This window comes from Mycetocola lacteus (assembly GCF_003667575.1).
Classification (GTDB): Bacteria; Actinomycetota; Actinomycetes; order Actinomycetales; family Microbacteriaceae; genus Mycetocola; species Mycetocola lacteus.
In genome coordinates this window covers 110,264-164,691 of sequence record NZ_RCUY01000015.1, presented here as the reverse complement: position 1 = coordinate 164,691, position 54,428 = coordinate 110,264, and the positions used below count along the sequence as shown (strand labels likewise).

Below are 54,428 nucleotides of genomic sequence, written 5' to 3'. Positions count from 1 at the left end.
GGTACACGCAGCCGCCGATGCCAAGCCCGCCGAAACCCCCGCGGTGACCGCGTCCGGATCAGCCCCGGTGGAACTGCCCCGCTACGACCGCGCAGGCATCCGCACCGGCATCGTGCACTTCGGCCTGGGGAACTTCCACCGCGCCCACCAGGCCATGTTCCTGGATCGTCTGCTGGCCCTCGGCGAGGGCAACGAGTGGGGCATCTGCGGTGTGGGTGTGATGCCCGGGGACGCCCGCATGCGCGACGTGCTGGCCGCCCAGGACTCGCTCTTTACGCTGGTGCTGAAGTCCGGCACCGGGGAGCTGGATGCCCGTGTCATCGGCTCGATTCACGACTACCGCTTTGCCCCCGATGACCGTGAGGCCGTGCTGGCCGAGCTGACCGCCGAGACCACCCGCATCGTCTCGCTCACCGTGACCGAGGGCGGCTACCGCCTGCCCGAAGAGGGCACCGAGAACCCGCTCGGTGTGTTCGATCTGATCGTCACCGGGCTCGCCCGTCGCCGCGCCGCCGGCACCGTTCCGTTCACCGTGATGAGCTGTGACAACCTGCCCGGCAACGGCGAGGTCGCTCGCGGCGTGATCCTTGAGGCTGCGCGCCGCCGGGATCCCGAGCTGGCCGCCTGGATCGCCGAGAACGTGGCATTCCCCAGCTCGATGGTGGACCGGATTACCCCGGTCACCACCGACGCCGACCGCGCCCTGGTGCGCGACACCTTCGGCGTCGAGGACGCCTGGCCGGTTGTGGCCGAGCCGTTTGTGCAGTGGGTCCTGGAGGACCACTTCACCGCCGGTCGTCCGGCGCTGGAAAAGGTCGGGGTGCAGCTGGTTTCCGACGTTGCTCCCTACGAGAAGATGAAGCTGCGCCTGCTCAACGCCAGCCACCAGGGCATGGCATACTTTGGCCTGCTGCTGGGGCACACCTTCGCCCACGAGGCCACCACGGATCCGCGCATCGTCGCGTTCCTGCACCGCTTCCTGGCCGAGTCGCGGCCGACCCTGGACCCGGTGCCCGGGATCGACCTCGACGACTATGTGAACACGCTGTTTGAGCGCTTCACCAACCCGGCCATTGCGGACACCTTGAACCGTCTGGCGACCGATGCCGGCTCGCGGATCCCGACCTTTGTGCTGCCCACCATCGTGGATAACATCGCCGCCGGACGCGACGTCACCTTCGGTGCCGCCCTGGTGGCCAGCTGGGTCTTCCAGCTTGAGCGCGACGGTCACGCCCAGCCCGCGCAGACCGAGATCGAGCACAACCTCACCGCCCTGGCGGCCAAGCTGGAAGCCGAGCCGCGCGCGATCATCGAGTACGCCCCGGTCTTCGGCGACATCGCGACCCACGACGCCTTTGTCACCCCGTATCTGGCGACCCTGGAGGCCCTGCGCCGGGACGGTGCCGCGGCGACCCTGGACGCACTGAACGGTTCGGCTGAGTGAGTCGATCCACTAGCCTGAAGACACTGGTTGTCAAAGGAGAAACCGCATGAGTAACCCCCGCGCATTTGTGATCGGCGAGGCCCTGACCGACATCGTTTCGGGACCGAACGGCACCGCCGAACACCCCGGCGGGAGCCCGCTGAACGTGGCGATCGGCCTGTCTCGGCTCGACGTGCCCACGACCCTGCACACCCATTTTGGCAAGGATGAGCGGGGTGCCGCGATCACCGCCCACCTCGCCGAGAGCGATGTCGAGCTGAGCGCCGAGTCCGTGACCGACGCCCCCACCGCGACCGCCCAGGCGAACCTGGACGAGACCGGAGCGGCGACCTACACGTTTGAGATCACCGGCGAGCTGGCCTCGATCGAGGTCCCGGCGGAGGTGACCCTGGTGCACACGGGCTCGATCGCCGCGTTCCTCGCCCCCGGCGCGGACGTGGTGGAGTCGATGCTCGCCGCCGCCCGCTCGCATGCGCTGATCAGCTTTGACCCCAACGTGCGTCCGATGATCGTGCCCGACCGCGAAGACGTGCGGGCGCGTACCGAGCGGATCGCCGCGCTGGCGGACGTCATCAAGCTCAGCGATGAGGATGCCGCCTGGCTCTACCCCGAGCTGACCCAGGAGCAGGTGCTCGCGCACCTCGCCTCCTTCGGCGCGGGCCTGACCGCGATGACCCGCGGCGGCGAGGGCTGCCTGCTGTTCACCGGCGGGGTGCACACCGAGGCCAAGGCCCCGCGGGTCAGCGTGGCCGACACCATCGGCGCCGGCGACTCGTTTATGGCCGCGATGCTCGCGGCGATCCTGCGCCTGGATGCCGGAGCATCGGTGCGCGCCGGGTCGCTCGATTCCGAGACCTTGGATCTGATCGCCCAGGATGCGCTGACCGCCGCGGCGATCACCGTCTCCCGCGCCGGGGCCAACCCGCCGCGCACGGCGGAGCTGCGCGGCTAGAACGCGTGTGAACAAACGGCCGGTGCATGCACCGGCCGTTTGTGGTTAGGCGGGAACCGCCGCAACCGCACCCTGCTCCTTCGCCCAGTGCTGACCCCACGCGTCCATCATCGCGACCATCTCGCGCAGCGATTCACCCAGCGGAGTCAGCGAGTACTCAACCTTCGGCGGCACCTGCGGGTACACCTCGCGGTGGATGATCCCGTCCGCCTCAAGCTCGCGCAGCTGGCGGGTGAGGACCCGGTCGGTGACGTAGCCGACCTCGCGGCGCAGCTCGCCAAAACGCAGCGTGCCCTCGAGCAGCTTCTGAATGATGGTGAGCTTCCAGCAGCCGCCGAGCAGGCTCACGGTGACCTCGACCGAGCAGATTTCCATGGCTTCGGCGGTGCTTGTACGCATTGACACTATCCCAACGGTTAGTAGCTGACAGAGAAGTGCATACTTCCCAAAATTGAATGCACCTGTTGGAATCGTCTCATGACAAAAACTCAGCCACAAGCCCTCTGGATTTACGCCCACCCCGAGGCGAAGTCCTTCAACCGCGACCTCTTTGACGCCGGCCGGGCCGAGCTGGAAAAAACCCACACCGTGGAAACCAGCGACCTCTATGCGATGGGTTTTGACCCGCTGCTCACCAGCGCCGACTTCGGCAGCCACGCCCACGATGACGACCCCTTCATGACCCGCTGGGTTTCGGCCCGTGCCGACGGCGAGGTTCCCGCCGACGTCCTCGCCGAGCAGAACAAGCTCCTGGCCGCCGACCTGATCGTGATCCAGTTCCCGCTGTGGTGGTACGCGGTTCCGGCGATGCTCAAGGGATGGATGGACCGGGTGTTTGCCTCGGGCTTCGCGTTCGACATCGAGGATCCCGAAACCGGCGGTAGCCTGCGCTACGGCGACGGCCTGATGGCGGGCAAGCGCGCGCTGATCGTGGTCACCGCGGGGGAGCACGCCACGGCGCTGGGCCCGCGCGGCATCTCCGGGGACATCGACACGCTGCTGTTCGGCCTGACCCACGGCACCCTGTTCTACACCGGCATGTCGACCCTGCCGATCCACCTGATCGACCAGGCCGATGACACCACCGCCGAGAGCTCGGCACGGGAGATCACCCGCCTGACCGAGCGCCTGGCCGGCGTGTACGAGGAGGCGCCGGTGCCCTACCGCACCCGCAAGAGCGGTCAGTACCGACCCGCGCGCGTGCTGCGCGACGAGTTCGTCCCCGGCCGCGTGGACCTGGGAATCCACCGCGCCGAGAGCGAGTAGCGAGGACGCCCGGGCACGCCGTGACCCCCCCGGGGTCTCGGTTGCTGCCCGGGCGGAATCCGTGTGCCCGGCCACGCCGCCTCCCCCTGGAGCGTGGTCGGGCCTCCCGGCTAGACTCGGTTCCAGGCGTGTGCGACCTCCGGCCGCGCCCCGACAGCAGGGATGGTTCTTCGATGACGCAGGCCGAGCAGGTTACCGATCCGATCGCCTATCACGGGGAGGGTGCCGTGTGGTCGCCCGCCTGGGGTGGACTGCGCTGGGTGGACATGCTCGCCGGAGACATCCTCAGCCTCGATGCCCGCACCGGCCGGGTGGACCGCCTGGACACCGGGTCCTCGGTGGCCGCGATGATCCGTCCCCGCGAAAACGGCGGCTTCCTGGTGGTGACCGAGCGCGAGTTTGCGCTCTGGAACGAGGATGGCCAGGAGTGGATCTCGGATCCGGTGTGGCAGGGTGCCTCGCACCGCTTCAACGAGGGCAGCACGACCCCCGAGGGCAACCTCTTTGTGGGCACGATGGGCTACGACCAGGTTCCCGGAACCGCCGAGGTGTTTGGCTTCAGCGCGACCCGCGAGATCACCCCGCTCTTTGACGGCGTAACCATTTCCAACGGTATGGGATTCACCGCGGATGGTTCCCTGATGTACTACGTGGACACCCCCACCCGCCGCATCGACGTCTTCGACTACGCGGACGGCGTCCCCACTAATCGTCGCCCCTTCGTGACCCTGCCCGAGGGCATCGGCGGGCCGGATGGGCTGTGCGTGGATGCCGAGGACGGCGTCTGGCTCGCCCTCTACGGCGGCTCGGGCGTGCGCCGGTATGACCGCCACGGGGTGCTGACCGACACGATTGACCTGCCGGTGAGCAAGGTCACCTCCTGCACCTTCGGCGGCGAGGACCTGCGCACCCTCTACATCACCACCTCGCGGGAGTTCCTGGAGCCGCATGAGGAGCCGCTGGCCGGATCGGTGTTTGCGGCGACCGTCGCGATCCCGGGTCGCCCCGTCACCCCGTTTGCGGGTTAGGGCATGGGCGCGCTAAACGAAACCCCGCTGCTCGGGGTCCTCTTCGATATGGATGGCACCCTGGTGGATTCCACCGAGTTCATCGAGTTCGCCTGGTCCAGCTGGGCTCGGGACCTCGGCGTGGAGACGCCGCCGCTCGAGCGCCGTCACGGACGCCCGGCCCGCGACATCATCGCCGAGTTTGCCCCGCCCGAGCGCTTTGACTACGCCTTCGACCGGCTGGAATGGTGGGAAACTCGGCCGGATGCGCCGATCACCCCGCGGCCCGGGGTCCACGACTTCATCGCGCAGCTGGGCGATATCCCCTGGACCGTGGTGACCTCGGCCACCTATCCGGTGGCCCTCGCCCGGCTGAACGCCGCGGGCATCCCGGTCCCGGACACGATGGTGACCGCCCGTGACGTGACGCGTGGCAAGCCCGATCCCGAACCCTTTGCAACCGGGGCCGCCCGGCTGGGCCTGGACCCGGCCACCTGCTTCGCGGTGGAGGATGCCGAGGCCGGAGTGCGCGCGGCCGTGGGGGCGGGCTGCGTGACCCTGGCCACCTCCTCGATCGCCTCTGAACGCACCCTGCTGACGCCGCTCGCTCACGCGGTGTTGCCGGATCTGCGCGGGGTGCGGGTGGATGGGGATCGCACCGGTTTCCGCATCCTGCTGCCCCAGGGCTAACCGCGTATTTCATTGATCCGTGAATCGTGTTAGCGTTGATTCATGGATCATCGTGAACGCATCATCGAGGTGACCGCGCGCCTGCTCGCCGACTCACCCACCGGCGAGGTCTCCACGCGCGCCGTGGCCGAGGCCGCGGGGGTGCAACAGCCGACCCTGTATCGCCTGTTTGGGGACAAGGACGGCCTGATTCGCGCCACCATCGACGCCGCGTTCGAGTCCTACCTCGGTGGGAAGCGGGCAGCGGTACCGGGGGAGGACCCGGTGGCCGACGTGCGCGAGGGCTGGGACCGCCACACCGCGTTTGCCCTGGCCCACCCGGCCCTCTACCGACTGACCTTCCAGGGTGGGGCCGATGCCCCGGGCGGCGCGCTCGCCGAGGCCTACGACCTGCTCGGTGCCCTCGTGGTGCGTGCCGGTGCCGCCGGCCGGTTGCGCATCGACGCCGACCGGGCGACCCGCACGATCATGGCCGCCAACACCGGTATCGCCCTCGCCCTGGTCACCCGTCCCGAGCTGCACCCGGACCCCTTGATCTCCGACACCGTTCGGGACGTGACCCTCGCCGGGATCTTCACCGATGCCGCGGCACCGGGCACCTCGGCCGTGGCCAGTGCCGCCACCACCCTCGCCAGCGCCCTGGAGCACGGAACCGACGAGCGCGTGGACGCCGCCGCCTTCACCGTCGCCGAAACGGCCCTGCTGCGCGAATGGCTGGGCCGGTTGGGAGGTACCGCATGATCGGCGGCACGGTGGTCGAGTTCCTGCGCGAGTGGCCGGGTCGGTTGGGAGGTACCGCATGATCGGCGGCGAGGCCATCGAGTTCCTGCGCACGGTGAAGGAGGGCGACCGGATCGTGGTGCGCTATCGCCTGCCCGACGGCAGTGCAACCGACGCCCTGGGCTGGTTCCTGCGCTCGGATGAGAGCGCGGTGGCCATCGCGACCAAGCGCGGCATGGAGGTGGTGGCATTCGCGACCGTGATTGCCGCCAAGCAGGTTCCGCCGCCCCCGGAACCCCGCAGCCGTCGGAACGCCTAGCCGCAGAACTACGGACTAGTCGCGGGGGTGCGCGTGTGCGAGTAGCTCGATGCGCTCGTCGAGGTACGCGCCGAGGCCAATTGCCGCCGCATCGTTGCCGGGAACCCAGCGCACCAGCGGCTCGCCGTCACGCAGAAACAGCGCCCCGGAAGAGGATGCCAGGGCTTCGGGATCCTGATCGATCGGCGTCCACCCCAGGTTGATCACGGTACCCGGCGCGATCTTTGCCCGCTGTGCGGCGCTGCGGTACTCCCGGCGCTGCTCGGCCAGCACCGATTGGTGTCCCGGCCAGCCGGGTTCACTCGCCCGCACCACCTCGCCGGTCTCGTAGAGGTCGCCCTCGGGACCGAGCAGGAGGCTGCCCAGTCGCCACACCTCGCCCCGCGGGATCACCGCCGCTCGACGCGGAATCATCAGCCGGGTGTGTGCCGGCACGAACTCGGCGCGCAGCTCGGGAGGGAGTCCCGCCGTGCGCAGGCTGTCGAGCGCCCGGGTGATGATCTCGGGCAGTGGGGGAACACGATCACTCATGGGGATCCTTCGAGACGCGCGGATGTGCTGCCCCTATCGTCCCACGCCGGTCGAACCCGAGGGGCGAACCCGCTACGCTCGGAGCATGTCCGACATCACCTATGCCTCGATTGATCCGCGCGATCCGCTCGCCCTGTCGATTCTGACCTCGTTCCTGCGTGAGGACGCGGAGCACCGAGATGGTGTGGCTCCCGATCCCGAGCGGGTCCGGGTGGCACTGGGGGCTCCCGAGATCGCCGGGCTGCAGGGCGCGGGCGGCGACCTGATTATCGCCCGGCGCGGGGACGCCGTGCTCGGTTGTGGCGGCGTGCGCTGGATCGAAGGGGACACCGCCGAGCCCACGCTGATCTATGTGCTCCCCGCCTTCCGCGACGCGGGCATCGAGGCCGGCATCGGGGCCGAGCTGGAGCGCCGCGCACGCCTCAGTGGGCGGCGCGGCGTCCCGCAGGTTTAGTCCTCGGCCGGGTAGGTGTAGAAGCCCTCGCCGGTGCCGCGGCCCAGCTTGCCCTTGTCGATGAAGTTCTCCTTGAGGTACGCGGCAAACTCGGCTCGCGGCGCACCCGCGGCCAGTGCGATGTTGTAGGCGGTGTTCAGCCCCACCACGTCGAGGATCTGGAACGGACCCATCGGCGAACCGGTGCCCACGCGCCAGGTCTGGTCCACACTCTCCGGGGTGGCGTATCCACCGGTCACCAGGTCCGCGGCGGCGTCCAGCAGCGGGACCAGCAGCGAGTTGAGCAGGTAGCCGGCCTTTTCCTTAAAGATCTCGATCGGCACCATGCCGATCTCCTGGGCAAACTCCACCACCTGGGCAAACACCGCCGGGTCGGTCTCGGGGCTGCCCATGATCTCGGCCGTGTTGTGAATCCAGACACGGTTGGCGAAGTGCAGGGCGAGGAAGCGATCGGGGCGTCCGGTGGACGGGGCGATATCGCTCGGCAGCAGTGTCGAGGAGTTGGTGGCAAAGATCGTGTGCTCGGGCGCCGCTGCCGCAAGACGGGAGTAGGTGTCGGTCTTGATGTTGATGTTTTCAGGCACGGCTTCGATTACCAGGTCCGCATTCGCCACGGCCTCGGCCAGATCGGTCGAATAGGAAATATTTGCCAGGCCCTGTGCGGCGCTCTCCTCGGTTGCGCCGGGGAGTTCCCGCGCGTACACCTTGGCGAGTTCGGCAAAGCGGGTTCGGGCCGCCTCGATCGCCGCATCGTTGATGTCATAGGCCACCACGGGGAACCCGTGAATCGCGGTCTGAAAGACAATCTGAGAGCCGAGAACACCGGTCCCAAGGACGGTGATGTTACGCATACTGACCTCTTCTGAAGATACCTTGATGGGCCCGGGATGATGGGCCCGTACCTCCATCATGCACCTGTTATGAAAACTCGGCTAGGGGGTGCCCGCTTTGGGTGCCCCGTTTGCGGGTGTATGTTCGCCGAGCGCAAAAATGTATAGTGACGGCGGGGGCGAACCGGCCAGATCCAGACCGGCGGATAACGGGAAAGATCACAAGGAGCCGAAACTGATTCGCCTGTCTGCGCGCCTGCCTCGGCTCGCACTTACCCGAGCAACGCTGATTCCGCGCCTGGATATTTCCGGGCTGGTGCTGATTGAAGCCCCACCCGGTGCCGGTAAAACCACGCTGGTTTCTCAATGGTCGGCGGCCCGCCCCGATCGCTCGGGCGTCTGGGTGGGGGCGAGCCGAACCGAATCCCGCGCCCGGTTCTGGGGGGTGCTGCACCTGCTGCTGACCGCCCGGGAAACGGTCGAACCGGCCGGAGCGTTTTCCCGCGAGGGGCTGATTCGCTGGCTCGGGCCGCTGGGGGAGCAGACCATCATCGTCCGGGATGCCCACCGCATCACCGATCCGGAAATCCTCGAAGACATCGTGCGGGTGGTCCGCGCCTGCGCCAATATTCGCTTTATCGTGTTTGGTCGCGACCTCGGGGCGCTGCTGGCCCGCGCCGACGGCGCCGGGATCGAGCGTGAGCTACTCACTCGCGAGGACCTTCTGCTCGGTGAGGACGAGACCGCCGGCTATTTTCGTCTGCTGGGCTATGCGGAACCCGAACGCGCGGCCGCCGCGGGCGGCTCCCGTCTGGACGGAACCTTCGGCACGCTGCATGCGGTGGCGCACGGCAATCCCGCGCATCCGCTGGTCACCCCATCCGGCGGGCTGCTCAACGGTGGGGACACCGTCTTTGACTGGTATCTGGATCGTGTGCGCGCCGAACTGGCGACCGACGCCAGTTACACCCGTTTCCTCGCTCTCGGACTGCCCGACGAGATTCCTGCCGACCTGATTTCCGCGGTGACCGAGGGAGACTCCGAAGCCACCGCGCGGATTTCCGGTCTGCTGAACGTGGGGGTGTTTGGACCCGATGCCCGTGACGCCGATGCTTCTGGACGCTATCCGCTAATCCTGGGTCCCCGGTTGCGCGCACGGATGGTCACCGAGCTGCGCGAGGCGTATCCAACCCAGCATGCGGCGGCAGCGCGTCGTGTCATTCGATGGAAGATGCGTAACGGATATCCGGCCGAGGCGCTGGCCCGGGCGGTCGCGATCGGCGATCTGGATCTGGCCACCGAGGTCGTGTGGCGCAATTTTGGGCCGCTGATGAGCCGGCACGGGTCGGTGGTGGCCCGGAGTCTGCGCCGCATCCCGCTGGGCGAGATCCGACACTTCCCGATGCTCTGTATGACCCTCGCCCTGGTGTACAACTCCAGCGGCCTGACCCGCCTGCGAGGCACCGAATACTTCGGGTTGGCCCTCGCCGCGGTGCGTGACCGCCTGGTGACCGCGCCGGTGCATGAGCGCGCACTGCTGCTCTCGATGCAGTCGGTGGCCAACCGGGTGATCGGCCGGTTTGGTCCCGCGGTCGCGGCCGCCAAACTCGCCGAGGACGCGATTATCGCGCTGCCCCTGGATGCCCGGGAAACCCTGGGGCCGGTGCTGCCCGTGCTGGGAGCACACCTGGCGATCACCCTGCACTATGCCGGAAACCGCGTGCACGCCCTGGAAATTCTGGGGGCCGCGCTGGCGGCCACCGACTCCTCGATCCCCGAGGACCGGGTGCACGTGCTCGCGCTGATCGCCGGAATCTCGGCCGCGCGCGGCGACTTCAGCAAGACCCGTGAGGCGCTGGCCCGTCTCGATCAGATCGGCCCGCTGGTCGCCCAAAACCGGCTCTACCTCACCACCCTGGAGGCCACCGCCCGTGCCACCCTGGCGCTTGAACAGGGCGACCCGGACCGAGCCGTGGGCTTCCTGGAGACGTATCGGGAGGAGCTGGAAACCAGTGAGCACTGGCCCGCCGCCCTCAGCATCCTGACCCTGGCCGATCTGATGCGGGGCATGCGGGTGGGTGCGATTACCCGCTTGGAATCGCGGCTCAACGATGAGCGGCGCCCGCCGATTCATCCGCTGGTGCGCAGCCGGCTGACGATCCTGCGCGCGGATCTGGAACTCTTTGGTGGGGACCTGGCTCGTGCCGATCGCCTGGCCGCGCAGCTGATCTCCTCGGATCCTGAAACCGTGCTGTATCGCGCACGACGCGAGCTGGCCGCCGGGCAGGTGCGAGACTGCGCGGTGCGGGTGAGCGAGCTGTCCCTCGATTCCCTCAGCCCGCGCTGGCAGGTGCTCTCCAAGCTGCTGCTGGCAGCGGCCACCGTGGATGATGACGATCCGCGGCTCAGCCTGGACGCGCTGGAGGCTGCCCTGGCGATCCTCGCCGAAACCGGGGTCACGCTCGCCCTGCTGGCCGTGCCCCATGAGCGCCTGGTTCGGCTCGAGGCGCGCGCCCGCGTCGAGGGGCGGGTGGCCCTCGCGGACGCCCTGACCGTGCGGCTGGGCAGCCTGCCCAATGTCTGGGAGTCCGCGCCCGAACACGTGCACCTCACTACGCGGGAGCGGCTGGTCCTACGTCACCTCGCTCACGGGCTGACTGCCCCCGAAATTGCACGGGCCCTGACCGTGTCGCCCAACACCGTGAAGACCCAGTCCCGATCCGTGTATCGCAAGCTGGGTGTGAGCACCCGAGGGGATGCGATTATGCGCGCGGCGCGGTTGGGGCTGATCGGCGATCCCACCCCTTAACCGATCCCGGGTGAACCCGAGGGTGAAAAGCGCGGCTCCGGGCGTCACCCACAGAAATCCGGGGATACGCTGATCCACGAATCCTCCTCCCCCCTAAGGACGGACCGTCCCCGCCTCGATGCCCACAACTGCTTGAGGCGGGGATTTTTCATGTGTGACCGCCGGGCCCTCGGGCGTGTACCCGGGCGCGCTGGCTAGGATGGCCAGACAGCGCACACAGCCGAGGAGACCCGCGATGAGAGATACCGAGCCCGCACCCGTTCCCGTTTCGCGTGACGCCCGGCACACTCGGGCAACCCCGGAACCCGCGGCCCCCGGTGCTCGTGCCTCGCATGATTTCCGGGTGGATCTGGAGCGGATTCGATTCTCGCCGTACTTTTCCCGGCTCTCTGCGGTTACCCAGGTGATGCCCCAGGCCACCAGCGGCCCGGTCATCCACAACCGGCTGACCCACTCGATTAAGGTCACCGCGGTGGCCCGCGAGATCGCCGTGGGGCTGCTCTATGCAGACGCCCCGACCCGGGCCATCATCGACCGCCTGGGTGGCTGCGATCCGGTGGTGGTGCAGGCGGCCGCCAGCGCCCACGATCTGGGACACCCACCCTTTGGTCACCTCGGCGAGCAGGTGCTGGACCGGGTGGCCCGCGATCACCTGGGGCTCACCGAGGGCTTCGAGGGCAACGCGCAGACCCTGCGCATCCTCGCCGAGCTCGACACCCACGGCGCCGCCCAGCCCGGGCTCAACCTCACCACCGCGGTGCGCGCGGCGGTGCTGAAGTATCCCTGGACCCGGCTTGAGTGGCGCGATGCGTACACCGATCTGCCGCCGCATGAGCGTCCGCGCGGGGTGGGTCAGCCGAGTGTGACCGGGGCGCATAAGTTCTCGGTGTACTCGCTGCACGCCCGCGAGGTGGAAGCCGTGCGCGCCGCCTATCCGGCGATCGCGCCGTGGCAGCAGACGGTGGAGTGTTCGATCATGGACATCGCCGATGACATCGCCTACTCGCTGCACGACCTCGATGACTTCTACCGGGCCGGGGTGCTTCAGCACGCGACCGTCTCGGCGGAGCTGCGCAGCTGGCTGCGAGACCGGGCGGAGATGGCGGCCCTGGATGCCGCCGAGCTGGCCGCACGTCCGCGCGTGCCCGGATACCGGCTGGAGGCTCTGCGCCGTCACCTGCTCAGCCGCGACGGCTGGATCGCCGACGATGAAGCCTTCGGGAACGCCGTGGATCGGGTGGCCGAGGAGCTCGTGGACGGCCTGCTGGCCGTGCCCTTTGACGGGGGCATCGGGAGCGAGCGCGAGCTCTCGGCGTTCATCCGACGCTGGCTCGATCGCTTCCAGGCCTCGATCGTGGTTGAGGAGCATCCCCACGTGCGCAGTAGCCACGTTCGTCTGGCCACCCAGGCCTGGCACGATGTGATGGTGCTGAAGTTTGTGCACACCCGCTTTGTGCTGGAAAACCCCGACCTCGCGACCACCCAGCGCGGGCAGGCGCGGCTGGTCGAGGCGCTGGTGCGCGGGCTGGATGAGTGGCTGCGCGATCCCGACGATGCAGCCCGTGCCCCGCGCCGCCTGCTGGAGCAGGTGGAGGAGGCGACCGAAAGCTATCATGAGCTGCGCCGGGACGATCCCTGGCGGCTGCAGGGGGTCAGCGACGATGCCAGCCTGGCCCGCCGCGGCCGGGGGCGCGCGGTGATCGACTATGTCGCCTCCCTCACCGATGCCCAGGCGCAGTCGGTGACCGCTCAGCTGGGACGCTAACCCAACTCGATGCTCGGGTCCTGGCGGTGACCAAATGTCCCCCATTTGGTCGACCGCTTGTCCCCAGTTTCAAACCGGGGCGGCGTGTTGGCCGATCCGATTGGTCCACAATCACTTCCGGCAATACTCTCGGAGCTGAATTTTCGCGCGCCCGAATCGCGTGAACATGGGCGTGAGCTCCCGCGGAAGACCCTCCGCGTGGGCACTCACGCGTGGCAAACGCGGTGAACGCGCGTGAGAGGAACCTCCCCCCAAATGACCCTGGAAACCAAACCCAAGGTTGGCCCCAGCACCTGGATTATTGGTGCCCTGGTAGCCATCTTTGCCTTCTCGATGCTCGGCAGCGGTGGCTTTGGCATGATGCTCGCCACGCTGGGTCTGGCCGGTCTGGCCACCGGGATCTTTGTAGCGGCCACCGGCCGGACCAGCTGGGCCCGTCTGCCCCGCTCGCGCGCGGTGGGCGGCATGGTGGTGGCGCTGAGCCTGATTGCCATACTGGTCGGTTCGGCAATTTCCCCGACCCGGGCAACCCAGGCCGATGATCGCCCGGCGGCATTTGCTGCCAGTGCGTCGCCGCGGCCGAGTGTCAGCCCCTCGCCCAGCCCTTCTGCGACTGGACCGGCATTCCCCGGAAAGTTCGAGGAGGCCGAGACCGCGAGTGACACGCTCGACGCCCTGGATGTGCAGCCGGCCACAACCGAAACCCCGTTTGACGGGGAGAGCCAGTTCGGGATCGAGGCGTCCGCCCCGCAGAAGGTCACCGGGGATCTGACCGATCCGTATACCGGCCGCGTGATCAAGGCGCGCAAGGGTGAGGTGCCCGCCACCTCGATCCGTCAGGATCACGTGGTCTCGCTCAAGAACGCCTGGGAGACCGGCGCGCAGGACCTGAGCCCCGAACGACGCAAGCTGTTGGCGACCGACCCGCTGAACGTGGTCACCGTGTCCGCCTCGACCCAGAAGAAAAAGCTGGATGCGGATGCAACCGGCTGGCTTCCCGCCGACCAGGATTACCGCTGCGCCTATGTGGCCCGGCAGCTGTCGGTGAAGGCCGTGTACGGGCTGTGGGTGACCCCCGAGGAGCGTGCGCGTATTGCCGAGGTCCTGGCTACCTGCCCGGCCCAGGTGACCGCGCACTCGCCGGTGACCCGTGCCGAACCGCGTCCGACCCCGACCCCGGAACCACCGGCTGCACCGGAGCCCGAGCCAGCTCCCGCGCCGGCACCGGCGCCGGCACCCGCCGCGCCCGCGCCGGCTCCCGCGAAGCCCGCTCCTGCTCCCGCGAAGCCTGCTCCGGCCCCTGCTCCGGCGAAGCCTGCCGCTCCGCCGGCTCCCGCACCCGCGCCGCCGCCCGCCCCCGCTCCGCCGGCCGGTGGAGGCACCGTGCACCCGGGTTCGTTCTGCTCATCGGGCGGCGCGACCGGACACACGGCCAAGGGAACCCCGATGGTCTGTGGCACCGCGAAGGATGGCCGCCTGCGCTGGATCTCGCGGTAGCCCCGGCACAGGCGACAGCGTCATACGGCGCGGATACAAGCCTGCGCGCCGCCCGGAGATTCCGGGCGGCGCGCGTGATTTTGCCTAGTGAGCGGCACCGGCGACGTAGTGTCCCGGGACCATCCGGGTGGCCACCCCGAATCGGTTGAAGGCGTTGATGGCCACGATGACCCCGATCAGGTGTACGAGCTCGGTCTCGTCAAAGACCGCCGCCGCGCGGGCATAGACATCATCCGGGACAAACCCGTTGGTGATCACCGTGACGGCCTCGGTCAGTTCAATCGCTGCCACCTCGCGGGCGGTGTAGAAGTGGCGCGATTCCTCCCAGGCGGTGAGCTGGATGAGTCGTTCCACGGTGTCCCCGGCGGCCAGGGCATCTTTGGAGTGCATGTCCAGGCAGAATGCGCAGTGGTTAATCTGCGAGGCTCGGATCTTGACCAGGTTGATCAGTGCGGGTTCCAGCGTGCCCCCGGCTACCGAGTCAAGTCGGACCAGTGCCTTGAAAATCTCGGGGGCATGAGCGCTCCAATCGGTGCGCGGGGTGTGTTCGTTCAGCAGTGTTGTGGTGGTGTTCATACGTTGAGATTAGATCGCAGTTGGTCTGAGAGTAAGATCCACTTGTATGGAAGAAAGCCAGACCAATTTTGAGATGACCCTGCCGGGCCGCTCCGGGGTGGACCTTCATCTGGACATTGCCGGAACGGGAATCCGGGCGGGTCTGGCGTCGGCACTGCGGGATGCGATCGCGACCGGTCGGTTGAGCCCTGGCACCCGGCTGCCCGCCTCGCGCGCGCTGGCCGCGGATCTGGGCATCGCCCGCAGCAGCGTGACCGAGTGCTATGCGGAGCTGATTGCCGAGGGCTGGCTGATCGCCCGGCAGGGATCGGGGACCCGCGTCGCCGCCCGCCCGGCGGCCCCCACCCCACCGCTCGTCTCCGCCCGCCCCGAACCGCGGCGAACTCCCGCGGCCACGCTGGTTCTCGGTGCCGCCAACTTTGCCGAGTTTCCGCGTTCGGCCTGGCTGGCTGCCGCGCGCAAAGCCCTGGCCGTGGCCCCCCATTCGGCGTTTGGCTACGGTGATCCGCTGGGCCAACCGGAACTTCGCCGCGCGCTGGCCGACTACCTGGGCCGGGTGCGCGGGGTGCGTGCCGACCCGGAACTGATCGTCATCACCGCGGGCTTCGCCGACGGTCTGGGCATCATGGCGCGTGCCCTCCACTCACGCGGGGCACACACCGTTGCGGCCGAGGCTTACGGGCTGGGTCTCTATCGAACGCTACTGGAGGAAGCGGGCCTGGCACCGACCTCGCTTGCGGTGGATGACGCGGGGGCTCGGATCGAGGACCTGGCAGGCCCGGACACCCCCGCGGCTGTGCTGCTGACGCCCGCCCATCAGTTTCCCACCGGGGTGGTGCTCTCCCCGGAGCGGCGCAGTGCGGCTATTGCCTGGGCGCGCAGCACGGACGCGGTGATACTTGAGGACGACTACGACGGAGAATTCCGCTATGACCGTCGCCCGGTGGGTGCGTTACAGGGGCTGGATCCCGAACGGGTGGTGTACTTCGGGACCGCAAGTAAATCGCTGGCCCCGGCGCTGCGGATTGGCTGGATGGTGGTGCCTGAGCGGCTGATTCCCGCCGTGCTGAGGGCCAAGGGGGCGATGGAAACCGTGAGCGTGTTGGATCAGCTCACCCTGGCAGAGTTCATCACCTCGGGGGCTTTTGACCGTCATGTCCGAATGCGGCGGCAGAGCTATCGTCGCCGCCGTGATCAGCTGGTGGATGCGCTGGCTCAGAGCGGTGCGGATGTCCGGGTGAGTGGGGTGGCCGCGGGCCTCCAGGCGGTCCTCGAACTTCCCGCGGGGACCGAGGGCCGGGTCCTCCATGCGGCACGCGATCGCGGCGTCATGGTCAGCGGGCTCTCGGAGTTTCGACAGGTCGCGGCCGGGGCCGATACGCGGGTGCGGGAGGGGCTGGTGGTGAACTTCTCGGCGGTGTCCGACGCGGTCTGGGAATCGGCGCTGGCGGAGCTCTGCCGGATCATCCCCTAGCGGAGTGTGCGGGCCCCGAGGTCGGTGGCTCATGGTCTGATGGGTGTGGGCCGCGCTCCGGTTCCACCCACCCCACCATCAGAGGATTTGTTGTGTCTGCCCGTCGTCGTCGCCCCACCTCCAAAACCGCCGCACTGCTGTCGATTCCGGCACTGATTGCGGCCCTGATTGTTGGGGCGCTCTCGCTCGGGGAGACCGAGGCGCAGCCGTATCCGACCCCCGGCACCGTGGCGTCGGGTACTCCGGGTACTCCGGGAGCTTCGGGCACCGGGGGCACCGACGCGTTCCCGGCCGGATTCGAGTCGGCGGGTAATGCTCGCGACCTCCTGGCCACCATCCCGGTCCGCGGCCGCGCCCCCGGAACCGGATATGACCGGGTCGCCCGGTTCGGAACCGCCTGGTTTGACGTGGAGAAAAACGGGTGTGACACCCGCAACGACATCCTCGCCCGCGACCTCACCGAGGTGACCACCCGTGGCGGCTGCCGGGTCATGAGCGGCATTCTGGACGACCCCTATACCGGTAACCGGATCACCTTTGAGCGCGGGGAAAAGACCTCGCAGGCGGTGCAGATCGATCATGTGGTTGCGCTGAAAAACGCCTGGCAAACAGGAGCGCAGGGCCTTACCGATGAGCGTCGTCGAGAACTGGCCAACGATCCGATCAACCTGCTTGCCGTGGATGGCCCCACCAATACCAAGAAGGGTGACGGTGACGCGGCGACCTGGCTGCCGCCGAGCCGAGCATCCTGGTGCGGGTATGTGGCCCGACAGGTTTCGGTGAAGGCCGCCTACGGGCTGTGGATGACCCAGGCCGAGCACGATCGAATCGGCGAGATTCTGGCATCCTGCCCGGATCAGCAGGCCGCACGCTCGCCCCTGGTCGGCTAGCCCCCGCGTACAACGTAACCGCGCCCCCTCACCGAAAGTGAGGGGGCGCGGTGCGTGAGACGCGGGGCCTCAAGACCTAGGTCTTGAGGCCCCGGCTCGGTGTGCCCGGCTTCGTGATCCAGGCTCCGGGGTTTAGGCCTCGGTGCGGCGTGCGCGACGGGCGAGCACGAATCCGGTGAGCGCCAGAACCAGGGCGGCAATCCCGATCGGGAGTGCGGCCTCGGCCCCCGTGCGGGCCAGCGGGTCGGTCGGATCGGCCGGGTCCGCACTCGCGGTTGCGGTGGGCACCGGAATCACGGTCGGAACGGCGGTCGCGGTCGGGTCCGGGGTGCCGGTGGGGTCCGGAGTCACGGTGGGGTCCGGAGTCGTGGTCGGGTCCGGGGTGACCGACGGGGTCGGGGTCGGGGTGGGCGTCACGGCGTCAACCGAGACCTGTGCCTGCGCACAGTTGAAGCTCACCGCCGCACCCTGCGCGGTACAGTCGGCACCGCTCAGGGCGGGACCGTTGGCCTCACGCAGCGCGGTGGCGAAGTTGTTCACGGTGGCGGCGGTGGTGCCGGTGATGGTGGCCGTATAGGTCACCGTCACGGTGGCCCCCGGGGCGAGATCTCCGGACCAGCGCAGCTCGGTCCCCGAGAGCGTCGGGGCGGTGGTGGCCGCCCCGCTGATGCTCGCGGCGAGCGAGGCCGGATCGATGGTTGCCTGCGCGAGAACCTGGGTCAGGTCATCCACCAGGGCGGCCGGGTTTCCGGTGGCGGCACTGGCCGGTGCATCGCCGTTGTTGGTCATCGTCAGCGTGTAGGTGACGGTGTCACCCTGGCTTGCGCTGGCCACATCGGCGCTCTTGGTGATCTGCAGCGAGTGTCCAACAACCTTGGCGATGGATTCGATCTGCACGTTCGCGTGGGTCCAGGTGTCCAGCAGTTTATTGTTGCCGTAGGAGCCCAGATCCGCGGTGTTGTTGTTGCGGCAGGCCTGGCTCGGGGTGTCCCAGAAGCGCTGTCCACCCTGGCTGAGCGGGGCACCCACCAGCGGATCGTTGGGGTCGTAGTTGACGGCCGGGTTCGCCGGGTCGCCCAGCTTGGGAGCGGTGGTGCTACAGGTCTGTGCACCCAGGGCGTTGCCGTCCTTGTCCACGTCGTTCCAGTACAGCCGGTCCTCGAGGGGACCGGTGGCACCGTTCAGACGGGTCAGGGTCATGCCACCCTGGAGCTGCTCCACATCACCAAACACGAAGTGAAGTTCGGGGTACTGGGAGACCACGATCTTGGCGGCGATGGTGGTGCCCTCGGGGATCACCGCGCCGCTCTTGTCCAGGCCGTCGAAATCGAAGGTGAAGTCGCTCTGCCCACCCAGTGCCGAACGGTTCACCAGAATGTCCGCGGGACCGTCGTAGTTGCCATCGCCGTCGGTATCCACCTTGATGGTGTAGTTTCCGGCAAAGTCCTTGAGGGTGTAGGTGAACGTGCCCGCCTTGGGGGCGGCGGCGTTTCCGTCGGAGGTGAAGCCGTCGATGGTCAGCTTCGGCTCAACCGGGGTGGGTGCCAGCGCGATGGTCTTGCTGGTTCCGGTGGGGGCCGCGTTGCTGGCGTTGGCCGTGGCAATCTTTGCGGTTGCGGGCAGGTCCGCCGCGGGGGCCTCGAAGAACAGCTTGTACAGGTCATCACAGGTGGCCGTGCTGGCCTCGGTGTCCACCACCGAGCGGTAGAGCGAGACACACTGGTTGTCGGTGTTACCCAGCAGGCTGGCCTCGATCGAGGAGGTCCACCCCACGTATCCGTTCAGGGCGAGCTTGTACTTATAGCCCAGGTCCGAGACGAACCAGTAGTCGAGGTCCAGGCCGTGACGGGCCGGGTGGTTGAGGATCGGCGGGCCGGGAGGCCAGTTCTCGATCAGCTGGTAGCGGCTGGTCCACACCCGTCCGCTGTGCTCCACACCGTTTTCGGAGACCGCGATTTTCCACGGGAAGGAGCCCACTCGAGCGTCCTTCCAGAAGTTTCGAATGGCCACCCGGTAGACGCCCTCGGTGGCGGCGGTGGCGGTGATGATCGCGGGCTGTTTGTCATCGGGGTCCAGCATCGAGATGCCGGCCTCGCGTCCGCCGGCGGCCGGGGTGTTTTCCGGGTAGCCGTTGTCGTTGGTGTCCACCAGGTTCCCCGAGGGATCGGTGATCGTGTAGAACGCACGCTGGCCATCACGGTCCCAGCTCTCGGTGGAGTCGGGCTTGTGCATGCCGGCCTGTACCCGCAGCTGCTCACCGGCCTTGACGTAGACGTACCACTCGTGCGGCCGGTTGGTCCCCGGATCGGGGGTCGCGGCATACGCGTACTTTTCGTTTTGTTCTGCCTGTGCGGGGCTGGCCACCAGGACCAGGACGCCCGCACCGAGCGCGAGGGTAGCGGCGGCAGCGAGTGTGCGTCGCACCCGGTGCGATGCTGTGCGTTGCGGGTGCTTGTCGGCCCGCCTTTCCGATGTATGTTCCACGATCATCCCCTTTATGTGTCCTAACCGATCCAGCCTGGTTGGGTTGGATCGGTTTTGGGGGAAGCTGTCGTGTAACCGGTGAGGCGATGTCCGATGGGCACAAAAATCCGTGTGCGGGTCCCACACACGGATTCAGTGCACCGGTTAGCTCGGTGTCCCGGCCTGCCAGGCGCTGGACACCATATCGGCGAGTGAGTGGCGCATCTCCCACTCCAGATCCCGGGCGGCGGCCGATCCGTCGGCCACGATACGGTCGGGATCTCCCGCCCGTCGCGGTCCAATGATCGGGTCAAAGGCAATACCGGTGACCCGGGCCATCTCGTCCATGATCTGCCTGACCGAGGCCCCGTCTCCGCTGCCCAGGTTGTAAACCGGGGCCAGCGGTGTGCCCGCATCCAGGGCTCGCGCGGCGGCCACATGGGAGTGGGCCAGGTCGGCTACGTGCACGTAGTCGCGCACGCAGGTGCCGTCGGGGGTGTTGTAGTCGATGCCGTTGATGCGCGGGGTTTTGCCCGCTCGCAGGGCGGCGATCACCAGCGGGAACAGGTTGTGGGGGCTGGCATCCCAGAGCCCGGGCTCCCCGGACCCCACCACGTTGAAGTAGCGCAGGCTCACATGGCGCAGGCCCGCGGCCACACCCTGATCGCGCAGCAGCCACTCGCCGATCAGCTTGGACTCCCCGTACGGAGACTCGGGGGCGGTGGCGGTGGCTTCGGTGACCAGATCCGTGTGTGGGGTGCCGTAGACCGCGGCACTGGACGAGAACACGATCCGGGAGATCCCGAGCTCGGCCATGACCTCCAGGACCGTCGCCGTCCCGGTGACGTTCTGGGCGTAGGTGTGGAGTGGACGCTCAACCGAGACTCCGGCGAACTTATAACCGGCCACATGGATCACCCCGGTGACCCGATGGGTGACCATTGCGGCGCGCAGGGCATCGCGATCCAGGATGTCGCCGCGCTCAAAGGCGACCCCGGCGGGGATGAACTCGGGCAGCCCGGTCACCAGGTTGTCGTAGATGACGGGGGTGAGGCCCGCCGAGCGGAGGGCCCGCACCACGTGGGCACCGATGTAGCCGGCGCCGCCGGTGACTAACCAGGTCATTCGTTTTCTCCTGTCTGAGTGGCGGCGGCATCGGGGTGCTCGCCCGCCCGGATTACGCTGTCGATGGATTCGGCCAGCCGATCACGTGCGGCATCGGCCAGGCCCGCGTCGCTGAGGAACACGTCCGCGGCCTCCAGCTCGGCAATCTGGCAGAGCCCGGTGACTCCCCACTTGTGATGGTCGGCTATCACCACCACGCTGGCACCGGCATCGATAAACGCGCGGTTGGTTTCGGCCTCAAGCAGGTTGGGGGTGGTGAGCCCGCCCTCGGGGCTGACCCCGTGGACACCGAGGAAGCAGATGTCCACGCGCAGCGCGCGCAGTGTGTGGACAGCGTAGGGGCCAACCAGGGCGTCGGAGGGGGTGCGGATGCCGCCGGTGAGGATCACCGTCTGGCCGGTGCCACCCTCATCGAATACCGCGGCGATGCGCGGGGAGTTGGTGACCACGGTGAGGCCCGGCACGTGGGCGATGCGCCGGGCGAGGGTGTGCGTGGTGGTGCCCGCATTGAGGGCGATCGACATTCCGGGGTGCACCCGTTCGGCCGCCAGGCGGGCGATCTGTTCCTTCTCGTCGGCGGCCACACCGAGATTATGGGCAAAGCCGGGTTCGCTGCTGGTGGTGCCGCCGGGGAGGGTCGCGCCGCCGTGCGTTTTGACTAGGTCTCCGCGTTCGGCGAGGATCCCCAGGTCGCGCCGGACGGTCATTTCCGAGACCGCCAGATCGCTCGCGAGGGTGGTCACGCGAACCTGGCCATCCCGGCGCAGGCGCTCAAGGATCAGCGTGTGCCGCTGGGGCGGGAGCATCTCGGTCATGGGCCTCATCAAACGTGCGAATGTGTGCGAACGTGTTCATTATGCCCGAATTATCCCCTTGAGCCAAGTGGGAATGTGTGTATATGATCGGTTTTGTTCGATTCTGAAAGGTGTGTTTCGCATGACCGATGTCGCCCTGCTCCGCACAGTCCTCGCCGATGAGCGCGAGCTGATCTACTTCGCCGATGCCGGACACACGCTGAGTGACCCGCCCGCCGACACCCGGGACCTCCCGCCGCGCCCCGGCTCGCACGCGGGGGACACCGAGAGCGCGGGCTCGACCATGCGCTACGACCCGCTGCGTGGAGACTGGGTTGCCTTCGCCGCCCACCGGCAGACCCGGATCTACCTGCCCCCGACCGACCTGTGCCCGATCTGTCCCACCCGTCCCGGCCACGCCACCGAGATTCCCGCCGCAGACTACGACGTCGCGGTGTTTGAAAACCGGTTCCCCTCCTTCGGGCCCGAACCCGCACCGGTGGACCTGAGCCCGGGTCTCGGGGCGGTTCGTCCGGCCGCCGGGCGCTGCGAGGTGATCGTGTTTGGGTCCAATCACGAGGCCTCCCTGAGCGATATGTCCATCGAGCGGATGCGCACCATCGTGGCCGCCTGGGCTCAGCGCACCGCCGACCTCCGGGCGATGGAGGGGGTCGAGCAGGTCTTCGCGTTCGAGAATCGCGGGGCCGAAATTGGCGTGACCCTGCACCACCCGCACGGGCAGATCTACGCCTATCCGTTTGTGACCCCGACCACCCGAATCCTGCTCGCCCAGGCGGCCGAGCATCGGGCACGTACCGGCGGAAACCTGTTTGCCGACATCCTGGACTGTGAGCTTTCCTCCGGGGAACGGATCCTTGAGCGGGGTGAATACTTCACCGCGTTTGTGCCGTTCTCGGCCCGGATGCCGATCGAGGTTCACCTCTACCCCAACCGTCACGTGGGCACCCTCGATGAGCTCACCGCAACCGAACGCGATGAGCTCGCCGACATGTACCTGCGACTGGTGCGCGGTATCGACGCCCTGTACGGCGATCGCACCCCCTATATTTCGGCCTGGTTCCAGGCTCCGTCCACCCATCCCGACCGCGCCGAGGCGCGCCTGCACCTGCAGATCACCTCCCCGCGCCGTGCCGCCGATAAGCTCAAGTATCTGGCCGGATCGGAGGCCGCAATGGGTGCGTTCATTGGTGATGTGATCCCCGAGGAGACCGCCGCCCGCCTGCGCGCCACCACCCCGTATGTCGAAGGAGCCCGCGCATGAGTGCCGCCGCGACCACCCTGGACGCCGAGTTCCAGAACCGCTTCGGTGCCGATGCCGACGGCATCTGGAGTGCCCCGGGCCGGGTAAACCTAATCGGTGAGCACACCGATTACAACGCCGGATTCGCCCTGCCCTTTGCGATCACCGCCAGAGCCCGGGTGGCGGTACGCGTGACCCACGGTGGCGAGGCCGTGCTGGAGAGCACCTTCGCGGGTGCCGCCCCGGTACGCGTGCGCCTGGATGAGCTGACCGCGGAGGATACGGGCTTTAGCGGGGACGGAGGCTGGGCGCGCTATCTGGCCGGGGTCGTCTGGGCGTTCGCTCGGCGGGGGATTACCCTGCCCGGGCTCGACGTACTGCTGCACTCGGATGTGCCGGTCGGGGCCGGACTCTCCTCCTCCGCGGCGGTGGAGTGCGCGATCGCCGTTGCGGTGAACGATCTGGCCGGTGCCGGGCTGGATCGCCCGGAACTGGTGCAGATCTGCCACGAGGCCGAGAATGATTTTGTGGGCGCACCCACCGGGATCCTGGACCAGTCGGCCTCGCTGCTGGCCACGGCGGGTTCGGGCCTGTTCCTTGACTGCCTGGACCGCAGCACCCGACAGGTTCCCCTGGATCTGGCCGCCCGGGACCTGGTCCTACTGGTCATCGACACCCGCGTGACTCACGCCCATGAGAGCGGGGGATATCGCGATCGGGTGGCCTCCTGCCGCCTCGGCGAGCGGGTGCTTGAGGTCTCCTCGCTGCGCGAGGTTTCGGCCCAGGACTTCGCCGAGCGTGCGCACCTGCTAGATCCCGAAACCCGGCGTCGGGTCCGGCACGTTGTCACCGAGAACGCCCGGGTTCAGGACGTCGTGGCCCTGCTGGATGCGGGCAGACTCGAGGACATCGGTCCGCTGCTCACCGCAAGCCACGTCTCGATGCGGGACGACTATGAGATCTCCAGCCCCGAGCTGGATGCGGCCGTGGACACCGCGCTGGCGCACGGCGCACTGGGCGCGCGGATGACCGGGGGCGGGTTCGGAGGCTCGGCCATCGCCCTGGTACCCATCGCGCTGGCCGAGACCGTGAGTACCGCGGTGAGCGCGGCGTTCGAACGTTCGGGATGGGCATCGCCGCACATTTACGCGGTGGTTCCGGGTCCCGGTGCAGGCCGCGAAGGTTAGAACACCACGCTCACATTTCGGGGCGTGTTCGCGGATGATCTGGATACACTGACCTCATGAGCGAGCATGCCCCCATCGCCGGGCTCACCGGCTGGACCCGCGCCCCCTTCGTCGCCGGCGAGATTACCCATGAGGTCTTCGAACGGGGATCGGGGCCGGGAATCGTCCTGCTGCCCGAGATCCCGGGCATGACCCCAGAGGTAATGGGGTTTGCCGACCACCTGGTGGAGAACGGATTCACCGTGGTCATCCCCTCGCTGTTTGGGGATCCCGGCCGTCCGGCTTCTCCCGGCTACCTGGCACAGTCGGTGGCCAAGGTGTGCGTCTCAACCGAGTTTCGGGCGTTTGCCACCGGCGCACACCGACCGGTGGCCGACTACGTGCGGGCCCTCGCCACGGATCTGGCCGCGCGCACGCCGGGTCCGGGCGTCGGGGTAATCGGGATGTGCTTCACCGGCGGGTTTGCGCTCGCCGCCGCGGCCTCGGAGAGCGTGCTGGCCTCGGTGGTCAGCCAGCCCGCGGCACCGTTTCCGCTGGGACGGGCTCGCAGGCTCGACCCGGTGATGTCCCCGGATGAGCTGGACCGGGTGGCCGCCCGGGCTGCGGCTGGATCGGTGTGCGCCCTGGGACTTCGCTTCAGCGAGGATCAGACGGTCCCACGCGAACGCTTCGCCACGATTGCGGCGGCCCTGGGCGATGCCTTCGAGGTCATCGAACTGGACTCCTCACCCGGGAACCCCGGCGGCTTTTCCCGCGGTGCACACTCGGTCCTGACCGGCGAGGTTCGCGAGCGGCCCGGACATCCCGCCGCCGAGGCGCGGGCGCGCACGGTGGCGTTCCTGCGCGAGCGCCTCGCGCTTCCCGCGGCTTAGCCCAGACCCTTGGCAGTGCCCAGACCCTCGGCCTAACCCAGACCCTTGGCCTGGCCCAGACCTGCGTTCCCGTGCGAGCGCCTCGCGGTTCCCGTGGGGAACGGTTAGAGCAGCGAACGAATCAGGGCCTCGGGGCTCAGCCGCTCGGCGCGGGCGCGCGACAGAAGGCGCGTGTGGGTGTCGGCATCCAGGTTCAGGGTGAGCGAAACCGTGGCCGGTTCCTCCGCCCAGTCAAACAGCCCCGGCTGGGCGGGCTCCTCGGTGAAGGCGGGTACCCGGGGTGCCTCGGTTGTGCGCGGTGCTTCGGTTGTGCGCGGTGCGCCGGTGGCACCGTCGGTGCTGCCCGCCCCGGTCCAGCCCGGACCGCTGGGGATCGCCGTCCGGTTTTGATACGCGGTGGATACCGCGCGGGCACGTTCATCGGCCGCCTCGTTCAGCGGGTGGTTGGCGTGACCCTTGACCCACTCGAAACGGTAGCGTCGCCCCTGCAACGCCTCGTCGATCTGCTGGAGAATTTCCACGTTCAGCACCGGTTTACCGTCGGCCTTGCGCCAGCCCTTGCGCTTCCAGCCCGGCATCCACTTGGTCACCGAGTTGATGACGTACTGGCTGTCGCAGAGAATCAGCAGGTCCTCATCCAGGTGCGCGGTGGCGCGGAAGAGCTCCAGCACCGCCTGAAGCTCACCCTGATTGTTGGTGGCGTGCGGCCACCCGCCGGCGGCCCAGCAGTTCTCGTTCACAAACCAGGCCCATCCGGCTGGTCCGGGGTTACCCAGTGCGGATCCGTCGGCTGCGGCGGTGATGGTCATGCGAAGTGCTCCCTGCTGATGGATGTTGGCATCCGTCGGCTTCCAGTTTCGCAGGTTTAGTGTGCGCGGTCGGCGAGCCGGGCCAGGTAATGGGTAATCAGCGCGGCCATGTCCACCCGTTCGGGATCCAGCAGCCACTGCACCTGGAGCCCGTCGATCATCGCGATCATCAGGCTCACCTCCGCATCCACCTGGTCCTCGGACAGCCCGCGCCCGATGAATGCCTGCTTGGACCGCTCGTGCAGGGCCCGGTAGCGGTTGACCACCCAGGCGCGTGCCGGATGATCGGGATCGGTCGCCTCGGCGGCGAGCTGAGTGTGCAGCTGCGCCAGGCCGGGAACGCTGACGTTGTGCATGACCAAATCGATGAGCATCTGGTCCGCATTGTCCGCACTGATCTCGGCAAACTGCATGCGTTCAAGATCCAGTGAGTCCCGGCGTTCGAGAACGGCAGCCAGCAGATCGGCCTTATTACCGAAGTGGTACAGGAGGGCCGGATGGGTCAGGTTGCACTCGGCCGCAATATCGCGGAGTGAGGTGCCGTAGTAGCCGGTTTTTGCGAAAACACGTAGCGCTGTGTCCAGAATACGGTCCCGAGTGCTCGGGGCTGTGGTCGTCATATTCGCAAGCATAATCGGCGCTTCGGCGATACACGCCGAGCACGGCGTGCTCATTTCTGGGGTGCTTACCAGTGGTCAAAAAGCTGGAGATTCGCCGTGTGCGGCATACCAAAACCGTCAATCCCCGTGTGTGGTGGGGCTGAGACCGTCAGACTGGGGAGTGGTGGGATGCCGCGAAGCCCGAGATGTCGGGTACCGCGCCTCACCCGATCAGGGGCAATCAAATAATGCGAGGGTGGTGAGCCGATGGTCCAACTGGTGTATTTTTCCGGAGACTCCGGTAATACCCACCGTTTCGTGCAGTCTTTGGGCATTGAGGCGATGCGGATTGGTGATGCCGAGCATCGCACACCCAGCCGGATCACCGAGCCGTTTGTGCTGATGACCCCCACCTATGGCGGCGGTGCCGACTATGCGGCCGTGCCGCGGCCGGTCCGGCAGTTTCTCGCCCGCGCCGATAACCGTGCGCGGTTGCGCGGGGTGATCGGTGCCGGACACCGCAACTTTGGATTCGCCTTTTGCCTGGCGAGTCGGCTGATCGCCGACCAGTACGGCGTGCCCGAGCTGTATCGCGTAGACGGCAACGGTACCGATCAGGATCGCGAACGCATTCTGACCGCGCTGACGCGGGCCCTGGGGTCGTCGGCACGGCAGAGCGAGCCGGCCGTGCTGGCCCGGACTCCGGTCGCCGCCGCGCCACACACCCTGGCGATCCCCATCGTGGTGCCTCGCACGACCGCCGAGCCTGTGCGTGAGCCGGTTCGTGAACCGGTATTGGCCGCGAGGTTCGGGCCCGAGCCGGTGGTGGTGTCCGCGTCCGAAGCTGTCGCACCAGTACCAGCACCAACACCAGCCTCAGCACCAGCACCAGCACCAGCACTGGCAGCCGCTTTCGCCTCGCCCTCGCAGACCCCTCCGCTTCGTCGTTCCCGCATTCGCACGGGGCCGACCTCGGTTGTGGCCGACACCCCTTCCACTCTCCCCCCGGCTGCACCCTGGCGCGAGGATGAGGTGATGGCCCAAGCCTCGAACCTCGCGGTGCCAGCCTCGAGCCCCGCAGCGGCAGCCTCGAACCTCGCGGTGCCAGCCTCGAGCCCCGCAGCACAGGCCCCCGCAGCCGTCATTGATTCCCCTCGCCGGGCCGCCCGCCGCGCCACGGCACCGATCGACATACCGGAACCGGCACCCCTCGATACTCCGGCTCCGGTACCAACTGCGGTACTCACCGCGACCTCGGTACCGACCCTGAGCCCGATCAGTGCAACGCCCTCGGCACCGGCTCCGGCGCTGGCCCCAACACCGGAGCCGGCCCCAACACCGGCGCTGTCTCCAGCGTCCGCGCCCGCACCCGAATTTCCGCCGGTCCTCGCTCCACCCGCTCCTGCCGTCGGCGGGGAGACTCCGCGCGCCGAATCCCGCCGCGCTCGCGCCCGGATGGTCCCGCCGCCGGCGATCGCCGGCACCGTCGTGACGCCGATGCCGACCCTCACCACGCTTTCCGCGCCGGCGGAGCCTCCGGTCCCGGTCGCCCCGGTCCGTGAGGCCGTGGCGCGGATTTCCGAACCGATGCCCGCACCGCAGCGCCGTGCCCGGCGACTGGCGATGGCCGAGGACCCGGGTGCACGGAGCGCTAGCCCCGCACCAACGCGGCGCTCGCTGCGGCAGGATCGAGGGTATTGAGCACCCCGTCGGACATGACCAGCACCTGATCCATCCGGTCCAGGTGTGAGCGATCATGGGTGACCAGCAGGGTTGAGGTGCCGCGATCTCGGGTGAGCTCCAGGATCAACGTGATGATCTCCATGCCGCGGGCGTGATCCAGTGCGCTGGTGGGTTCGTCCACGATCAGCACCCCGGGCTCATTCATCAGGGCGCGGGCGATGTTCACCCGCTGCCGCTGCCCACCGGAGAGCTGATGAGGACGCTTGTCCTCGTGCCCGGCCAGTCCGACCCGGGCCAGCAGGTCACGTGCACGTTCGCGGGTCGCGGCTCGGGCAGCACGGCTGTGTCCGTCGAGCTCGTTCATCACCGCGAGCTGGTCCAGCGCGCTGAGCGCGGGCAGCAGGTTCGACTGCTGGAAGACGATGCCGATGTGTTCGCGGCGCACGGCCGTCGCCTCGGCTCGACTGAGCCCGGCCAGGTCGATTCCGGCCACACGCACCTCACCCGAGTCCGGGGTGATCAGCGCCGAGGCTACCGCGAGCAGGCTCGATTTGCCCGATCCCGAGGCACCGGTCACCGCGGTGATTGTGCCCGGCGGGACCGAGAGGGAGGCGTTATCCACGGCGGTGATTCTGCGGTCACCGTCGGGGAAGGTCAGCGTAACGTTGCGCAGTTCAATCATGAGGGGTCCTTAGCAAGAAGCGAGTGGTTGTTGGGGATGCCCGGTTACCGGGCGGCACCGAGCGCGGCCAGCGGATCGCTGCGCAGTACCGGGCGGAGGGCAAACGCGCCGCCGATCAGACCCAGCGCGATCAACCCCAGCGCGGGGAGACCGATGGTGAGCGGGCTGAGTACAAACGGGACCGCGCTGCCCGCGAGGCTGCCGAGGCCGACGGTCACCAGCATCCCGACGCCTACCCCAGCAATAAGGACCACCAGCGCCTGCCCGAGGGTGTCTCGCACGAGCCGTCCGGTGCGGGCACCGAGGGCCTTGAGGACCGCGATATCCGGTCCACGCTGAATCGTCCAGACCGTGAAGAACGCACCGATCACCAGGGCGGAGATCCCGAACAGCATCGCCACGATCAGCAGCAGCGAGCCGATTTCCGAGCGGAACGATTCGATCGAGAGTAGTGCGGGGATCGGTGCCCGCGAGACCGTGTGGGTCGCCGTCTCGATCGAATCGGGATGCGCCGAGGACTTCAGGGACACTGCGAGCACGCTCGCCCAGGCGGGCTGACCGCCGGCGCTCATGATCGACTGCCAGTTGGGCAGGGTGACCCAGGCCACCGAGGAGTGCGCATACCAGGTGTCGGGGATCAGCGTGGAGACACGAAGGTCCTCCCCAAAGGCGCTCACGGTATCGCCCACGTGCACACCCAGTGTTTGCGCGGTTCCCTCACCCAAAACCACGGTGCCCGGCTGGGGCATCGGGGTTCCCGCGGGCAGGAAGTGTGAGCCTGCGGCGGAGGGATCGATCCCGAACAGGGCTGCCGGGGCGCGCTTTTCTCCGGCACTCAGCCGGGTCTGGCTGATGCCCAGCGGGGCGGCGTTGGTCACCCCGGCGGCATCGGCCCAGGCGTTGGCCTCGGCGGCGGTGATCGAGGAGTCGCCGAAGCTCGGATCCTTCTCACCGTGGGCGGGGGCCGAGAAGACGATGCGGTCGGCCCCGAGGCCGAGCACGGCCGAGACGTTTTGGCCGGCGAGCCCGGCGGTCAGCCCGGTCAAAAACCCCACCAGGATGGTGATCAGGGCAACAACCGAGGCGATCAGCACAAAGCGACCGTTAGCAAAGCGAATTTCACGCCAGGCAACAAACATGAGAACCTTCCGGGGAACCGGCACCGTGTGGGCCACACGGGCGTCCATAATGGGGACACTTCGAGTCTGGTTTCCGGCGGCTCATCCGTCATCGGCTAGGTGGTCGGGTCGGGGCGCAAAGTGATGATTATCCGCTCCACCTTTTGAGGGATACCCGCCAGGGGCCTCTCGGATTAGGCTGAGGCTATGATCCGTTCCGCCGACGGACCGGTGTCCGCGGGACTGCGCACCGGTCTGCACCTGCTCTTTGTGTCGCTGGCCCTGTTTGTGATGATCCGTGCCGGATTCCGCTCGGGCCCCGAGCCCGTGATCGCCGCGATCCTCGCCGCCGTCTTCCTGGTCTGGTACCTGCTGGGCGCCTGGTGGGGTAAGGGGGATCAGTCGCGCGGCAGAATCGGGCTCTGGCTCGGCGGGCTGACCCTGCTGTGGATTGCGATGATCCTGGTCAGCCAGGACGCCGCCTACTTGTCTTTCCCGCTGTTTTTCCTCTATCTGGCGCTGCTGGATCGCACCCCCGCGCTGCTGAGCGTGGCGGTGGTGAGCGCGGTGTCGATCATCGCGATCGGTCTGCACGGCGGGTTTTCGGTGCCGGGGATCCTCGGCCCGCTGATCGGTGCGGTGATCGCGGTGGCGATCGGGCTGGGCTATCGCGAACTTCAGCGGGTGGCCCTGCGCCGCGAGGAGCTGATCGCCGAGCTGATTTCCACCCGGGTCCGCCTGGCCGAAACCGAGCGGGAGGCGGGCAAGCTCGCCGAGCGTGAACGCCTGGCCCGCGACATCCACGACACCGTGGCCCAGGGACTCTCCAGCATCCAACTGCTGCTGCATGCGGCCGAGCGGGCAAGCGAACAGGCTCCCGAGACCGCGATCGAACACGTCCGGCGGGCGCGGGACGCGGCGGCCCTGGCGCTCGCCGAAACCCGCGGACTGATCGATGAGCTGGCCCCGCCGGCGATCACCGGTGCCAGCCTGGCCGAGGCGCTGTCCCGGCTCGCCGAGAGTGCCTCCCAGCAGGCGGGTATCCCGGTGGAGTTCCACACCGATGGGACCCCCGGGCCGCTGAGCACCGTGGTAAAAACCGGTCTGCTGCGGATCGGCCAGAGTGCGCTGGCCAACGTGGTCCAGCATGCGGATGCCACCCGTGCGGATCTCAGCCTGAGCTATCTGGATGGGGAAACCATCCTCGACATCGTGGATGACGGCCGCGGATTTGACCCGGATTCGCTGGTGGAGCGCACCGCGGGTGGCTCGTTTGGGCTGATCGCGATGCGGTCCCGAATCGCCGAGCTGGGCGGATCGCTGGTGATCGAGAGCGCCCCGGGCGAGGGCACCACGGTGACCGTAAGATTTACCCGGGAGGCAGCATGAACTACGCAGTGGGCACACCGATCCGGGTCGTGATGGCCGATGATCATCCCATCGTGCGTGCGGGCCTGGCCGCGGTCCTGGGGACCGCGGCGGATATCGAGGTGGTCGCCGAGGCGGCCTCGGTGCCCGAGGTGCTGGCCGTGGTCAACCGGTTTGAACCGGATCTGGTGCTGTTGGATCTGAGTTTTGGGACCGGCCCCACCGGGATCGATGCGACCCGCGAGCTGATGCGCCGGGAAAACCCGCCGCGCGTGCTGATCCTCACCAACTACGACTCCGATGCCGATATCCTCGGTGCCATCGAGGCCGGGGCGGCCGGCTACCTCCTGAAGGACGCCCCACCCGAGGACCTACTGAGCGCGATTCGCAAGGCGGTCCTCGGCCAGACGGTCCTGGGCCCGGCGGTGGCCGGACGCCTGGTGGCGCGGGTGAGCGAACCGCAGCAGGCACTCAGCGCCCGCGAAATCGAGGTCCTGACCCTCGCCTCCGAGGGTCTGGTCAACCGGGAAATCGGCAAGAAACTGCACATCAGCGAAACCACCGTCAAGTCCCATCTGGCGCATATCTTTGGCAAGCTCGGCGCGAACAACCGCCAGCAGGCGGTGCTCGCCGCCCAGCGCGGAGGCTTCATCCGTCGCGCCTAGTCGCGGATTTTGATGGGCGGTCTACTCCCGCTTGCGGTAGGCCTCCAGGGCTGCCTCACGGGAAGCCTTGAGGTCCACGATCGGGGCCGTGCGCAGGCCGGTGTCGGGCACCCAGCGGCGGATGTACTCGCGGTTGGGGTCAAACTTTTTGGCCTGCAGCTCGGGATTAAAGATGCGGAAATAGGGAGCCGCATCGGCACCGCTGCCGGCCACCCACTGCCAGTTGAACGGGTTTGCAGCGGGATCGGCATCCACCAGGGTGTCCCAGAACCACTCCTCGCCGGCCCGCCAGTGCTGGAGCAGGTTTTTGGTCAGCAGCGAGGCTACAACCATGCGTACGCGGTTGTGCATCGTGCCGGTCTGCCACAGCTCGTTCATCCCCGCATCCACCAGGTCGATCCCGGTAGTGCCGGTCTGCCAGGCGCGCAGCAGCTCGGGGTCAGCCTCAGGCCAGGGGAAATTCGCGAAGCTGGGCCGCCAGGGATCGGTGGCCAGCTTGGGGAAGTGGAACAGCTGGTAGTGCGCAAACTCGCGCCAGCCCAGTTCGCTGAGAAAGCTGGCACCCTGTCCGGGATGAGTGCGTCGATGCTCATCCACCGCATGCCAGATCGTGGATACCGTGATCTCGCCCCACACCAGGTGCGGGGACAGACGCGAGGTCACCGAACGATCGGGACGGTCACGCAGATCGGGATAATCGCCCAGGTCCTCGTCCAGGAAGTCGGCCAGACGCTCGTGGGCACCGGCCTCGCCCGGGCTCCAGTAGGTGTCCCAGTTTTCCGCCCAGTTGGGGGAGGTGGGACGAAGTTCGAGGTGGTCCAGTGCGGCCGCGAATGCCGCGGAGTTGACCGCGGTTGGGGTGCGGGCGGGCTGGGGAACGGGCAGGACCGCGCGCGGAGGACGCCGGGCAAGCTCATCCAGTGCCCGCTTCCAAAACGGGGTGAACACCGTGTACGGGCGGCCCTCTCCGGTGCGCAGCCCGGGATCCACCAGCAGATCCGGGGCGGCAAAATGGACCTCGATGCCGTGGGACCCGAGCTCCGTGTGCACCCGGGCGTCCAGCTCCGCCTCAGCCGCGCCGGGGCGTGCGGTGGCGTACACGCGGTTGGCGTTCTGCTCGGCGGCCAGCGTGTGCAGTGCGTCCACGGGATCGCCGGTGCGCAGCTCGAGCGGGATGCCCAGCTCGGCGAGGTCCTCGGCCAACGAGTCCAGTGCACCGTGAACCCACCAGCGGGAGGCCCCACCGATCGGGCGCAGGCTCGGCTCGTCCAGCACAAACACGGCGATCACACGCTCGTGGGATTCCAGCGCGGCGGTCAGTGCCGGATGATCACCCACGCGCAGGTCTCGGCGGAACCAGATCAGGGCGGCGGGGGAGGGGGTGCTCATCGGGAACCTAATCGTCGAATTCGGGGCAGCGCAGCTTCTCGGTCAGGGCAAACATGGACTCGATTTCGGCGGGGCTGAGGGCTCCGCCGATGATCGATTCAATCGTACGCATATGGGCGCGGGCAACCGGACGGTAGGCCGAGAACCCCTCCTCGGTGAGGGTGATGATCATGCCGCGGCGATCATCCGGATCGGCTTCCTTGGTGACAAACCCCTCGGCCGAGAGCTTGTCAATGAGTCGGCTCACGCTGGGCTGGCTCAGCAGCACCAGCCGGTTCAGATCGCGCAGCTTGGCCTTGCGGTCGGCCTGGCGGGAGAGGGTGAACATCACGTCGTACTCGTTCATCGTGAGTCCACCCATGGGGAAGTCCTCACCGAGGCGACGCATGATGCCAACCTGCGCGCGAAACAGCGACTCCCAGGCTTCTACCGCACCGTTCATCGTGGGCCACCGGACTCGGGCACGTCTTCGTGTGCGGGGGTCACCGCGGCGTCGGAAGCGCCCGTAGGCTCGGAGACACCGGCCGGTGCGGGTTCGTCCAGCCTGATGGCGAGGGCCGGGTTTGCGCGAATCAGCGAGCGATAGAGCATGACCATGCCCCAGAAGCTGGTGCTGAGCCCGGTGAGCAGAACACCGATGCCGATGAGCGTGAGAAACCACGGCCCGTTCAGCGCGGCCAGGACGATCAGCAGGATTCCCACCGCGGTGAAGAGCAAGCCGCCGCCGAAGCAGGCCGCGCCCAGCACCTTGAGGGCGCGGAGTTCGCGTGCGGAATCGGTGGCCTGCGTCATCCTCCCAGCGTACCGCGTTCGCGGGTCCGCGACCGAGCTGGAAGTTTCGCCCCTGGCGCACCGGTTGAGGGAATAACGGACGCGGGGTGCGTGGACATGAACAAGGGCCGATCGTAGAGGCGTACGATCGGCCCTTCCCCTTGCACCAAGAGTGTCCTGCAATCACATGTGCGTTTCGTCGTCACAGCAAAACTTCGAACGCAGTACGAATATATAACATCCAGGTAACGATTACCAGGGCTTGACCGACTCGGTGGCTGGGAGTTTGCCGCATAGCGGTATTCGGTGGTCTGCGGGTTCGAATCTGTGCACGGCACGGATGTTGATTCCCCGGAAATCCGCCAATGTGGGGATTTTGGGTCCACAATTGAACCCCGACCCCGTGCGGCGCTCAAGCGTCGCACATACGTGAGGAGACACGGATGAAGAAGAAGGCGACGCGCCCCGATGCGGAACCTCGGCTGAGTTCCGGCGGCGATGTGGGACTGCACCGTGAGCCTGCGGGAGGATCCGGCGTGCACGTTAACGCGTTTCGGATCGGCCTGGTGGGTACCCTGGGCGTTCTTATTGCGCTCCTGCTCGGGGGTATTGTCAGTCAGCTGAGTACCGTCCTGGTGTACATCGGCATCGCCCTATTCCTGGCGCTGGGTCTTGACCCGCTGGTTTCCTGGCTTGAGAAGCGGATGCCACGTCCCGCGGCGATTGCCGCGGTGGTGCTGGTGGTCTTGGCAGCCCTGGCGGGCCTCCTCCTGGCCGTCATTCCAGTGCTTGTGGAGCAGTCCTCGAACCTGATTCGTGATTTCCCGGGCTTTGCTTCGGATTTCCAGAAGAATGACATTGTGCTCCAGATCCAGAAGCTGCTGGGTGATTCCGTGGACATCAAGCAGGTCATCAAGGGGGCCACCGACTTCCTGGGAGATCCCAAAAACCTGGTGGCGATCGGCGGAGGCCTCGCCCAGGTGGGGGCCGGTGTTGCCAGCGGCATCACCGGGCTGATCATCGTGCTGATTCTGACCCTGTACTTTATGGCCTCGCTGCGCTCGATGAAGCAGACCGTGTACCGCTTTGTTCCCGCGTACCAGCGTGCGGGTTTCGCCAAGATCTCCGAGGACATCACCGGTGCCGTCGGACGCTATGTGGTGGGGCAGGTATCGCTTGCCCTGATCAATGGTGTGCTCAGCCTGATTCTGTTGTCGATCATTCAGGCACCAATGCCGTTCCTGCTGGCATTCTTCGCCTTCATTGGTTCCCTGATTCCGCTTGTGGGTACCCTGAGCGCGTCGATCCTGAACACCCTGATCTGCCTGTTGGTGGACCCCAGCCTGGCGCTGATTACGGGTATTTACTACCTGATCTACCTGCAGGTGGAGGCCTACATCATTTCCCCGCGCATCATGAGTCGTGCGGTTGCGGTCCCCGGGGCGATGGTGGTCATCGCCGCCGTGGCCGGAGGCACCATCGGCGGTGTGCTCGGGGCGCTGGCGGCTATTCCGGTCGCTGCCTCGGTGATCATCATCGTGCAGAAGGTGGTGTGGCCGCGCCAAGACCGTAAGGTCGTCGCGGTGTCCTAGTCGCGCACGGCGTCCACTGAGGTGCCCCGCACGTCCCACAGGGGTGTGCGGGGCACCCTGCGTTAGTGCCTCATCGGACTCTCCCCGGTGGCGGATCCGTGTGCTCAGCAGGCGGAAGCGGTGCCGCGCGTGACTCATCATCGGGGAACAGCGTGGTGAGGACGCTGCCCAGTCGCCTTGCACTCTCGGGTGTGAGCACCAGGTGTTCTCCATGCTCATCGGAGTGGATCACAACCACCGGCTCAGCCGGCGGTACCTGCGGATTCACGATGATATCGAGCAGCACGGGTTGGAGCTCGGGTACCGGCCCGCTCTGCAGCACGGTGGCGACGCTCGCCAGCCAGCGAGGCTCCCCACGAGCACTCTCTGCATCGAGCAGCTCCGACTCGAGCAGCTCCGACTCGGAAAGTTCCGACTCGGAACGCATCTTCTCGGTACGCTCCTTCTCGGAAAGCGTCGACCTGGCAGACGCTGCCCCGGCAAGCGCGGTCTCGGTAGGCACAGGCTCGGTAGGCACAGGCCCGGTAGGCCCAGCCGCGGTGGACACTGCCCCGGTAGGCACTGTTTTGGCGGATACTGACGCAGCCTCCGGTGGGCGCACCCGTGCATGACCGGGCTCGGGCGGAAGAGCATTCTCAGAGTGGGCATGTTCCGCGGCGAGGGCCGCGGGCCCCGGTGCCGGGGGAATGGCACCGTCGGAGGGCGTTGGGGGTTCGGACCCGGTGGGTGCCGAACGCCGTGGGTGAAGCAGGGCTGTTTTCATCGGTGGATCCCTTCACCGGCACATTCTGAGCCTAACTCGACCCTCCGACACTCATGGATCGGATGGTGAGGGGCGTGCCGATGGAAGATGATCGTCCTGCTCGGCGTAGCGCAGGAGGGTTCGTGCCGAGAGGCGATGAACGACAGCGGCGCGCTGTGTGGGCGCGCTAGCGGTCGCTGAGGTCCGGCGGGGTGCTGGGCAGTAGCTCCTCAATCGGTACTCCGAAGACCTGGCTAAGTGCGAGGACGTTTTGGAGTGATGGATTGGCTGAGGTTCCCGGGCGAGACTCGCCCTTTTCGAACTTCTGATAGGTGTATCGGCTAATCCCGGCCGCCATTGCGACCTGCTCCTGGCTGAGGCCGCGCCCGAGTCGTAGATGACGGAGCGAACTGCCCAGGAGGTTGGCATACTGGGACCAGGTAGGTGTCTCGGCGAAGTGTTCCATAAGACCAGCATGTAAGCGATTGTCTCAGTCTGGGGCCATACCCGTGTGACAATCGCCTGTGAATCCGGTGAAATTCCAGAAGACTGCTCGGTTTTCGGGCTGATGAACCCCGATATACGCCGAATCTGACGTTGCGGCCGAGGCTGCCCGCGGCCTAGAAGAGGTCGGGGCTCGGTGCCGATGCGTAGCGGATGGTGACGTCTGCGTGACGGTCAAAACGGTAGCCGACGCCGCGCACGGTGCGGACGATGTCTTCGTAGCGGTCAAGCTTGGCCCGCAGGCGACGGATGTGGACGTCGATGGTGCGCTCGTTCGGAGCCGCCTCTTCGTCCTCGGGGTTCCACAGGGCGCCGATCAGCTCGGCACGGTCGACGGTGCGACCCTCGCGCAGTACCAGGTACTGCAGCAGCTCGAACTCCTTGAAGGTGAGCGAGACGGCGGTGTTGTCCAGCGCCAGGCGCTTGCGGGAGAGGTCAATCACGACTCCGGCGTGTGCGCGGTCGAGCTCGCCGGTGTGGCTCTCCTCGGTGTCGCGGTGGCGGGCGAGGGCTGCCGGCTCCTGCAGGGCCAGGCGCACCACGTCGATGTCGCGGCCACCGGCACCGGCCGGTGCAAGGGCAACGGCCGCGTAGGTTTCCGAGGCGGGAGCAATCTGGGCGGCGAGGTCCTTGAGGGCCTGCACGACCTGACCGAGACTGGAGCCATCGGCCAGGGCCTTGGCCTCATCCAGCCCGACGTAGAGCACGAAGCCGCGAGCCTCGGTGCCCTCGGGAACCGAGCGCAGACGCGGGGCTGCGGGAGCTGCGGGTGCGGCAGCCACAACCGGGGCGACCGCGGGAACCGCGGTGCTGGTGGTGGTACGTCCGGCGGTCAGTGCGGCGGCGATGCGCTCGGCCTCGGCGCTGCGGGTGGCGGGGGCGGAGATGGTGGTGGTGATCGACATGAGAAGTCCCTAAAGGTTTTGGTGTCGACGGTCATCCGGGGGCGAGTGCCTCGGCCGGGCCGTTACGACGGGTGTGTTGTGTGTATCCGGATCGACGAATCGGAAGGTCGTTCCGGGGGAGTCGCGTTCAAAAACGCTCCGGGTCTCGACGCTTTGTCTTCTTCTGGATGAGGAGAAGCGGGGCGGAGACGGTGGCGGAAGCTAGCGAGCTAGCTGCACATTCGACAACACATGACAGCGCTACGGGGCATCATCATGCCCACAGTCCCATGAGACTCGAGGGAGCTCCGGGTACGCGCGAATTCAGTCATATGCCGATTATGCCCAGAGCGAAGCGTGCTGTCAACTGATCACCCTTGATTGGGGGGACAAAAAACGGCGGCACCGGAAAACCGATGCCGCCGTGGGCCCTGACCGAGTGCCAGGGACGAAGTTTTAGACCAGGCCGTAGAGGCGGTCGCCCGCGTCACCCAGACCGGGAACGATGTAGCCGTGCTCGTCCAGACGCTCGTCCACGGTGCCCAGCACCAGCTTGACGTCGCGGCCCTCGGTGAGCTTCTCCAGTGCGGCCACACCCTCGGGGGCGGCCAGCAGGCAGATCGCGGTGACATCGTCTGCGCCGCGGTCAAAGAGGAACTTGATCGCCGCACCCAGCGAACCGCCGGTCGCGAGCATCGGGTCCAGGACGAAGCACTGGCGACCCGACAGATCATCCGGCAGACGCTCGGCGTAGGTCTTCGGCTCGAAGGTTTCCTCGTCGCGCAGCATGCCCAGGAAGCCGACCTCGGCTGTCGGGAGCAGCTTGACCATGCCCTCAAGCATGCCCAGACCTGCACGCAGGATGGGGACCACGAGCGGACGCGGCGAGGAGATCGCCAGTCCGGTAGTGGTGGTGACCGGAGTCTCGATTTCGACCGTCTCGGTGCGAACCTCGCGGGTTGCCTCATACGCGAGCAGGGTGACCAGCTCCTCGGTGAGGGACCGGAAGATCGGCGACGGGGTGTTCTTATCCCGCAGGACCGTCAGTTTGTGGGTGATCAGGGGGTGATCGGCTACGTGCACTCGCATACTGTTAACAATACCTGGGTGAAGGGAACCTTGCGGTGGTAATGAGTGTGGGCGCGGAAGATGAGCGCTGGATGGGCCTGGCCCTGGACCAGGCGCGCCTGACCGCGGAAAGTGCGGATGTCCCGGTGGGGGCGATCCTGGTGGATTCCGCGGGCACCGTGGTGGCGACCGGATTTAACCTCAAGGAGGCCCGTCACGATCCCACCGCGCACGCCGAAATCGAGGCGATCCGTGCGGCCACCGCGGCGCGCGGGGATTGGCAGCTGCGTGATCTGACCCTGGTGGTCACCCTGGAGCCGTGCATCATGTGTGCCGGGGCGATCCTCGCAGCCCGCATCCCACGCGTGGTCTTTGGAGCCTGGGAGGATAAGGCCGGGGCCGCCGGCAGCGCGTTTGACCTGCTGCGGGATCGCCGCCTCGCCCACCGCGCCGAGGTTGTTGGCGGCGTGCGCGAGGCCGAGTGCGCGGCCATCCTGGTGGAGTTTTTCCGGGAGACCCTGGCGAGCCCGACCGAGTTGTAGCCGCGCGGAGCGGAAGGCCGGGCGCTGGTTCGGCGCGGTCCGGGGCCGGGCGGGCTTTGGTTTTGAGCGTCCTAAACCCGCTCGCGATCCACGTCGGGTTCGAGGTAGATGACGCGCGCCATGGGCTCGGCGGCGCGGATGCGGGCCTCGATCACGTTGATGTTTTCGGAGACCTGGGCAACCGTGCGGGCCGGATCCACGGCGATCTTTGCCGCCACCATGATCTCCTCGGGTCCCAGGTAGAGGGTCTTCAGGTGGATGATCCGCTCGGCTTCGGGCCCGGCCACGATGGCTTCCCGGATCGCGGTGGCCTGCTCGGCGGTGGCGCCCTCGCCCACCAGGAGACTCTTGGTTTCGATGCCCAGCACGATCGCGACCAGGACCAGCAGCGCACCAATGGCCAGCGTGCCGATTGCATCCCAGGTGGCATTGCCGGTGATCACGGTGAGGCCGACTCCGAGGAAGGCGAGGACCAGACCGATCAGCGCGGCCACGTCCTCCAGCAGGACAACGGGCAGCTCGGGGGCCTTGGCGCGGCGGATGAACTGGATCCAGGACTGGGTGCCGCGGGTGTGGTTGGACTCGCGGATCGCCGTGCGCAGGGAGAAGCCCTCGAGCCCGATCGCTACCGTCAGCACCACCATCGGCAGCCACCACATTTCCAGGGCGTGCGGGTGGGTGAGCTTGTTGATGCCCTCATAGATCGAGAACACGCCACCGACTGAGAACAGGATGATCGAGACCACAAACGCGTAGACGTAGCGCTCGCGTCCGTACCCGAACGGGTGCTCCTCGTCGGCCAGACGGCGCGACTTGCGTCCGCCCAGCAGGAGCAGCAGCTGGTTGCCCGAGTCGGCGAGGGAGTGCACACCCTCGGCGAGCATCGACGCCGAGCCGGAGAAGAACCAGGCGATGAACTTGGTCAGCGCGATGCCGACGTTCGCCAGCAGTGCCGCGATGATGGCGCGATTGCCGCCCTGTGTACTCATGTGATCCCCCTCGTGTGGTGGATCACATCCTAGCCCTGCACGGTAGCCGGCGGGGTCGGGCGACGGAAGGTGTCGCGCATGTGGTCGGAGTCGAGGTAGTCGGCCACGCCGATCAGGATCAGGCTGAAGATGATCTGCTCGGTGATCATCCACACCGGGTAGAACCCGGGGATTGCCGCAAGCACGAGGGTCACCACCGGGAAAATCTTGCTGAACAGGCGCAGCCGTGAGTAGCCCCAGGACCAGCCCAGCTGCGCGCGCCAGGAGAAGTAGAACAGGGTCGCGGTCATGCCGAGCACCACCACGCTGCGTGTCCACACCGACAGCGGCACGTGTTCGCCACGGCCCAGTAGGACGAGCGCGATCACCACGGCGACGATGCCGAGCACCAGCTCGATCAGCAGCAGGATCGTCACCGCGCGGAATGCCCGCACCGTGCGCGGATGCGTGCGAGCCTCCTCGGCGATGCGCTCGGAGGCGCGCGATCCACCGGCGATACGGTCCAGGCGAAGCAGTAGCGGCTCGAGGTTCATGCTCCCAGGGTAATCCGAATCACGCCACGCGGGCATGCACACACGGCGCGGATTTAGGATGGGGAGATGACCTCCACGAACGCACCCAGCATCGCATTCCTCGGTACCGGTTCGATGGGCGGGGCGATTCTCTCCGGCCTCGTCGCCTCGGGAGCCACCGCCACCAGCCCGGTGATCGCGACCAATCGCACGCCGGAAAAAGCCGCGGCGTTGTCGAAGCTGGAGGGCGTGACCGGAGTCGCGCTGAACGAGAACCCCGAGGGCAACCGTGAGGCCGCCGCCGGCGCCGACATCATCCTGATCGGTGTGAAGCCCGGCATGGTTCCGGACCTGCTCGCCGAGATTGCTCCGGCGCTCAAGCCCGGCGCGATCGTGGTGAGCCTGGCCGCGGGTGTGACCATCGCGACCTTCGAGTCGATTCTCCCGGACACCGCGATCGTGGTGCGCTCGATGCCGAACACCCCCGCCGTGGTGGGCCGTGCCGTTACCGGTATCGCCCCCGGTACCCGCGCCGATGCGGCCGCGATGGCCGCCGTGCGGGCGGTCTTTGAGACCGTGGGCGAGGTTCTTGAGGTGGCCGAGGACCGGATCGACGCGCTCAGCACCATCTCCGGCTCCGGCCCCGCCTACGTGTTTGCGCTGATCGAGGCGCTCACCGCCGCCGCGATCGAAAAGGGTTTCAGCCCGGAAGAGGCCGACCTGCTGGTGCAGGGCACCTTCCGCGGGGCCACCGAACTCCTGGCGGCATCGGACCAGACCCCGACCCAGCTGCGTATCAACGTCACCAGCCCCAAGGGCACCACCGAGCGTGCGCTCGCCGTGATGAGCGACGCCGGTCTGGACCAGATGTTCATCCGGGCGACCGACGCCGCCCTGGCGCGGGCCAAGGAGCTCGCGGCCGGCAGCTAGCCGAGCTTCATGGTGGTGAGGCAGGTGGGGTCCTCATCACCGGTGGCGATCTGCGTGGTTGCGGACTTTCCGTCCTGGGAGATGGTGAGGGTTCCGCTGATGTTGCGGGGGAGCCAGATTCCGACGAAGCCGTTGTTGTTGGTGGAGAGCTTCTGATCGAGGATCTTCTCGCCGGTTGAGTCGGTGACCGTCACCTCGACCTCGGCATCCTGGAGCTCGCCGAGGCACGTGGTGAGGCTGTGGAAGAAACAGTCGTGTGAGCTGTTTTGGTACGGTGCGACCGACAGGTAGAACTCATCCGCTGGCATCGGCAGCTCGGAGGTCTGCCCGGACTGATCGGTGAGCATCAGGGTCGCCGGGCGCACCGAGGCCATCAGATCGCGCGGGCGCTGATCCAGGGAGGTCGCCTCCAGCTTGTCGATCACTCCGCGGGCATCGAGTCCCTCCAGCCCATGGGTGGCAAGGGTGCTGTGGACATCCCCGGCGGAGGTCGGTGACGAGGGAGCCGCGGCGTCGGCGGTGCACCCGGCGAGGCCGAGGGTGAGCGCAAGCAGCAGCGGTGTGGCGGACAGGGCAACCTTTGTGATGTGCGTCGACATGTCTTCACGCTAACCAGCGCCGCTTCGCCAATGGTAAAAACGGGCGGAGGGTGATGCCGGGCCTGTCGGTTGCCTAGACCGTCTTCGCCAGCTGCTGCACCCGCTGGTAGGAGAGCCCGAGCAGGGCACCGGCGTCGCTCTGAGAGAGCTGCGCTTCGGTCAGCAGATTCCGGACGGCCTCGCGCCGCAGCGCGGCGGCTCGCTGACTGCTCTGTTCGCTCTGAGCCTGGAGGCGTGCCGCTTCTTCCCAGGCTTCCTTGGCGTTCGCGGGCATCTCGATGCTAACGGTGACGGTGGCCTCGCCCTCGTCGAGATCAAGCATCGCCGTCACGACGCCATCCGCCATTGTCTGAATTTCTCGGACGTGACGAGCCTGTGTGACCGCATCGATCTCAGGAACCGTAATGATCCACCACTTGCCTTCACGCCGGGCGGTCGCTTTGTACTCATGTGCCATTGTGGATTTCTTCCTATTTCCAACTTGAGGGAGTGTCCGGCAGCTTTTTCATGACCTGGCGCACGACTCCCGGGGAGACTATCCCGTGGGTGGGGATCGCCACCGAATCGGTTCCGTTCGGGGAGCCCCACACGTTATGTCCGCCCTTTGTGCGCAGTAGGGTCCATTTTCTGGACGCGAGAAATCGCTCGAGTTCTCGTTGCTTGACCGCTCTTACCATGATCGTACGCTATGTCCCCTTGTGTGGGGTCACAAGGGGGGGATAGTGTGTGTAATTCCTGTGTGTTCGGAAAGGCTTCCGATCCCCGTGTTTCGGGTCTGTGTGAAGCGTCATCGGCCTCACACTAGGTTTCCACTCCGAAGCATGGCGGCGGATGCGCGTCCATGCACTCGCCTACAACGCGGCGGCGGGGCCGGAGAATGCTCTCCGACCCCGCCGCTTGGGTGTGGGCTAGGCGCTCAGCGTCTCGCGCACGGTGCGGGTTGCCGCCAGGATGTTGCGCAGCGAGTCCACGGTTTCGTCATAGCCGCGGGTCTTCAGGCCGCAGTCCGGGTTGACCCAGACCTGGCGCTGCGGGATCGAGCCCAGCGCGGTCTGCAGCAGCTCGGTGACCTCGTCCACGCTGGGAACGCGCGGCGAGTGGATGTCGTAGACGCCCGGTCCGATGCCGCGGCCAAAGCCCGAGCGCTCGATGTCCGGCACAACCTCCATCTTGGAGCGGGCGGCCTCGATCGAGGTCACGTCGGCGTCCAGTCGGTTGATCGCGTCGATCACCACGCCAAACTCCGAGTAGCAGAGGTGGGTGTGGATCTGGGTTTCCTTGGCCACGCCCGAGGTGGCCAGGCGGAAGGATCCCACTGACCAGTCGAGGTAGGAGGGCTGGTCGGCGAGCTTGAGCGGCAGCAGCTCGCGCAGCGCGGGCTCATCCACCTGGATGATGCCGATGCCGGCGGCCTCCAGGTCGGCGATCTCGTCGCGCAGGGCCAGGGCCACCTGATTGGCGGTGTCGGCCAGCGGCTGGTCATCGCGGACAAAGCTCCAGGCGAGGATCGTGACCGGACCGGTCAGCATGCCCTTGACCGGCTTGGCAGTGAGGGACTGGGTGAAGGTGGACCAGTCCACGGTGATCGGTGCCGGACGCGACACGTCGCCCCACAGCAGCGACGGACGCGTACAGCGGCTGCCGTAGCTCTGCACCCAGCCGAGCTCGGTCACGGCAAAACCGTCGAGGTTCTCGGCGAAGTACTGGACCATGTCGTTGCGCTCGGGCTCGCCGTGTACCAGCACGTCCAGGCCGATCTCCTCCTGCAGGTCAACCACGCGGCGGATCTCATCCTCCATCGCGCCGCGGTACTCGGCCTCGGTGATTTCCCCACGGGCGAAGCGGGCGCGCTCGCGGCGGATATCGCCGGTCTGCGGGAACGAACCGATCGTGGTGGTCGGCAGCGGGGGCAGGCCGAGCGCCGCATCCTGGGCGCTCAGGCGCTCGGTGTAGTCGCCGCGGGTGAAGTCGGCGTCGGTCAGCGCGGCCGCGCGCTCACGCACGGCACCGTCGCGCACGCCGGGCGCCGAGTGGCGGTCAGCGAGGGCGGCGGTGGCCTCGGCCAGCTCGGCCGAGATCGCAACGGGACCCTCGGTCAGGGCGGTGGCGAGCAGGGCGATCTGTCCCACCTTCTGGTCGGCGAAGGCCAGCCAGGAGACCAGGCGCGGGTCGAGCTTGGTTTCCACTGTCACATCCTGCGGGACGTGGAACAGGCTGGTCGAGCTGGAGACGGCAACGTTGGGGCTCAGGGCGCGCAGGCTCTCCAGGGTCTCCCAGGCACCGGCGAGGTCGCCGCGCCAGATGTTGTGACCGTCGATCACGCCGCCGACGAGGGTCTTTGAGGTTTCGAAACCGGTGGGCACTGCGCCGCGGACCAGGTCCACACCGATCGCCTCAACCGGGCTGTTCAGCAGCACCGGCAGGGCGTCGCCGAGGTCGTTATAGGGGGCTGCTACGAAGATCTGCGGACGTTCGCTCTCGCCTCCCAGCACCTCGAAGGCGCGGGTGGCGGCCGCCAGCAGCTCGGCGCGGGGCACCTCGATGCTCTCGCTCACCAGGGCCGGCTCATCCAGCTGCACCCATTCGGCACCGGCGGCGTGCAGGGCGGCCAGCAGTTCGGCGTAGACGGGCAGCAGGTCGTCGAGGCGCGAGATCGGGGTGAAGCCGGCGGGGGCGTCCACGGCGGGCTTGGCGAGGGCCAGCAGGGTGACCGGGCCGACGATCACCGGGCGGGTGACAAAGCCCTGCTCGCGGGCTTCGATGACCTCGTTAACCAGGCGACGCGAGGCCAGGTGGAAGGTGGTGTCGGGGCCGATTTCGGGCACCAGGTAGTGATAGTTCGAATCGAACCACTTGGTCATCTCGGCGGGCACATCGGCGCCCTCACCGCGGGCGATGGTGAAGTAGCCGGCGAGGTCTACGGTGCCATCTTCGGCAACGAGACGCTCGAAGCGGGTGGGGATCGCGCCCACGGTGACGGCGGCGTCCAGCACCTGGTCGTAGTAGCTGAAGGCCTCGGGGATCGAGGAGTCCTCGCGGCCCAGGCCGAGTGCGGCCAGGCGCTCGCGGGTACCGGCGCGCAGCTCGCGGGCGGTGGTCTCCAGCTCCTCGGCGGAGGTCTTGCCGGCCCAGAAGGCCTCGACCGCGCGCTTGAGCTCACGGCGCGGACCGATCCGCGGATAGCCGAGGATGGTGCCGGTGGGGAACGGTGTGTGGGTCATGCGTATTCCTTTACGGGGACGTAGAGACCGGTCTCGCGCAGGATGCGCAGGACGGCCGGGTGTTGGTTGAAGGTATAGAGGTGAAGGCCGCTGGCGCCGCCGTTCAGGAGGGCGCGGCTGAGGCTGCTGGCATGGTCCACGCCCACCTCGAACTGCGCCTCGGGGGATCCCGCCGCTTCGAGCTTTCGCAGCAGTTCGGTGGGAAGCTTTTCTCCGGTGAGCTGCACGATGCGGTGCAGCCGTTCGGCGCTGAGCACGGGCATGATCCCCGGGAGGATACGCATCGTGATGCCCGCGGCCCGGGCCTGATCCACAAAGCGCAGATAGTCCTCGGGATCAAAAAACAGCTGGGTGATGGCCAGGTTCGCCCCGGCCGCCTCCTTGGCCAGCAGGGTGTCGAGATCCTGCGAGACCGAGCGCGAGCGCGGGTGACCGTTGGGGAACGCGGCCACGGCGATGGTGACCTTGGGCTGCGGCGCGAGCCGGGTGCCCCGCGGGAATCCGGCCAGCGGAGGCTGGACGAACTGGGCCTTTTCGGCGCGGATGCGGTGGATCAGCTGCACCAGCTCGCCGGCGGACCCGAGGTCGCCGAGGAAGTCCTCGCCCTCCTTCGCGCCCGCCGGAGGATCGCCGCGCAGCGCCAGAAACTTTGTGATCCCGGCGTCGAGAAACTCGTGGATCATCGCCGAGGCCTCGGCGTAGGAGGAGCCCACGCAGGTGAGGTGTGCCATCGCGTCGACCCCGCCCGCGCGCAGCTGTTGGAGGACTCGTAGGGAGCGGTCGGTGGTGGTGCCGCCGGCTCCGTAGGTCACCGAGATGAACTCGGGTCCGGATGCCACCAGGTGCGCGAGGGACACCTCGAGCGCATCGGCAGCGGCGGCCGATCGGGGCGGGTAAAGCTCAAATGAAAAGGTAGTAGCCACACCTATCTCCTTGGGGAAAATATCGGTGGGGCGGATACCGGGCTCGGTGCTCGCTCCGGGCATCGTCTGGCGATGCCGTGACCCGAGACTAACAACGTGGAAGGGGCAAACCGGCGAGTATTACGGCAGGTTTCTTCCTGGTGTTACGGCATGTTTCGGTGGACGTTGGTGGTTGACTCGGAGGCTCGTTCGTGGTGCATTTAACGGGTGGGATTCTCGCACCGCTGCACGGCCTTGCGAGCCCCGTCCCGCGCACTCAACCCAGGAGGCATCATGACCGGAATTACCGCCGACGGCATCGAGATCGATCGGTTCTTTGAGGCAAGTCCCGCCGAGGTTTTTGAGGCGTGGACCACCCCGCAGCACTTCGCCCGCTGGTTCGGTGGGAACACGATCGAGGTGCCCCTCGACCAGCTCGACTTCGCTCCCGAGATCGAGGGCACCTGGAAGGCCACGATGGTGTTGCCGGATGGAAACACGATCAACTGGGCGGGCGACTTCCTGGAGATTGTGCCCAACGAGCGCTTCGTCTTCACCCTGACCGACAACCCGGCAGAGCCCCAGCGTGCCGCCGTGGTGGTCACCCTCGCTCCGGCCAACGAGGACGGCGTCGACGGCACCCTGATCCACTTCAGCCAGGAAACCCCCGGTTTCGCCCCCGATCAGCAGGCGGCCGCGCTGGCCGGCTGGCAGGGCTTCCTCGACGACCTGCTGCCCGGCCAGGCGTAGTCGCGGGACACACAAGAGCGCGGGGCCCGAAACCGGACCCCGCGCTTGTGCGTTTGTATTAGCGACCTGTTGTGCGACTGTCTCGAGCGGGATCACACGTGAGCGTACCGCTGAGGGTCGCGGTGAATTCTTCCCCGTCGCCCACGACGATGTTGTCCAGGTCGGTTGGCGGGCGCTCGTCGGTATTGGTCGGAGAAACCGTAATCGTTCCGCTGAGATCCGTGAAGCTTGTCGAATTCTCGGACGACGGCAAGTCGATGGCGGTATCCGTTGTGAAGACCATCAGGTCCGAGCCTGTCACCGTGACCATCCCACGGGTAGGGCGCTCCTCATTTTTGATCCCGAGGCTGAATCCGCCGGTGGGCTTTCCCCCGACGGAGGACCCTCTGATCTCGCTATCTGAGCACCGGATGTTGCTAGGGGAGAGCGTCACCATCGTATTGTCGGGGCCGTAGGTCAGCGTGAGCTGGTTGGAAGGGCTGGTGCATCCGGTGAGTAGCGAGGCCAGGAGGAACACACCCGTGACGGATAAAACGAACCCGAATCTCCTGGTCATCATCTCCCCTAGCGTCTGAACTCAGGGATTTAGACTAGCCGCGGCACCCGCAATTCTCCGGGCCTCTCACCCGAGATGGCGCGCATCGTGCGAATCGGTGGCCGATGCTGACATCCGATGCTTCAGGGCAAACCGGGATCGGCCCGTGCACGATCGGTCCGCTGAGCACACACAAAGCGCGGGGCCCGAAACCGGACCCCACGCCTGTGCGTGTGGACTAGCGGGCGGCCGGGAGCTCCGGCTCGCCCAGGGAGAGCATCAGGCGGTTCGCCCAGTTGAAGAAGGCGGCACCGTGCAGGGCATCGGCGATTTCTAGGTCGTCGAGGCCCGCTGCGCGCAGCGCATCGAGGTGGTCCTGGGACAGGGCGACCGGGGTAGCGGTCAGCGCCACCGAGGCGTCGATGATGGCGCTCCAGCGCTCATCCTGAGCGGAGTCGATGCCGTCGGCGAGGATACGGTCGATGTCTTCGGCGCGGCCCGACTGCTGGGTCGCGAAGCGTGCGTGCACCGAGGCGCAGAACAGGCAGCCGTTGCTGCGCGAGGCGGCCACCGCGGACAGCTCCCGGTCGGCTCGGGGCAGGCCCGCGTCCGTGTTGTAGAAGATGTCATTGTCGGTCGCGGTGCGGGCACGCAGCGCCTCGGGATCGCGGACCAGCAGACGGAAGTAGGGCAGCTTCGCGCGGTTCTTGTCCACCAGCGCGGTGAGGTGCTCGGCGGTCAGCTCATCCTCGGGGATCGGGGCGATCCACGGCACCCAGCCCAGCCCGTCGCGGGTAAAGACCTCGGGGGCTCGCAGCTCGGGGTAGTCCAGGACCCGTCCCGGTGTGGTCTCGCTCATGCGTGTGCTCCTACGGTCTCGGGGTGGGTGTGCTCGGTGTCCCCGCCGGTGGTCTCGGGGTGGGTGTGCTCGGTGTCCCCGCCGGTGGTCTCGGGGTGGGTGTGCTCGGTGTCCCCGCCGGTAGTCTCGGCGTGGGTGTGGTCGGTGATGATGCCGGTCGTGGCCGGGTCCTGAGCCAGCAGGCGCAGGCCCGCGACCAGGCGCAGCTGGAAGCTCAGGAACGCGATCAGCTGCGAGATCACCACGATCGAGGTTTCATCCCAGCCCGCATCCAGCAGCTTCTGTAGCGCGGCGGCGCTCGCCTCCCGGGGACGGAACACCAGTAGGTGAGCGTGTTCCAGCGCCGCGGCCAGCGGTGCGCCAAGGGCCGCGCGATCAGCCTCGGGGACCTCGAAGCGCAGTCCCTCGGTGTTCTCAGATGCCAGCGCAGCCGAAGGGTAGTGCCCAAACGGACCGGAGGCGGCGGCCGCGGCGGCCAGCGACTCGATCCGCGCACCCACATGGGTGTCCAGTTCACTCAGGTACTCGCGGTAGAACCCGGCGGTGGCGGGTTCGGCGCTGATCGCCGTGACAAATGCGGCGAGCGCATACCGATCCACCGCGGACACCGCGCCGGGCTCGGCCGGTTCCAGCAGCGCGTCATAGCTGGCCTGCGCGTTGGCGCGGGCTTCGGGGCGGCGCGAGCGGACGAGGTCCACCGGGGAGCCGGGGGTGATCCCGACCAGGTGATCAATCAGATCCTGGGTCATGCTGAATTCCTTTCGAGGCGAAGCTGAGGCGAAGCGGGGGTGAAACGATCTAGGACAGCGCGGGCGCCGGGCTGCCGATCGCCGGTGCCCAGCCGAGGGCGGGGGCCACCTGGGTAGCGATCAGCTCGATCGAGCGCAGGATGTACTCGTGCGGGGGATCCACCGAGTGCACCTGGAACACCAAATCGGTGGCGCGTTCGAGGACCGGGTCGGCCGAGAGTGAGGCGGTGACCTCCTCCGGGGTTCCCAGGTGCACGTCAAACTCGGCGATCAGCTCGGGCAGGGTGTCACCCAGCACGATCTGACCGGCCGCCCGGAACTGCGCCGCCGCCCGCCGCAGCCCGGCCTCGGCAAAGCGCAGGGCGGTGCGGCGATCATCGGCCACAAACACGGTGCGGGCCCCAGAGATGCGGGGGGAGACTCCGGCAGGCAGGGCCTCCAGGTAGGCATCCACGATGGGGTCCTGGATCTCGGCGAGGGTCAGGTTCGGGGTGCGCGGGGAGCGCTGCTGGGTGCGCGAGAGCAGTAGGCCGTCGCCCGCGCGTCCGGCACGGGTGCCGCCAGTGGGGGAGAACGTCGCCTGCCAGATCGCCTCGGCCAGCCGGGGTGCGGGCGGGGAGAGCCGGTTGCGATTGCGGCCCAACGGTTCCCCGGCGAGCGCCTGACGCAGCACCCGCAGGCCCGCGGCGAAGTCGCGCGAGCGGTCGGCGGGGTTGCGCCCAAACGTGGCAAACGCGCTGGGGGTTCCGCCGCTGCCGACACCGAGTTCCAGACGTCCACCCGAGAGCAGGTCAAAGACGGCGGCATCCTCGGCAACCCTAACCGCGTTTTCCAACGGGAGGGTCACGATGCCGGTGCCCAGCCGGATGCGCTGGGTGTGGGCGGCCACATGGGACAGGAACACAAACGGGCTGGGCAGTCCGCCCTCATGCGGGTTGAAGTGGTGCTGGGCGACCCAGGCGGAGTCGTAACCGAAGGATTCGGCGTGCACAATCTGTTCGAGTGCGAGGCGAAGCCTGTCCCCGGAGCCCACCTGATCCAGTACCCGGGTAAAGAAGCCGAGTTTCTTCTCACCTCGAATCGTTGACATGTGTCTCCCCTTGCGTTGTAAATCGAACTCCCGGGCATCGCTGCGGCGGGAGCACCCGGGATGCCGCACCCGAATGCGGATCGGGTGTGGGTCACAGGCTGCGGTGTCAGCCTAGGAGCGTGGAATCCCGCATCCGGCAATCGTGTCCTTATGCGTCGGCAGATGAACGCGTGTGACAGGGCCGGGAAGAGAAGATTGCCGTGTGTTACCCAGGGGGTGACTCGGGAGGGATCCCGCGAGTAGCGTGGCCCCATGTCAGCGCACACAGGTTCCCCGTCCTATGGCTTTGAGACCCGGCAGATTCACGCCGGTGAGATCAACGATGCCGAAACCACCGCCCGGGTGACCCCGATCTATCAGACCGCGGGGTACCGCTTTTCCAGTTTTGATGATGGGGAGGAGCGCTTCGCCGGGGCATCCAGCCGCCGGGCGTACTCCCGTAATGACAACCCGACCAATATCGTCGCGGCCAAGCGCATTGCCGACCTCGAGGGCGGGGTTGATGCTGTCCTGGTGGGCAGCGGGCAGGCGGCCATCGCGGTGACCCTGTTTGCGCTTGCCCAGACCGGCGACCACATCCTGGCCACAACCAACCTCTATGAGGGCACCCGCGAGATGTTCCGCACATCGCTGGCCCGGCAGGGTCTCAGCGTTGAATACGTCCCCGCCGATGCTCCGGCCGAGGTGTGGCACTCGAAGGTCACCGAGCGCACCCGGGCCATTTACACCGAGACCATCCCCAACCCGCTGGGGGACGTGGTGGACATCGCGGCGCTCGCCGACATCGCCCATGCCACCGGTGTTCCGCTGGTGGTGGACTCCACGGTGGCGACCCCCTATCTCTGTCGACCGATCGAATGGGGTGCCGACATCGTGATCCACTCCACCTCGAAATGGCTGGCCGGACACGGCTCGGTGATCGGCGGTGCGGTCATCGACGGCGGGACGTTTGACTGGGCCGCGAACGCCGACCGCTTCCCGCACCTCACCACCTCGCCGCGCCCCGGCGTCGGTTCGGCCGTGGAGCGCTTCGGAGCCGGAGCGTACCTGGGGTTCCTGCGTACGGTCACGATCCTCGAATATGGACCCACCGTGCCGCCCACCTCGACCTTCCTGCTGCTGCAGGGCATCGAAACCCTCTCGCTGCGGATGGAACGGCACGTGGACAACGCGCTCGCCGTGGCCCGCGAGTTTGAGGGGCATCCGGCGCTGCGGCAGATCCACTATCCGGGCCTGGAGAGCAGCCCGTACTATCCGCTGACCCGAAAGTACCTGCCGCAGGGGGCCGGATCGATCGTCTCGTTTGACCTCGCCGGGGGCCGCGATGCCGCCCGCGTCTTCATCGACGCCCTGGACCTGGTAACCCCGATGACCCACATCGGCGATGTGCGCTCGCTGGCGATCCACCTGGGCTCCACGATCCACGCCAAGCTCACCGAGGAGGAGCGCCTGGCCGTGGGCATCACCCCGGGTCTGGTGCGCCTCTCGATCGGGATCGAGAGCGCCGGGGACATCATCGCCGACCTCGGCCACGCCCTCGACGCGGTGAGCGCCGCCGGGTACTAGGCCGAGCAAGCAGGCCCCGCGGTCAGAGTCCCGCGGGGCCTCGGTGCGCGACGGATCTCGAACCGCTGCGGAGGCGATCTCGCCGCACGGGCTGTGTCGCCCGCCGTGCCCGGCTACCCTGGGTGGGGAAGCCTCCGCGTGTGAGGCGTACCTGGCACCCGGGGGAGGGGAACCGCATGGACGTACTGTCGGAGTGGATGAGCTTTGCTCTCTGCGCGCTGGTGGGAGGCGCGCTGCTGGTTGTGACCATCCGGGTCATCACGCGTCGCCGCACCCGACGTAGCGCTCGCGGGGCGCTGCGTCCGTTTGCCGACGCCGCAGTCACGGACGCGTACGGCTGGGCACCGGCCGCGCAGGAACGCTCAGGCGAGATTATTGCCAACGATCGGGCCCATAGTCTGCCCGAGGATTTCCGAGAGGAAAGCGGGACTAGGCGGCCACCACCAGGGCGGTAGCTGCGGCGATGCGCTCCACGGCGGCGCGCAGCACATCGGGATCGCAGGCCAGGTTGATCCGGGCGAAGCCACGGCCCGAATCCCCGTAGGTGTGCCCGGCGTTGAGCGCGACACGGGCGTGGGTGATCAGGAAGGCGGCGGGGTCGTCCCCCAGTCCCAGCGGCCGCAGATCAAGCCAGCCGAGATAGCTGGAGTGCGGGCGGACATAGGTGGCGGCGGGGAGGTGTTCGGCAAAGAGTGAGGCGAGCAGGCGGTCGTTCTCGACGATCTTGGTGACGGTGTCGTCCAACCAGTCGGTACACGAGAAGGCGACGGTGTTGGCGTGCACACCCAGGATGCTGGCCCGACAGGCCACCTCCTCGGGGAAACGATCCACCACCTCTGTGGTGATCGCGTCGCCGGCAATCACCAGCGCACACTTGGCCCCGGCGAGGTTCCAGCCCTTCGAACCCGAGGTCACGGTGACCGCCGAGGCCCCGTGTTCCCCGGCCACCGCCAGGAACGGCGTGAACGGGTGTTCCGGATGGGCCAGCGGGCCATGCACCTCGTCGCTGATGACCAGCACGCCGTAGCGGGCGGCCAGGGCGGCAATGGCTGACAGCTCATCGCGGGTGTGCACGATCCCGATCGGGTTGTGTGGATTGCACAGCAGGAAGGCGTCGGCACCGGCGGCAAATGCCGCCTCCAGGCCTGTCAGATCCAGGGTCCAGGTACCGTCGGTTTCGATCAGGGGCACCTCAACGCGCTGGTGCCCGGCCTCCTCGACCAGCTCATAGAAGGGTGGATACACCGGCGGCGTGATGACCACGTTCGCCTCGGCGCGCAGGCCGTAGCGCAGGGTCTCGACGATGCCCACACTCACATCGGTGGCGATCCGCACCCGCTCGGGATCCGGGGTCCAGCCCCACCGCTCGGTGGAAAAACGTGAGAACGCGGCGGTCAGTGGACCCGGACCATCCACGTAACCGAGGTCCGAGGCTCCGACCCGGGCAATCAGCTCCGCGGTGATCGGAGCGGCCACGGGGTAGTCCATCTCGGCAACAAACAGCGGGAGGACGTCGGCCGGATAACGGGTCCACTTGATCGAGGAGCGCGCGCTACGCAGCTGCGCCACCGGATCACTCGAGAGCTGATTGTTCATGCATCTCAGGATGCGCGCTGTCACCCCGGTGCGTCTAGGGCGGACGTCATGCAACGTCACGCATCGCAATGTGGGGGACGTGCGCCCGGCTAGGAACCCAGCGCCGCGAAGCGTTCGATATCCGCCGAGGTCCCCGACACGATGACCAGGTCGTGGTTGGATACCACGGTGTTGGCGGTCGCATAGGTGAACGGCTTACCCGGAGACTTCACCCCGACCACCGTGATGTTGTACTTGGTACGCACGCCCGACTCGTCCAGGCTCATCCCGCGGATGGGCTTGGGCGGATACATCTTGACCAGCGCAAAGTCGTCATCGAACTGAATGAAGTCGAGCATCCGTCCGCTCACCAGGTGCGCGGTGCGCTCCCCGGCCTCGGCCTCGGGATAGATCACGTGGTTTGCGCCCACCCGGGCCAGGATCTTGCCGTGCGACTGCGAGACGGCCTTCGCCCAGATCTGCGGCACCTTGAGGTCCACCAGGTTTGCGGTGATCAGTACACTCGCCTCGATCGAGGAGCCCACGGCAACCACGGCGATGGAGAAGTCCTGCGCGCCGATCTGCTTGAGCGCCTCGATGTTGCGGGCGTCGGCCTGGACCGTATGCGTCACCCGATCCGACCACTTCTGCACCAGCTCCATGTCGGTATCGATCGCCAGGACCTCGCGGTCCAGACGGTCCAGCTCCCCGGCACACGCGGCCCCAAACCGGCCGAGACCGATCACGAGTACCGGAGCGTCGTGCTTGATTCGATCAACCATGGTGTCACCTGTCCTTTCGGGGCCCTA

The 54,428-nt window shown here is 67.4% G+C and carries 56 protein-coding genes and 1 pseudogene (2 of these 57 running past the window's edge); 25 read left to right on the top strand and 32 right to left on the bottom strand.

What is annotated here, in order from left to right; all coding sequences use genetic code 11:
* Both D9V34_RS16160 and D9V34_RS16155 read left to right on the top strand, forming a co-directional pair.
* A protein-coding gene (locus D9V34_RS16160; RefSeq protein ID WP_121689493.1) for a mannitol dehydrogenase family protein crosses the window boundary here: on the top strand, positions 1-1,444 show its 3' portion. The gene continues 38 nt to the left of window position 1, outside the view; the window shows 1,444 of its 1,482 coding nt (coding positions 39-1,482); the start codon falls outside the window, past its left edge; it ends in the stop codon at positions 1,442-1,444.
* A gap of 46 nt (positions 1,445-1,490) precedes the next feature.
* On the top strand, positions 1,491-2,396 hold the full coding sequence (locus D9V34_RS16155) for a carbohydrate kinase family protein (protein ID WP_121689492.1): 906 nt from the start codon (positions 1,491-1,493) through the stop codon (positions 2,394-2,396).
* 45 nt (positions 2,397-2,441) lie between these two features.
* Here D9V34_RS16155 and D9V34_RS16150 read toward each other — a convergent pair whose 3' ends face one another.
* The gene (locus tag D9V34_RS16150) at positions 2,442-2,795 is read right to left on the bottom strand and encodes a winged helix-turn-helix transcriptional regulator (protein ID WP_121689491.1); all 354 of its coding nucleotides are present in this window, start codon (positions 2,793-2,795) and stop codon (positions 2,442-2,444) included.
* 78 nt (positions 2,796-2,873) lie between these two features.
* Here D9V34_RS16150 and D9V34_RS16145 point away from each other — a divergent pair, with 78 nt between their 5' ends.
* The 5 genes from D9V34_RS16145 (at position 2,874) to D9V34_RS16125 (ending at position 6,398) form a co-directional block, all read left to right on the top strand.
* Positions 2,874-3,662, top strand: coding sequence for an NAD(P)H-dependent oxidoreductase (locus D9V34_RS16145; RefSeq protein ID WP_121689490.1), 789 nt, complete (start codon positions 2,874-2,876; stop codon positions 3,660-3,662).
* Between the two features lie 173 nt (positions 3,663-3,835).
* Positions 3,836-4,690: an SMP-30/gluconolactonase/LRE family protein gene (locus D9V34_RS16140; RefSeq protein WP_121689489.1), complete on the top strand. Its 855-nt coding sequence runs from the start codon at positions 3,836-3,838 to the stop codon at positions 4,688-4,690.
* A 3-nt stretch (positions 4,691-4,693) separates the two neighbouring features.
* A complete protein-coding gene (locus D9V34_RS16135; RefSeq protein WP_121689488.1) occupies positions 4,694-5,359 on the top strand; it encodes an HAD-IA family hydrolase in 666 nt (221 codons plus the stop codon).
* Positions 5,360-5,401: 42 nt separating this feature from the next.
* The gene (locus D9V34_RS16130) at positions 5,402-6,100 is read left to right on the top strand and encodes a TetR/AcrR family transcriptional regulator (RefSeq protein ID WP_121689487.1); all 699 of its coding nucleotides are present in this window, start codon (positions 5,402-5,404) and stop codon (positions 6,098-6,100) included.
* Between the two features lie 58 nt (positions 6,101-6,158).
* The gene (locus D9V34_RS16125) at positions 6,159-6,398 is read left to right on the top strand and encodes a putative acetyltransferase (protein WP_121689486.1); all 240 of its coding nucleotides are present in this window, start codon (positions 6,159-6,161) and stop codon (positions 6,396-6,398) included.
* Between the two features lie 15 nt (positions 6,399-6,413).
* Here the strand turns inward: D9V34_RS16125 and D9V34_RS16120 are convergent, their stop codons facing one another.
* On the bottom strand, positions 6,414-6,929 hold the full coding sequence (locus D9V34_RS16120) for a hypothetical protein (RefSeq protein WP_121689485.1): 516 nt from the start codon (positions 6,927-6,929) through the stop codon (positions 6,414-6,416).
* Positions 6,930-7,014: 85 nt separating this feature from the next.
* On the opposite strand from D9V34_RS16120, the gene D9V34_RS16115 reads away from it, so the two are divergent.
* Entirely contained in the window at positions 7,015-7,383 is a 369-nt protein-coding gene (locus D9V34_RS16115; protein ID WP_121689484.1) for a GNAT family N-acetyltransferase, read from the top strand.
* Here D9V34_RS16115 and D9V34_RS16110 read toward each other — a convergent pair.
* Entirely contained in the window at positions 7,380-8,234 is an 855-nt protein-coding gene (locus D9V34_RS16110; protein ID WP_121689483.1) for a 3-hydroxyacyl-CoA dehydrogenase, read from the bottom strand. The two genes, D9V34_RS16115 and D9V34_RS16110, sit on opposite strands and share 4 nt — an antisense overlap.
* A 295-nt stretch (positions 8,235-8,529) precedes the next feature.
* Between D9V34_RS16110 and D9V34_RS16105 the strand changes: the two genes are divergently transcribed.
* The 3 genes from D9V34_RS16105 (at position 8,530) to D9V34_RS16095 (ending at position 14,284) form a co-directional block, all read left to right on the top strand.
* The gene (locus tag D9V34_RS16105) at positions 8,530-11,022 is read left to right on the top strand and encodes a helix-turn-helix transcriptional regulator (RefSeq protein WP_183092009.1); all 2,493 of its coding nucleotides are present in this window, start codon (positions 8,530-8,532) and stop codon (positions 11,020-11,022) included.
* A 235-nt stretch (positions 11,023-11,257) separates the two neighbouring features.
* Complete coding sequence (locus tag D9V34_RS16100; protein ID WP_121689481.1) at positions 11,258-12,787, top strand: deoxyguanosinetriphosphate triphosphohydrolase family protein; 1,530 nt, start codon at positions 11,258-11,260, stop codon at positions 12,785-12,787.
* 255 nt (positions 12,788-13,042) lie between these two features.
* Positions 13,043-14,284: a GmrSD restriction endonuclease domain-containing protein gene (locus D9V34_RS16095; RefSeq protein WP_121689480.1), complete on the top strand. Its 1,242-nt coding sequence runs from the start codon at positions 13,043-13,045 to the stop codon at positions 14,282-14,284.
* Between the two features lie 84 nt (positions 14,285-14,368).
* On the opposite strand, the gene D9V34_RS16090 is transcribed toward D9V34_RS16095, so the two are convergent.
* Positions 14,369-14,860 carry a carboxymuconolactone decarboxylase family protein gene (locus D9V34_RS16090; protein WP_121689479.1) on the bottom strand — a complete coding sequence of 164 codons (492 nt, stop codon included), beginning with the start codon at positions 14,858-14,860 and terminating at the stop codon, positions 14,369-14,371.
* Between the two features lie 46 nt (positions 14,861-14,906).
* Here D9V34_RS16090 and pdxR point away from each other — a divergent pair, with 46 nt between their 5' ends.
* On the top strand, positions 14,907-16,334 hold the full coding sequence (gene pdxR / locus D9V34_RS16085) for a MocR-like pyridoxine biosynthesis transcription factor PdxR (RefSeq protein ID WP_220700611.1): 1,428 nt from the start codon (positions 14,907-14,909) through the stop codon (positions 16,332-16,334).
* A gap of 92 nt (positions 16,335-16,426) precedes the next feature.
* Positions 16,427-17,224, top strand: a complete 798-nt coding sequence (locus D9V34_RS16080) for an HNH endonuclease family protein (RefSeq protein ID WP_342773019.1) — start codon at positions 16,427-16,429, stop codon at positions 17,222-17,224.
* 132 nt (positions 17,225-17,356) lie between these two features.
* On the opposite strand, the gene D9V34_RS16075 is transcribed toward D9V34_RS16080, so the two are convergent.
* The 3 genes from D9V34_RS16075 to D9V34_RS16065 form a co-directional block, all read right to left on the bottom strand.
* Entirely contained in the window at positions 17,357-19,648 is a 2,292-nt protein-coding gene (locus D9V34_RS16075; RefSeq protein ID WP_183092008.1) for a DUF7927 domain-containing protein, read from the bottom strand.
* A 204-nt stretch (positions 19,649-19,852) separates the two neighbouring features.
* Complete coding sequence (gene galE, locus D9V34_RS16070; RefSeq protein ID WP_121689476.1) at positions 19,853-20,812, bottom strand: UDP-glucose 4-epimerase GalE; 960 nt, start codon at positions 20,810-20,812, stop codon at positions 19,853-19,855.
* Complete coding sequence (locus D9V34_RS16065) at positions 20,809-21,627, bottom strand: DeoR/GlpR family DNA-binding transcription regulator (protein WP_342773018.1); 819 nt, start codon at positions 21,625-21,627, stop codon at positions 20,809-20,811. Before D9V34_RS16065 ends, galE begins: the two co-directional genes overlap by 4 nt.
* A 121-nt stretch (positions 21,628-21,748) precedes the next feature.
* On the opposite strand from D9V34_RS16065, the gene galT reads away from it, so the two are divergent.
* From galT to D9V34_RS16050, 3 genes are read left to right on the top strand one after another with little or no spacing between them, the layout of a single operon-like run.
* Entirely contained in the window at positions 21,749-22,888 is a 1,140-nt protein-coding gene (galT, locus tag D9V34_RS16060) for a galactose-1-phosphate uridylyltransferase (protein ID WP_121689475.1), read from the top strand.
* Positions 22,885-24,054, top strand: coding sequence for a galactokinase (gene galK / locus D9V34_RS16055; protein WP_121689474.1), 1,170 nt, complete (start codon positions 22,885-22,887; stop codon positions 24,052-24,054). The genes galT and galK overlap by 4 nt, the downstream gene beginning before the upstream one ends.
* A gap of 56 nt (positions 24,055-24,110) precedes the next feature.
* Complete coding sequence (locus D9V34_RS16050) at positions 24,111-24,926, top strand: dienelactone hydrolase family protein (protein ID WP_121689473.1); 816 nt, start codon at positions 24,111-24,113, stop codon at positions 24,924-24,926.
* Between the two features lie 343 nt (positions 24,927-25,269).
* On the opposite strand, the pseudogene D9V34_RS16045 reads toward D9V34_RS16050, so the two are convergent.
* Positions 25,270-25,735, bottom strand: a pseudogene (locus tag D9V34_RS16045) (RNase H family protein); the annotation flags it as partial.
* Positions 25,736-25,791: 56 nt separating this feature from the next.
* Positions 25,792-26,355, bottom strand: a complete 564-nt coding sequence (locus D9V34_RS16040) for a TetR/AcrR family transcriptional regulator (RefSeq protein ID WP_183092007.1) — start codon at positions 26,353-26,355, stop codon at positions 25,792-25,794.
* A gap of 246 nt (positions 26,356-26,601) precedes the next feature.
* Between D9V34_RS16040 and nrdI the strand changes: the two genes are divergently transcribed.
* Positions 26,602-28,035, top strand: coding sequence for a class Ib ribonucleoside-diphosphate reductase assembly flavoprotein NrdI (gene nrdI / locus D9V34_RS18280; protein WP_281272284.1), 1,434 nt, complete (start codon positions 26,602-26,604; stop codon positions 28,033-28,035).
* On the opposite strand, the gene D9V34_RS16030 is transcribed toward nrdI, so the two are convergent.
* Together D9V34_RS16030 and D9V34_RS16025 are read right to left on the bottom strand one after the other, a co-directional pair.
* Entirely contained in the window at positions 27,986-28,699 is a 714-nt protein-coding gene (locus D9V34_RS16030; protein ID WP_121689470.1) for an ABC transporter ATP-binding protein, read from the bottom strand. The genes nrdI and D9V34_RS16030 overlap by 50 nt on opposite strands.
* A 44-nt stretch (positions 28,700-28,743) precedes the next feature.
* Positions 28,744-29,886, bottom strand: a complete 1,143-nt coding sequence (locus D9V34_RS16025; protein ID WP_245992058.1) for an ABC transporter permease — start codon at positions 29,884-29,886, stop codon at positions 28,744-28,746.
* Between the two features lie 138 nt (positions 29,887-30,024).
* On the opposite strand from D9V34_RS16025, the gene D9V34_RS16020 reads away from it, so the two are divergent.
* Positions 30,025-31,206 (top strand): sensor histidine kinase, encoded by a 1,182-nt coding sequence (locus tag D9V34_RS16020; protein WP_121689469.1) that lies wholly within the window; start codon positions 30,025-30,027, stop codon positions 31,204-31,206.
* On the top strand, positions 31,203-31,850 hold the full coding sequence (locus D9V34_RS16015) for a response regulator (protein WP_121689468.1): 648 nt from the start codon (positions 31,203-31,205) through the stop codon (positions 31,848-31,850). The genes D9V34_RS16020 and D9V34_RS16015 overlap by 4 nt, the downstream gene beginning before the upstream one ends.
* A 21-nt stretch (positions 31,851-31,871) precedes the next feature.
* On the opposite strand, the gene D9V34_RS16010 is transcribed toward D9V34_RS16015, so the two are convergent.
* Genes D9V34_RS16010 through D9V34_RS16000 form a run of 3 tightly spaced genes read right to left on the bottom strand, consistent with a single transcriptional unit; the run spans position 31,872 to position 34,031 of the window.
* The gene (locus tag D9V34_RS16010) at positions 31,872-33,239 is read right to left on the bottom strand and encodes a cryptochrome/photolyase family protein (RefSeq protein WP_121689467.1); all 1,368 of its coding nucleotides are present in this window, start codon (positions 33,237-33,239) and stop codon (positions 31,872-31,874) included.
* A 7-nt stretch (positions 33,240-33,246) separates the two neighbouring features.
* Positions 33,247-33,681: a MarR family winged helix-turn-helix transcriptional regulator gene (locus D9V34_RS16005; protein WP_121689466.1), complete on the bottom strand. Its 435-nt coding sequence runs from the start codon at positions 33,679-33,681 to the stop codon at positions 33,247-33,249.
* The gene (locus D9V34_RS16000) at positions 33,678-34,031 is read right to left on the bottom strand and encodes a hypothetical protein (protein WP_121689465.1); all 354 of its coding nucleotides are present in this window, start codon (positions 34,029-34,031) and stop codon (positions 33,678-33,680) included. The genes D9V34_RS16005 and D9V34_RS16000 overlap by 4 nt, the downstream gene beginning before the upstream one ends.
* A 422-nt stretch (positions 34,032-34,453) precedes the next feature.
* Here D9V34_RS16000 and D9V34_RS15995 point away from each other — a divergent pair, with 422 nt between their 5' ends.
* Complete coding sequence (locus D9V34_RS15995) at positions 34,454-35,602, top strand: AI-2E family transporter (RefSeq protein ID WP_121689464.1); 1,149 nt, start codon at positions 34,454-34,456, stop codon at positions 35,600-35,602.
* Positions 35,603-35,672: 70 nt separating this feature from the next.
* Here D9V34_RS15995 and D9V34_RS15990 read toward each other — a convergent pair whose 3' ends face one another.
* The 4 genes from D9V34_RS15990 to upp all read right to left on the bottom strand — a co-directional run bounded on the left by D9V34_RS15990 (position 35,673) and on the right by upp (position 38,821).
* Positions 35,673-36,104: a hypothetical protein gene (locus tag D9V34_RS15990; protein ID WP_183092006.1), complete on the bottom strand. Its 432-nt coding sequence runs from the start codon at positions 36,102-36,104 to the stop codon at positions 35,673-35,675.
* 427 nt (positions 36,105-36,531) lie between these two features.
* Entirely contained in the window at positions 36,532-36,810 is a 279-nt protein-coding gene (locus tag D9V34_RS15985; RefSeq protein WP_030149163.1) for a helix-turn-helix domain-containing protein, read from the bottom strand.
* Positions 36,811-36,964: 154 nt separating this feature from the next.
* Entirely contained in the window at positions 36,965-37,753 is a 789-nt protein-coding gene (locus D9V34_RS15980) for a winged helix-turn-helix domain-containing protein (RefSeq protein WP_121689462.1), read from the bottom strand.
* Positions 37,754-38,188: 435 nt separating this feature from the next.
* On the bottom strand, positions 38,189-38,821 hold the full coding sequence (gene upp, locus D9V34_RS15975) for a uracil phosphoribosyltransferase (RefSeq protein WP_030149165.1): 633 nt from the start codon (positions 38,819-38,821) through the stop codon (positions 38,189-38,191).
* Positions 38,822-38,862: 41 nt separating this feature from the next.
* On the opposite strand from upp, the gene tadA reads away from it, so the two are divergent.
* On the top strand, positions 38,863-39,342 hold the full coding sequence (gene tadA, locus D9V34_RS15970) for a tRNA adenosine(34) deaminase TadA (RefSeq protein ID WP_220700610.1): 480 nt from the start codon (positions 38,863-38,865) through the stop codon (positions 39,340-39,342).
* Positions 39,343-39,413: 71 nt separating this feature from the next.
* Here tadA and D9V34_RS15965 read toward each other — a convergent pair whose 3' ends face one another.
* Entirely contained in the window at positions 39,414-40,331 is a 918-nt protein-coding gene (locus tag D9V34_RS15965; protein WP_121689460.1) for a cation diffusion facilitator family transporter, read from the bottom strand.
* 29 nt (positions 40,332-40,360) lie between these two features.
* Entirely contained in the window at positions 40,361-40,864 is a 504-nt protein-coding gene (locus tag D9V34_RS15960) for a hypothetical protein (RefSeq protein ID WP_121689459.1), read from the bottom strand.
* A 66-nt stretch (positions 40,865-40,930) separates the two neighbouring features.
* Here D9V34_RS15960 and proC point away from each other — a divergent pair, with 66 nt between their 5' ends.
* Positions 40,931-41,773: a pyrroline-5-carboxylate reductase gene (gene proC / locus D9V34_RS15955; RefSeq protein ID WP_121689458.1), complete on the top strand. Its 843-nt coding sequence runs from the start codon at positions 40,931-40,933 to the stop codon at positions 41,771-41,773.
* Here the strand turns inward: proC and D9V34_RS15950 are convergent.
* The 5 genes from D9V34_RS15950 to D9V34_RS15930 form a co-directional block, all read right to left on the bottom strand.
* Positions 41,770-42,372 (bottom strand): CueP family metal-binding protein, encoded by a 603-nt coding sequence (locus tag D9V34_RS15950; protein WP_121689457.1) that lies wholly within the window; start codon positions 42,370-42,372, stop codon positions 41,770-41,772. The two genes, proC and D9V34_RS15950, sit on opposite strands and share 4 nt — an antisense overlap.
* 73 nt (positions 42,373-42,445) lie before the next feature.
* Positions 42,446-42,829 carry a hypothetical protein gene (locus D9V34_RS15945; protein ID WP_121689456.1) on the bottom strand — a complete coding sequence of 128 codons (384 nt, stop codon included), beginning with the start codon at positions 42,827-42,829 and terminating at the stop codon, positions 42,446-42,448.
* A gap of 13 nt (positions 42,830-42,842) precedes the next feature.
* The gene (locus D9V34_RS18310) at positions 42,843-43,049 is read right to left on the bottom strand and encodes a type II toxin-antitoxin system HicA family toxin (RefSeq protein WP_121689455.1); all 207 of its coding nucleotides are present in this window, start codon (positions 43,047-43,049) and stop codon (positions 42,843-42,845) included.
* A 231-nt stretch (positions 43,050-43,280) separates the two neighbouring features.
* Entirely contained in the window at positions 43,281-45,593 is a 2,313-nt protein-coding gene (gene metE, locus D9V34_RS15935; protein ID WP_121689454.1) for a 5-methyltetrahydropteroyltriglutamate--homocysteine S-methyltransferase, read from the bottom strand.
* The gene (locus D9V34_RS15930; protein WP_245992057.1) at positions 45,590-46,516 is read right to left on the bottom strand and encodes a methylenetetrahydrofolate reductase; all 927 of its coding nucleotides are present in this window, start codon (positions 46,514-46,516) and stop codon (positions 45,590-45,592) included. The genes metE and D9V34_RS15930 overlap by 4 nt, the downstream gene beginning before the upstream one ends.
* 273 nt (positions 46,517-46,789) lie before the next feature.
* Between D9V34_RS15930 and D9V34_RS15925 the strand changes: the two genes are divergently transcribed.
* On the top strand, positions 46,790-47,245 hold the full coding sequence (locus D9V34_RS15925) for an SRPBCC family protein (RefSeq protein ID WP_121689452.1): 456 nt from the start codon (positions 46,790-46,792) through the stop codon (positions 47,243-47,245).
* A gap of 58 nt (positions 47,246-47,303) precedes the next feature.
* Here the strand turns inward: D9V34_RS15925 and D9V34_RS15920 are convergent, their stop codons facing one another.
* From D9V34_RS15920 to D9V34_RS15905, 4 genes are all read right to left on the bottom strand, one after another.
* Positions 47,304-47,804, bottom strand: a complete 501-nt coding sequence (locus D9V34_RS15920) for a hypothetical protein (protein WP_121689451.1) — start codon at positions 47,802-47,804, stop codon at positions 47,304-47,306.
* A 214-nt stretch (positions 47,805-48,018) separates the two neighbouring features.
* On the bottom strand, positions 48,019-48,639 hold the full coding sequence (locus D9V34_RS15915; protein ID WP_121689450.1) for an alkylhydroperoxidase domain protein: 621 nt from the start codon (positions 48,637-48,639) through the stop codon (positions 48,019-48,021).
* Complete coding sequence (locus D9V34_RS15910) at positions 48,636-49,388, bottom strand: CMD domain protein (protein ID WP_121689449.1); 753 nt, start codon at positions 49,386-49,388, stop codon at positions 48,636-48,638. The genes D9V34_RS15915 and D9V34_RS15910 overlap by 4 nt, the downstream gene beginning before the upstream one ends.
* A gap of 49 nt (positions 49,389-49,437) precedes the next feature.
* On the bottom strand, positions 49,438-50,478 hold the full coding sequence (locus D9V34_RS15905; RefSeq protein ID WP_121689448.1) for a putative FMN-dependent luciferase-like monooxygenase: 1,041 nt from the start codon (positions 50,476-50,478) through the stop codon (positions 49,438-49,440).
* A 252-nt stretch (positions 50,479-50,730) separates the two neighbouring features.
* Here D9V34_RS15905 and D9V34_RS15900 point away from each other — a divergent pair, with 252 nt between their 5' ends.
* Both D9V34_RS15900 and D9V34_RS17675 read left to right on the top strand, forming a co-directional pair.
* Positions 50,731-52,044 (top strand): O-acetylhomoserine aminocarboxypropyltransferase/cysteine synthase family protein, encoded by a 1,314-nt coding sequence (locus tag D9V34_RS15900; protein ID WP_121689447.1) that lies wholly within the window; start codon positions 50,731-50,733, stop codon positions 52,042-52,044.
* 176 nt (positions 52,045-52,220) lie between these two features.
* On the top strand, positions 52,221-52,499 hold the full coding sequence (locus D9V34_RS17675; protein WP_147441717.1) for a hypothetical protein: 279 nt from the start codon (positions 52,221-52,223) through the stop codon (positions 52,497-52,499).
* Here the strand turns inward: D9V34_RS17675 and D9V34_RS15895 are convergent.
* The 3 genes from D9V34_RS15895 to D9V34_RS15885 all read right to left on the bottom strand — a co-directional run.
* The gene (locus D9V34_RS15895) at positions 52,474-53,640 is read right to left on the bottom strand and encodes a MalY/PatB family protein (protein ID WP_121689446.1); all 1,167 of its coding nucleotides are present in this window, start codon (positions 53,638-53,640) and stop codon (positions 52,474-52,476) included. The two genes, D9V34_RS17675 and D9V34_RS15895, sit on opposite strands and share 26 nt — an antisense overlap.
* An 89-nt stretch (positions 53,641-53,729) precedes the next feature.
* Positions 53,730-54,401, bottom strand: coding sequence for a potassium channel family protein (locus D9V34_RS15890; RefSeq protein WP_030149180.1), 672 nt, complete (start codon positions 54,399-54,401; stop codon positions 53,730-53,732).
* Between the two features lie 24 nt (positions 54,402-54,425).
* A protein-coding gene (locus D9V34_RS15885) for a TrkH family potassium uptake protein (protein WP_370581415.1) crosses the window boundary here: on the bottom strand, positions 54,426-54,428 show its end. It continues 1,416 nt past the right edge of the window; the window shows 3 of its 1,419 coding nt (coding positions 1,417-1,419); its start codon lies off the right edge, out of view; it ends in the stop codon at positions 54,426-54,428.

Bases quoted from the DNA above. Each gene is read 5' to 3' on its own strand.
- D9V34_RS16155 (WP_121689492.1), top strand. From the start codon at position 1,491: ATGAGTAACCCCCGCGCATTTGTGATCGGCGAGGCCCTGACCGACATC.
- D9V34_RS16150 (WP_121689491.1), bottom strand. From the start codon at position 2,795: ATGCGTACAAGCACCGCCGAAGCCATGGAAATCTGCTCGGTCGAGGTC.
- D9V34_RS16145 (WP_121689490.1), top strand. From the start codon at position 2,874: ATGACAAAAACTCAGCCACAAGCCCTCTGGATTTACGCCCACCCCGAG.
- D9V34_RS16140 (WP_121689489.1), top strand. From the start codon at position 3,836: ATGACGCAGGCCGAGCAGGTTACCGATCCGATCGCCTATCACGGGGAG.
- D9V34_RS16135 (WP_121689488.1), top strand. From the start codon at position 4,694: ATGGGCGCGCTAAACGAAACCCCGCTGCTCGGGGTCCTCTTCGATATG.
- D9V34_RS16130 (WP_121689487.1), top strand. From the start codon at position 5,402: ATGGATCATCGTGAACGCATCATCGAGGTGACCGCGCGCCTGCTCGCC.
- D9V34_RS16125 (WP_121689486.1), top strand. From the start codon at position 6,159: ATGATCGGCGGCGAGGCCATCGAGTTCCTGCGCACGGTGAAGGAGGGC.
- D9V34_RS16120 (WP_121689485.1), bottom strand. From the start codon at position 6,929: ATGAGTGATCGTGTTCCCCCACTGCCCGAGATCATCACCCGGGCGCTC.
- D9V34_RS16115 (WP_121689484.1), top strand. From the start codon at position 7,015: ATGTCCGACATCACCTATGCCTCGATTGATCCGCGCGATCCGCTCGCC.
- D9V34_RS16110 (WP_121689483.1), bottom strand. From the start codon at position 8,234: ATGCGTAACATCACCGTCCTTGGGACCGGTGTTCTCGGCTCTCAGATT.
- D9V34_RS16100 (WP_121689481.1), top strand. From the start codon at position 11,258: ATGAGAGATACCGAGCCCGCACCCGTTCCCGTTTCGCGTGACGCCCGG.
- D9V34_RS16095 (WP_121689480.1), top strand. From the start codon at position 13,043: ATGACCCTGGAAACCAAACCCAAGGTTGGCCCCAGCACCTGGATTATT.
- D9V34_RS16090 (WP_121689479.1), bottom strand. From the start codon at position 14,860: ATGAACACCACCACAACACTGCTGAACGAACACACCCCGCGCACCGAT.
- pdxR (WP_220700611.1), top strand. From the start codon at position 14,907: ATGGAAGAAAGCCAGACCAATTTTGAGATGACCCTGCCGGGCCGCTCC.
- galE (WP_121689476.1), bottom strand. From the start codon at position 20,812: ATGACCTGGTTAGTCACCGGCGGCGCCGGCTACATCGGTGCCCACGTG.
- D9V34_RS16065 (WP_342773018.1), bottom strand. From the start codon at position 21,627: ATGACCGAGATGCTCCCGCCCCAGCGGCACACGCTGATCCTTGAGCGC.
- galT (WP_121689475.1), top strand. From the start codon at position 21,749: ATGACCGATGTCGCCCTGCTCCGCACAGTCCTCGCCGATGAGCGCGAG.
- galK (WP_121689474.1), top strand. From the start codon at position 22,885: ATGAGTGCCGCCGCGACCACCCTGGACGCCGAGTTCCAGAACCGCTTC.
- D9V34_RS16050 (WP_121689473.1), top strand. From the start codon at position 24,111: ATGAGCGAGCATGCCCCCATCGCCGGGCTCACCGGCTGGACCCGCGCC.
- D9V34_RS16040 (WP_183092007.1), bottom strand. From the start codon at position 26,355: ATGACGACCACAGCCCCGAGCACTCGGGACCGTATTCTGGACACAGCG.
- nrdI (WP_281272284.1), top strand. From the start codon at position 26,602: ATGGTCCAACTGGTGTATTTTTCCGGAGACTCCGGTAATACCCACCGT.
- D9V34_RS16030 (WP_121689470.1), bottom strand. From the start codon at position 28,699: ATGATTGAACTGCGCAACGTTACGCTGACCTTCCCCGACGGTGACCGC.
- D9V34_RS16025 (WP_245992058.1), bottom strand. From the start codon at position 29,886: ATGGACGCCCGTGTGGCCCACACGGTGCCGGTTCCCCGGAAGGTTCTC.
- D9V34_RS16020 (WP_121689469.1), top strand. From the start codon at position 30,025: ATGATCCGTTCCGCCGACGGACCGGTGTCCGCGGGACTGCGCACCGGT.
- D9V34_RS16015 (WP_121689468.1), top strand. From the start codon at position 31,203: ATGAACTACGCAGTGGGCACACCGATCCGGGTCGTGATGGCCGATGAT.
- D9V34_RS16010 (WP_121689467.1), bottom strand. From the start codon at position 33,239: ATGAGCACCCCCTCCCCCGCCGCCCTGATCTGGTTCCGCCGAGACCTG.
- D9V34_RS16005 (WP_121689466.1), bottom strand. From the start codon at position 33,681: ATGAACGGTGCGGTAGAAGCCTGGGAGTCGCTGTTTCGCGCGCAGGTT.
- D9V34_RS16000 (WP_121689465.1), bottom strand. From the start codon at position 34,031: ATGACGCAGGCCACCGATTCCGCACGCGAACTCCGCGCCCTCAAGGTG.
- D9V34_RS15995 (WP_121689464.1), top strand. From the start codon at position 34,454: ATGAAGAAGAAGGCGACGCGCCCCGATGCGGAACCTCGGCTGAGTTCC.
- D9V34_RS15985 (WP_030149163.1), bottom strand. From the start codon at position 36,810: ATGGAACACTTCGCCGAGACACCTACCTGGTCCCAGTATGCCAACCTC.
- D9V34_RS15980 (WP_121689462.1), bottom strand. From the start codon at position 37,753: ATGTCGATCACCACCACCATCTCCGCCCCCGCCACCCGCAGCGCCGAG.
- upp (WP_030149165.1), bottom strand. From the start codon at position 38,821: ATGCGAGTGCACGTAGCCGATCACCCCCTGATCACCCACAAACTGACG.
- tadA (WP_220700610.1), top strand. From the start codon at position 38,863: ATGAGTGTGGGCGCGGAAGATGAGCGCTGGATGGGCCTGGCCCTGGAC.
- D9V34_RS15965 (WP_121689460.1), bottom strand. From the start codon at position 40,331: ATGAGTACACAGGGCGGCAATCGCGCCATCATCGCGGCACTGCTGGCG.
- D9V34_RS15960 (WP_121689459.1), bottom strand. From the start codon at position 40,864: ATGAACCTCGAGCCGCTACTGCTTCGCCTGGACCGTATCGCCGGTGGA.
- proC (WP_121689458.1), top strand. From the start codon at position 40,931: ATGACCTCCACGAACGCACCCAGCATCGCATTCCTCGGTACCGGTTCG.
- D9V34_RS15950 (WP_121689457.1), bottom strand. From the start codon at position 42,372: ATGTCGACGCACATCACAAAGGTTGCCCTGTCCGCCACACCGCTGCTG.
- D9V34_RS15945 (WP_121689456.1), bottom strand. From the start codon at position 42,829: ATGGCACATGAGTACAAAGCGACCGCCCGGCGTGAAGGCAAGTGGTGG.
- D9V34_RS18310 (WP_121689455.1), bottom strand. From the start codon at position 43,049: ATGGTAAGAGCGGTCAAGCAACGAGAACTCGAGCGATTTCTCGCGTCC.
- metE (WP_121689454.1), bottom strand. From the start codon at position 45,593: ATGACCCACACACCGTTCCCCACCGGCACCATCCTCGGCTATCCGCGG.
- D9V34_RS15925 (WP_121689452.1), top strand. From the start codon at position 46,790: ATGACCGGAATTACCGCCGACGGCATCGAGATCGATCGGTTCTTTGAG.
- D9V34_RS15920 (WP_121689451.1), bottom strand. From the start codon at position 47,804: ATGATGACCAGGAGATTCGGGTTCGTTTTATCCGTCACGGGTGTGTTC.
- D9V34_RS15915 (WP_121689450.1), bottom strand. From the start codon at position 48,639: ATGAGCGAGACCACACCGGGACGGGTCCTGGACTACCCCGAGCTGCGA.
- D9V34_RS15910 (WP_121689449.1), bottom strand. From the start codon at position 49,388: ATGACCCAGGATCTGATTGATCACCTGGTCGGGATCACCCCCGGCTCC.
- D9V34_RS15905 (WP_121689448.1), bottom strand. From the start codon at position 50,478: ATGTCAACGATTCGAGGTGAGAAGAAACTCGGCTTCTTTACCCGGGTA.
- D9V34_RS15900 (WP_121689447.1), top strand. From the start codon at position 50,731: ATGTCAGCGCACACAGGTTCCCCGTCCTATGGCTTTGAGACCCGGCAG.
- D9V34_RS17675 (WP_147441717.1), top strand. From the start codon at position 52,221: ATGGACGTACTGTCGGAGTGGATGAGCTTTGCTCTCTGCGCGCTGGTG.
- D9V34_RS15895 (WP_121689446.1), bottom strand. From the start codon at position 53,640: ATGAACAATCAGCTCTCGAGTGATCCGGTGGCGCAGCTGCGTAGCGCG.
- D9V34_RS15890 (WP_030149180.1), bottom strand. From the start codon at position 54,401: ATGGTTGATCGAATCAAGCACGACGCTCCGGTACTCGTGATCGGTCTC.